General features: G+C 66.6%; 49 protein-coding genes, 1 tRNA gene and 1 riboswitch (1 of these 51 running past the window's edge). Of the genes, 18 read left to right on the top strand and 32 right to left on the bottom strand.

Features of this window, described 5'->3' with window-relative positions; all coding sequences use genetic code 11:
* Positions 1-379 precede the first annotated feature (379 nt).
* The 4 genes from msrQ to QPR87_RS07915 all read right to left on the bottom strand — a co-directional run bounded on the left by msrQ (position 380) and on the right by QPR87_RS07915 (position 5,540).
* The gene (gene msrQ / locus QPR87_RS07930; protein WP_011746414.1) at positions 380-1,006 is read right to left on the bottom strand and encodes a protein-methionine-sulfoxide reductase heme-binding subunit MsrQ; all 627 of its coding nucleotides are present in this window, start codon (positions 1,004-1,006) and stop codon (positions 380-382) included.
* Complete coding sequence (msrP, locus tag QPR87_RS07925) at positions 1,006-1,902, bottom strand: protein-methionine-sulfoxide reductase catalytic subunit MsrP (RefSeq protein WP_285049027.1); 897 nt, start codon at positions 1,900-1,902, stop codon at positions 1,006-1,008. Before msrP ends, msrQ begins: the two co-directional genes overlap by 1 nt.
* A 130-nt stretch (positions 1,903-2,032) precedes the next feature.
* A complete protein-coding gene (gene clpB, locus QPR87_RS07920) occupies positions 2,033-4,660 on the bottom strand; it encodes an ATP-dependent chaperone ClpB (RefSeq protein WP_285049025.1) in 2,628 nt (875 codons plus the stop codon).
* A gap of 106 nt (positions 4,661-4,766) precedes the next feature.
* The gene (locus QPR87_RS07915) at positions 4,767-5,540 is read right to left on the bottom strand and encodes a hypothetical protein (RefSeq protein ID WP_285049024.1); all 774 of its coding nucleotides are present in this window, start codon (positions 5,538-5,540) and stop codon (positions 4,767-4,769) included.
* 102 nt (positions 5,541-5,642) lie between these two features.
* Between QPR87_RS07915 and pyrF the strand changes: the two genes are divergently transcribed.
* On the top strand, positions 5,643-6,347 hold the full coding sequence (gene pyrF / locus QPR87_RS07910; protein WP_011746410.1) for an orotidine-5'-phosphate decarboxylase: 705 nt from the start codon (positions 5,643-5,645) through the stop codon (positions 6,345-6,347).
* Here pyrF and QPR87_RS07905 read toward each other — a convergent pair whose 3' ends face one another.
* From QPR87_RS07905 to QPR87_RS07885, 5 genes are read right to left on the bottom strand one after another with little or no spacing between them, the layout of a single operon-like run.
* Positions 6,348-6,977 (bottom strand): glutathione S-transferase family protein, encoded by a 630-nt coding sequence (locus tag QPR87_RS07905; RefSeq protein ID WP_285049022.1) that lies wholly within the window; start codon positions 6,975-6,977, stop codon positions 6,348-6,350. It lies immediately after the preceding gene.
* A 51-nt stretch (positions 6,978-7,028) separates the two neighbouring features.
* Positions 7,029-7,424, bottom strand: coding sequence for an NUDIX hydrolase (locus tag QPR87_RS07900; RefSeq protein WP_041529682.1), 396 nt, complete (start codon positions 7,422-7,424; stop codon positions 7,029-7,031).
* Between the two features lie 20 nt (positions 7,425-7,444).
* Positions 7,445-7,717 carry an NfeD family protein gene (locus QPR87_RS07895; protein WP_199766670.1) on the bottom strand — a complete coding sequence of 91 codons (273 nt, stop codon included), beginning with the start codon at positions 7,715-7,717 and terminating at the stop codon, positions 7,445-7,447.
* Positions 7,714-8,601, bottom strand: coding sequence for an SPFH domain-containing protein (locus QPR87_RS07890; protein ID WP_011746407.1), 888 nt, complete (start codon positions 8,599-8,601; stop codon positions 7,714-7,716). Before QPR87_RS07890 ends, QPR87_RS07895 begins: the two co-directional genes overlap by 4 nt.
* A gap of 18 nt (positions 8,602-8,619) precedes the next feature.
* The gene (locus QPR87_RS07885; protein WP_011746406.1) at positions 8,620-9,483 is read right to left on the bottom strand and encodes an N-formylglutamate amidohydrolase; all 864 of its coding nucleotides are present in this window, start codon (positions 9,481-9,483) and stop codon (positions 8,620-8,622) included.
* Positions 9,484-9,667: 184 nt separating this feature from the next.
* Between QPR87_RS07885 and QPR87_RS07880 the strand changes: the two genes are divergently transcribed.
* Positions 9,668-9,742 (top strand) — tRNA-Val (locus QPR87_RS07880).
* 83 nt (positions 9,743-9,825) lie between these two features.
* A complete protein-coding gene (ykgO, locus tag QPR87_RS07875) occupies positions 9,826-9,951 on the top strand; it encodes a type B 50S ribosomal protein L36 (RefSeq protein ID WP_011746405.1) in 126 nt (41 codons plus the stop codon).
* Positions 9,952-10,443: 492 nt separating this feature from the next.
* Here the strand turns inward: ykgO and QPR87_RS07870 are convergent, their stop codons facing one another.
* From QPR87_RS07870 to QPR87_RS07840, 7 genes are all read right to left on the bottom strand, one after another.
* The gene (locus QPR87_RS07870; RefSeq protein ID WP_285049020.1) at positions 10,444-11,661 is read right to left on the bottom strand and encodes a phenylacetate--CoA ligase family protein; all 1,218 of its coding nucleotides are present in this window, start codon (positions 11,659-11,661) and stop codon (positions 10,444-10,446) included.
* Between the two features lie 18 nt (positions 11,662-11,679).
* Entirely contained in the window at positions 11,680-12,504 is an 825-nt protein-coding gene (locus tag QPR87_RS07865) for an ABC transporter ATP-binding protein (RefSeq protein ID WP_011746403.1), read from the bottom strand.
* Positions 12,505-12,557: 53 nt separating this feature from the next.
* The gene (locus tag QPR87_RS07860; protein ID WP_011746402.1) at positions 12,558-13,838 is read right to left on the bottom strand and encodes an ABC transporter substrate-binding protein; all 1,281 of its coding nucleotides are present in this window, start codon (positions 13,836-13,838) and stop codon (positions 12,558-12,560) included.
* A 44-nt stretch (positions 13,839-13,882) separates the two neighbouring features.
* Positions 13,883-14,959: a branched-chain amino acid ABC transporter permease gene (locus QPR87_RS07855; RefSeq protein ID WP_041529680.1), complete on the bottom strand. Its 1,077-nt coding sequence runs from the start codon at positions 14,957-14,959 to the stop codon at positions 13,883-13,885.
* Between the two features lie 105 nt (positions 14,960-15,064).
* Positions 15,065-16,045 (bottom strand): branched-chain amino acid ABC transporter permease, encoded by a 981-nt coding sequence (locus QPR87_RS07850; RefSeq protein ID WP_011746400.1) that lies wholly within the window; start codon positions 16,043-16,045, stop codon positions 15,065-15,067.
* Positions 16,046-16,055: 10 nt separating this feature from the next.
* Positions 16,056-16,865 carry an ABC transporter ATP-binding protein gene (locus tag QPR87_RS07845; protein WP_011746399.1) on the bottom strand — a complete coding sequence of 270 codons (810 nt, stop codon included), beginning with the start codon at positions 16,863-16,865 and terminating at the stop codon, positions 16,056-16,058.
* Positions 16,862-18,838 carry an AMP-binding protein gene (locus tag QPR87_RS07840; RefSeq protein WP_011746398.1) on the bottom strand — a complete coding sequence of 659 codons (1,977 nt, stop codon included), beginning with the start codon at positions 18,836-18,838 and terminating at the stop codon, positions 16,862-16,864. The genes QPR87_RS07845 and QPR87_RS07840 overlap by 4 nt, the downstream gene beginning before the upstream one ends.
* Positions 18,839-18,950: 112 nt before the next feature.
* On the opposite strand from QPR87_RS07840, the gene QPR87_RS07835 reads away from it, so the two are divergent.
* Genes QPR87_RS07835 through aroQ form a run of 3 tightly spaced genes read left to right on the top strand, consistent with a single transcriptional unit; the run spans position 18,951 to position 21,987 of the window.
* Entirely contained in the window at positions 18,951-20,831 is a 1,881-nt protein-coding gene (locus QPR87_RS07835; protein WP_285049018.1) for a PAS-domain containing protein, read from the top strand.
* Positions 20,824-21,525: a response regulator transcription factor gene (locus QPR87_RS07830; RefSeq protein WP_011746396.1), complete on the top strand. Its 702-nt coding sequence runs from the start codon at positions 20,824-20,826 to the stop codon at positions 21,523-21,525. Before QPR87_RS07835 ends, QPR87_RS07830 begins: the two co-directional genes overlap by 8 nt.
* Before the next feature lie 27 nt (positions 21,526-21,552).
* Positions 21,553-21,987, top strand: a complete 435-nt coding sequence (aroQ, locus tag QPR87_RS07825; protein WP_285049017.1) for a type II 3-dehydroquinate dehydratase — start codon at positions 21,553-21,555, stop codon at positions 21,985-21,987.
* A 64-nt stretch (positions 21,988-22,051) separates the two neighbouring features.
* Here aroQ and QPR87_RS07820 read toward each other — a convergent pair whose 3' ends face one another.
* Positions 22,052-22,618 carry a L,D-transpeptidase family protein gene (locus tag QPR87_RS07820; RefSeq protein WP_011746394.1) on the bottom strand — a complete coding sequence of 189 codons (567 nt, stop codon included), beginning with the start codon at positions 22,616-22,618 and terminating at the stop codon, positions 22,052-22,054.
* 95 nt (positions 22,619-22,713) lie between these two features.
* Positions 22,714-23,316: an HAD family hydrolase gene (locus QPR87_RS07815; RefSeq protein ID WP_285049016.1), complete on the bottom strand. Its 603-nt coding sequence runs from the start codon at positions 23,314-23,316 to the stop codon at positions 22,714-22,716.
* A gap of 124 nt (positions 23,317-23,440) precedes the next feature.
* A riboswitch (TPP riboswitch) is annotated at positions 23,441-23,544 on the top strand.
* Positions 23,545-23,611: 67 nt separating this feature from the next.
* Between QPR87_RS07815 and thiD the strand changes: the two genes are divergently transcribed.
* From thiD to QPR87_RS07765, 10 genes are read left to right on the top strand one after another with little or no spacing between them, the layout of a single operon-like run.
* Positions 23,612-24,439: a bifunctional hydroxymethylpyrimidine kinase/phosphomethylpyrimidine kinase gene (gene thiD / locus QPR87_RS07810; RefSeq protein WP_041529678.1), complete on the top strand. Its 828-nt coding sequence runs from the start codon at positions 23,612-23,614 to the stop codon at positions 24,437-24,439.
* Positions 24,436-25,413 (top strand): FAD-dependent oxidoreductase, encoded by a 978-nt coding sequence (locus tag QPR87_RS07805; protein ID WP_285049015.1) that lies wholly within the window; start codon positions 24,436-24,438, stop codon positions 25,411-25,413. Before thiD ends, QPR87_RS07805 begins: the two co-directional genes overlap by 4 nt.
* Entirely contained in the window at positions 25,397-25,594 is a 198-nt protein-coding gene (thiS, locus tag QPR87_RS07800; protein WP_285049014.1) for a sulfur carrier protein ThiS, read from the top strand. Before QPR87_RS07805 ends, thiS begins: the two co-directional genes overlap by 17 nt.
* A 1-nt stretch (position 25,595) precedes the next feature.
* Positions 25,596-26,360, top strand: coding sequence for a thiazole synthase (locus tag QPR87_RS07795; RefSeq protein WP_285049013.1), 765 nt, complete (start codon positions 25,596-25,598; stop codon positions 26,358-26,360).
* Complete coding sequence (locus QPR87_RS07790; RefSeq protein WP_011746388.1) at positions 26,357-26,953, top strand: thiamine phosphate synthase; 597 nt, start codon at positions 26,357-26,359, stop codon at positions 26,951-26,953. Before QPR87_RS07795 ends, QPR87_RS07790 begins: the two co-directional genes overlap by 4 nt.
* Entirely contained in the window at positions 26,950-27,912 is a 963-nt protein-coding gene (locus QPR87_RS07785; RefSeq protein ID WP_285049012.1) for a HesA/MoeB/ThiF family protein, read from the top strand. Before QPR87_RS07790 ends, QPR87_RS07785 begins: the two co-directional genes overlap by 4 nt.
* Positions 27,909-28,880, top strand: a complete 972-nt coding sequence (locus QPR87_RS07780) for an ABC transporter substrate-binding protein (RefSeq protein ID WP_285049011.1) — start codon at positions 27,909-27,911, stop codon at positions 28,878-28,880. The genes QPR87_RS07785 and QPR87_RS07780 overlap by 4 nt, the downstream gene beginning before the upstream one ends.
* Positions 28,877-29,551, top strand: coding sequence for a thiaminase II (gene tenA / locus QPR87_RS07775; RefSeq protein WP_285049010.1), 675 nt, complete (start codon positions 28,877-28,879; stop codon positions 29,549-29,551). Before QPR87_RS07780 ends, tenA begins: the two co-directional genes overlap by 4 nt.
* Complete coding sequence (locus QPR87_RS07770) at positions 29,548-30,306, top strand: ABC transporter ATP-binding protein (RefSeq protein ID WP_285049009.1); 759 nt, start codon at positions 29,548-29,550, stop codon at positions 30,304-30,306. The genes tenA and QPR87_RS07770 overlap by 4 nt, the downstream gene beginning before the upstream one ends.
* Entirely contained in the window at positions 30,303-31,034 is a 732-nt protein-coding gene (locus tag QPR87_RS07765; RefSeq protein ID WP_285049008.1) for an ABC transporter permease, read from the top strand. The genes QPR87_RS07770 and QPR87_RS07765 overlap by 4 nt, the downstream gene beginning before the upstream one ends.
* On the opposite strand, the gene mobA is transcribed toward QPR87_RS07765, so the two are convergent.
* From mobA to QPR87_RS07730, 7 genes are read right to left on the bottom strand one after another with little or no spacing between them, the layout of a single operon-like run.
* Positions 31,031-31,633 (bottom strand): molybdenum cofactor guanylyltransferase MobA, encoded by a 603-nt coding sequence (mobA, locus tag QPR87_RS07760; protein WP_285049007.1) that lies wholly within the window; start codon positions 31,631-31,633, stop codon positions 31,031-31,033. The genes QPR87_RS07765 and mobA overlap by 4 nt on opposite strands.
* The gene (locus QPR87_RS07755; RefSeq protein ID WP_011746381.1) at positions 31,630-32,220 is read right to left on the bottom strand and encodes a hypothetical protein; all 591 of its coding nucleotides are present in this window, start codon (positions 32,218-32,220) and stop codon (positions 31,630-31,632) included. Before QPR87_RS07755 ends, mobA begins: the two co-directional genes overlap by 4 nt.
* A complete protein-coding gene (locus QPR87_RS07750; protein ID WP_011746380.1) occupies positions 32,217-33,035 on the bottom strand; it encodes a lanthanide ABC transporter permease protein PedC in 819 nt (272 codons plus the stop codon). The genes QPR87_RS07755 and QPR87_RS07750 overlap by 4 nt, the downstream gene beginning before the upstream one ends.
* Complete coding sequence (locus QPR87_RS07745) at positions 33,032-33,751, bottom strand: lanthanide ABC transporter ATP-binding protein PedB/LutE (RefSeq protein ID WP_011746379.1); 720 nt, start codon at positions 33,749-33,751, stop codon at positions 33,032-33,034. The genes QPR87_RS07750 and QPR87_RS07745 overlap by 4 nt, the downstream gene beginning before the upstream one ends.
* Before the next feature lie 37 nt (positions 33,752-33,788).
* A complete protein-coding gene (locus QPR87_RS07740) occupies positions 33,789-34,358 on the bottom strand; it encodes a cupredoxin domain-containing protein (RefSeq protein WP_285049006.1) in 570 nt (189 codons plus the stop codon).
* Positions 34,359-34,381: 23 nt separating this feature from the next.
* Positions 34,382-35,353, bottom strand: coding sequence for a YVTN family beta-propeller repeat protein (locus QPR87_RS07735; protein ID WP_011746377.1), 972 nt, complete (start codon positions 35,351-35,353; stop codon positions 34,382-34,384).
* 8 nt (positions 35,354-35,361) lie between these two features.
* On the bottom strand, positions 35,362-36,510 hold the full coding sequence (locus QPR87_RS07730; RefSeq protein ID WP_199766668.1) for a lanthanide ABC transporter ABC transporter substrate-binding protein PedA1: 1,149 nt from the start codon (positions 36,508-36,510) through the stop codon (positions 35,362-35,364).
* A gap of 190 nt (positions 36,511-36,700) precedes the next feature.
* On the opposite strand from QPR87_RS07730, the gene QPR87_RS07725 reads away from it, so the two are divergent.
* Both QPR87_RS07725 and QPR87_RS07720 read left to right on the top strand, forming a co-directional pair.
* Positions 36,701-37,222 carry a DUF3280 domain-containing protein gene (locus tag QPR87_RS07725; protein ID WP_285049004.1) on the top strand — a complete coding sequence of 174 codons (522 nt, stop codon included), beginning with the start codon at positions 36,701-36,703 and terminating at the stop codon, positions 37,220-37,222.
* 3 nt (positions 37,223-37,225) lie between these two features.
* The gene (locus tag QPR87_RS07720) at positions 37,226-37,777 is read left to right on the top strand and encodes an SRPBCC family protein (RefSeq protein WP_104493197.1); all 552 of its coding nucleotides are present in this window, start codon (positions 37,226-37,228) and stop codon (positions 37,775-37,777) included.
* A gap of 31 nt (positions 37,778-37,808) precedes the next feature.
* Here QPR87_RS07720 and QPR87_RS07715 read toward each other — a convergent pair whose 3' ends face one another.
* From QPR87_RS07715 to QPR87_RS07685, 7 genes are all read right to left on the bottom strand, one after another.
* Positions 37,809-38,339, bottom strand: coding sequence for a PQQ-dependent catabolism-associated CXXCW motif protein (locus tag QPR87_RS07715; RefSeq protein WP_285049002.1), 531 nt, complete (start codon positions 38,337-38,339; stop codon positions 37,809-37,811).
* The gene (locus QPR87_RS07710) at positions 38,336-39,148 is read right to left on the bottom strand and encodes a substrate-binding domain-containing protein (protein WP_285049000.1); all 813 of its coding nucleotides are present in this window, start codon (positions 39,146-39,148) and stop codon (positions 38,336-38,338) included. Before QPR87_RS07710 ends, QPR87_RS07715 begins: the two co-directional genes overlap by 4 nt.
* The gene (locus QPR87_RS07705; RefSeq protein WP_011746371.1) at positions 39,145-39,825 is read right to left on the bottom strand and encodes a c-type cytochrome, methanol metabolism-related; all 681 of its coding nucleotides are present in this window, start codon (positions 39,823-39,825) and stop codon (positions 39,145-39,147) included. The genes QPR87_RS07710 and QPR87_RS07705 overlap by 4 nt, the downstream gene beginning before the upstream one ends.
* A gap of 101 nt (positions 39,826-39,926) precedes the next feature.
* On the bottom strand, positions 39,927-41,729 hold the full coding sequence (locus tag QPR87_RS07700) for a methanol/ethanol family PQQ-dependent dehydrogenase (protein WP_285048997.1): 1,803 nt from the start codon (positions 41,727-41,729) through the stop codon (positions 39,927-39,929).
* A 198-nt stretch (positions 41,730-41,927) separates the two neighbouring features.
* The gene (gene fghA / locus QPR87_RS07695) at positions 41,928-42,767 is read right to left on the bottom strand and encodes an S-formylglutathione hydrolase (protein ID WP_285048996.1); all 840 of its coding nucleotides are present in this window, start codon (positions 42,765-42,767) and stop codon (positions 41,928-41,930) included.
* A complete protein-coding gene (locus QPR87_RS07690; RefSeq protein ID WP_104493192.1) occupies positions 42,764-43,285 on the bottom strand; it encodes a GNAT family N-acetyltransferase in 522 nt (173 codons plus the stop codon). Before QPR87_RS07690 ends, fghA begins: the two co-directional genes overlap by 4 nt.
* Positions 43,282-43,735, bottom strand: partial view of an ATP-dependent Clp protease proteolytic subunit gene (locus QPR87_RS07685; RefSeq protein WP_011746367.1) — the 3' portion only. The gene runs 182 nt beyond the window's last position; only the last 454 of its 636 coding nucleotides appear in the window; the start codon falls outside the window, past its right edge; the stop codon is at positions 43,282-43,284. The genes QPR87_RS07690 and QPR87_RS07685 overlap by 4 nt, the downstream gene beginning before the upstream one ends.

The raw sequence follows: 43,735 nt of genomic DNA, 5'->3' as shown, positions 1-43,735 counted from the left end.
GAAGCTGACACTCTCATCATCGGTTGCCCTAGAGAGCCGATATACAAGCTTCCTAGTCGAAAAACGACCAGACCGCCCACATATCCCTTCAAATATACAGCAATGTCAAAAAGCAGAGGAAAGAAAAACACGGAAGTTGCGCCATTCTAGCGACGCCCCGTCCGGTCGTTCATTCCCAGATTGTCTCCGGAACCGCGCCCTTCGGCGCCGCGTCCCGTCCCGTTCCGACCGTCCCGTCGTCTCGGTGAGCGGGTATTTAGGCCGGCCGCCCGGAACCCGCAAGAGACAAAATTCAAAAAAATGACAAAGAATGATAAGAAGCTGAAATCAAAATGGAAATTCTGAACAGACCCAGCACGCCAAGCCCCCGGCCCAGCAATCACCCAGCGCGCCGAACCACACCAAACACGCCCGACCAGCCCCATTTCCTCAGCAAACGCAGAAACAACAACAAAAGAATCGTCCCGAGAATCGTCAGCGGCCACGATTCCCACACCTTCAACGCCCAGAGCCAATGCACCCCCGCCAGAATCGCCGCCGGATAGACCAGCCGATGCAATTTCCGCCAACCCGCCCCCATGCGGCGGATCGAGAATCGGTTCGAGGTCAGCGCCAGCGCCAGCAGCATGGCAAAGGCCAGCATGCCGAAGACCAGATAGGGCCGCTTCACCACGTCCTTGAGCATCTGCGCCCAGAGAAAGGCCATGTCGAAGACCACCCAGGCCACCAGATGGCAGGCGACATAGGCAAAGCAGATCAGGCCAAGCGCTTGGCGGAATCGCATCAGGTTCAGCCGCGTCAGCCGCAGCAGCGGGGTCACGGTCAGGGTCGCCAGCAGGAAATAGATCGCGGTGCGGCCCAGGCGATGCTCGATATCCCGCACCGGGTCGACGCCCAGATGGCCCTGCAGCGCATCCCAGACCAGCAGGCCCAGCGGGACCAGCCCCAGCAGCCAGACCGCCCAGACAGGGACGTGCCGCAGCCAGCGATTGAGGTGCTGCACCATCAGTAATGCTTCGCGAGGTCCATGCCCGCATAGAGCCCGGCCACCTGATCGCCATAGCCGTTGAACATCAGCGTGTCCTGCCGTCCGCCGAAAAGCCCCCTGCCGATCCGTCTTTCGGTGGCCTGCGACCAGCGCGGATGATCCACCTGCGGGTTCACATTGGCATAAAAACCATATTCGCCGGGCTGCATCATCTGCCAGCTGCATTGCGGCTGCGTGTCCGTCAGGGTGATCCCCACCACCGACTTGATCGACTTGAAGCCGTATTTCCACGGCACCACCAGCCGGATCGGCGCGCCGTTCTGGTTGGGCAGCACCCGGCCGTAAAGCCCGGTCGCCAGGATCGTCAGCGGATGCATGGCCTCGTCCAGCCGCAACCCCTCGCGATAGGGCCAGTCCAAGATGCGGCTGCGCTGGCCGGGCATCTGCTCGGGGTCGTGAAGCGTGCGGAAGGCCACGAACTTCGCGCCCGGCTGCACGCCCGCCTTGTCCAGAGCGCCGGCCAGCGGCACCCCCAGCCACGGGATGACCATCGACCAGGCCTCGACGCAGCGCAGGCGATAGATGCGCTCCTCCAGCGCCGATTCGGGCGCCAGATCCTCGACCCCGTAATTGCCGGGCCGGTCCACCATGCCGTCGATCGTCACCGACCAGGGCGAGGTCTTCAGGCTGCCGGAATATTGCGCCGGATCGCTTTTGCCGGTGCCGAACTCATAGAAGTTGTTGTAATGAGTGATGTCCTCGAGGCTGTTCGCCGCCTCGTCGGTCGAAAAGGCCGAGGGCGCCCCCCCCAGCCCAAGGGCGGGCGTCGCCAGCGCCGCGATGCCCGCGGCCAGAAAGGTCCGCCGGTTCAGGTAATCCGCTTCGGGCGTCACCTCGGACCATTTCATCGTCATGGCGGCTCCTCCTGTGTCGCCTATGCATCATGCCGCCCGGCCCGCCGGATGCCGATGAAACTCCGCGTGAGTTCCGCGCGAGCGTCGGATCGGAAAAGGGCGGATACACAAGCATCCGCCCCTTCGCTTCTTAGTGCAGCGGCACCCGCGGCCCGCTTTCATCCGCCGGGCCCAGATGGGCAGTGCTCACGCGGTTGCCCACGATCAGGCCATCGGGTCCGGCGCTGACATGCACGGTCTGGCCATCCAGCACCTCGCCGGCCAGGATCATCTCGGCCAGGGGGTTTTGCAGGCTGCGCTGCATCACCCGCTTCAAGGGCCGGGCACCGAAGACCGGGTCATAGCCTTCGTCCGCCAGCCATTTCAGCGCCGCCTCGTCCAGATCCAGCCCGATCTTGTGCTGCGCGAGACGGGTTTCCAGCTGCCAGAGCTGGATCCTGACGATCCCGTCCATGTTCTCGCGCGTGAGCCGGTGGAAGATGATGATCTCGTCCAGACGGTTCAGGAACTCGGGCCGGAAATGCGCCCGGACCGCATCCATGACCTGCGCGCGGGCCTGGCCCGAATCCGCCCCCTCCGGCAGCGCCGACAGCGCCTGCGCCCCAAGGTTCGAGGTCAGCACGATCAGCGTCTGCTTGAAGTCCACAGTACGGCCCTGGCCGTCGGTCAGCTGGCCGTCGTCCAGAACCTGCAACAGCACGTTGAACACGTCGGGGTGCGCCTTTTCGACCTCGTCGAACAGGATCACCTGATAGGGACGCCGCCGCACCGCCTCGGTCAGCACACCGCCCTCGTCATAGCCGACATAACCCGGAGGCGCGCCGATCAGCCGCGCGACCGAATGCTTCTCCATGAACTCGGACATGTCGATGCGGACCATGGCGCTGTCGTCATCGAACAGGTATTCGGCGATGGCCTTGGTCAGCTCGGTCTTGCCGACGCCGGTCGGGCCCAGGAACAGGAAGCTGCCCAGCGGCCGCTTGGGGTCGTTCAGCCCCGCCCGCGCCCGGCGCACCGCGTTCGAGATCGCGGTCACCGCCTCGGACTGGCCGATGACGCGCTTGCTCAGCACATCCTCCATCTTCAGCAGCTTCTCGCGCTCGCCCTCCAGCATCTTGCTGGTGGGGATGCCGGTCCAGCGTTCCACCACCTCGGCGATCTGCTCGGGACGGACGGCTTCCTCGACCATCGGGCCATCCTCGCTGCCTTCGGATTCGGCCAGTTGCCGCTCCAGCCCGGGAATGATGCCATAGCTGAGTTCGCCGGCGCGGGCCAGGTTGCCCTCGCGCTTGGCCTGGTCCAGCTCGGCGCGGGCACGGTCGAGCTGCTCCTTGAGGTTGCGCGAGCCTTCCAGCTTGTCGCGCTCGGCCTGCCAGCGCGCCGTCATGGTCGCGGATTTCTCCTGCAGTTCCGAAAGCTGCTTCTCCAGCTTCTCCAGCCGGTCCTGCGAGGCGGCGTCGTCCTCTTTCTTCAGTGCCTCGGCCTCGATCTGCATCTGCAGGATCTGGCGGTCCAGCGCGTCAAGCTCTTCGGGCTTGCTGTCCACCTCCATGCGCAGCCGGCTCGCGGCCTCGTCCATAAGGTCGATGGCCTTGTCGGGCAGGAAACGGTCGGTGATGTAGCGGTGCGACAGCGTCGCGGCAGCCACCAGCGCGGCATCGCTGATGCGCACGCCGTGATGCAGCTCGTATTTCTCCTTGATGCCGCGCAGGATCGAAATCGTGTCCTCGACCGTCGGCTCCTCGATCATGACCGGCTGGAAGCGCCGGGCCAGGGCAGCATCCTTTTCGATATACTTGCGGTATTCGTCCAGCGTGGTGGCACCGACGCAATGCAGCTCGCCCCGCGCCAGGGCGGGCTTGATCAGGTTCGCGGCATCCATGGCGCCGTCGGTCTTGCCGGCACCGACCAGCACATGCAGCTCATCGATGAACAGCACGATCTCACCGGCGGCGTTCTCGATCTCCTTCAGGACGGATTTCAGCCGCTCCTCGAACTCGCCGCGATATTTCGCGCCGGCGATCAGCGCGCCCATGTCCAGCGCCCAAAGCTGCTTGTTGCGCAGGCTTTCGGGCACGTCGCCATCGACGATGCGCAGCGCCAGGCCCTCGGCGATGGCGGTCTTGCCGACGCCCGGCTCGCCGATCAGCACCGGGTTGTTCTTGGTGCGGCGGGACAGCACCTGCATGGCACGGCGGATTTCCTCGTCCCGGCCGATGATCGGGTCGATCTTGCCCTCGGCCGCGGCCTCGGTCAGGTTGCGGGCGTATTTCGACAGCGCCTCATAGCTGTCCTCGGCGCTGGCGGTATCGGCCGTCCGACCCTTGCGAACATCGTTGATCGCCGAGTTCAGCGCCTGCGCGGTCACCTTGCCGGCAGCCAGCGCATCACGGGCATTGGTGTTGACGATGGCCAGCGCGGTCAGCACGCGCTCTGCCGGAACGAAGCTGTCGCCGGCCTTCTTGGCCAGCTTCTCGGCCTCGTCCAGCACGCGGACCATGCTGGGATCGATATAGACCTGCCCCTGCCCGCCGCTGACCTTGGGTTGTTTCTCCACCGCCTGATCGACGGCTTGGCGGACGGCCTGGGCATCGCCGCCGGCCCGGGTGATCAGGTTGCTGGCAAAGCCTTGATCGTCATCCATCAGCGCCTTCAGCAGATGCTCGGGCATCACGCGCTGGTTTTCCTCGCGGATCGCGATGGTCTGCGCCGCTTGCAGGAAGCCCCGCGACCGTTCCGTGAACTTTTCCATGTCCATGGTTGTCTCCTTTCAAAAGCGCCGATCCGGCTGCGCCCGCTTGGCGGCACGCAGCCTGTTGGCCTTCGAGGGATATGTGGAAACGCGTCCGCGGCTCTGCAAGGTGTCAGCGACGTTGTTTCGCAACCAGCAGCTTGGCCGGGCGTGCCGCCTCGGCAGCCCTGAACAGCGAGAAGGTCTGGTTGGCAAAGTTCACGACGCCCGAGACATGGTCGATATAGCTTTGCAGTTCCGGCGTGCGCTCGGCCTCGACAAGCTGCAAGGGACGCTCGGGACCGTCGCCCTCCAGCTGGACGTAGAACAGCGGCTCGCCGCGCTTGAGGATCAGGTCCTTGTCGGGTTCGTGCCATTCGAAGGCCCACATCAACTGGCGCGGCCAGATATTGATGGGAAAGCGCCCGCCGAAGATCGTGCCCGGCAGCGGACGGCGCCGGTAATGCGCGAAACTGTCCAGCTGGGTCATATAGACCGGCTCGTCCGCGATGAAGATATAGGGCAGCTTCATCTGGATCGTCGGCCGGTCGGGATAGCGCCACTCGGCCTCGCTCACCAGCATCAGCACGTCGGACATGCGGCCGCTGCGAACCGCACCTGCGGCACCGGCGCGGTTGATGAGCCTGGCCCGCCCCTGCTCGTCGCGGTCAAAGCCGATATGCAGGTCGAACGGGCACTTGATCATGAAATAGCGCGCTTCCAGCGCGATCACCGCCGGGCAGCGCGCGGCGGATTTCGCACTCGCGCGGTTGGTGTCGCGAAAGGACACGCGCTCGGGCGGTTCGAACAGCACCCCGCCTTTGTCGGTTGCCCGCAACCAGCCGACGGTGATAGGGCCGGATCGAGGATCTTCCGGGTCGCGCTGGATGGTGATGTTGAACTGCATGACATACCCCTTAAAAAAAACCCGCCGGAGTTTCCCCGTCGCATTCGGGCGCGTCAATAGGACATTCGGGCGCGCCGACAGGAACCGCTGAAAGGACCAAGCATGACCCAAACCCCCGATGAACGCCTGATCGTGGCGCTGGACGTGCCGAACGCGCTGGCCGGGCTTGAGCTGGCCGAAAAGATCGGCGATGCCGCCGGCTTCTACAAGATCGGCCTGGGCATGCTGACCGGCGGCGGGCTGGCGCTGGCCAACGAGCTGAAGCAGGAACACGGCAAGCGCATCTTCCTGGACATGAAGTTCTTCGACATCGGCGCCACGGTCGAGGCGGCGGTCCGCGGCATCGCGCAATACGACCTCGATTTCCTGACCGTGCATGGCGATCCGCATGTGGTGCGGGCGGCAAAGCAGGGGGCAAGCGGTTCGGGGTTGAAGATCCTGGCGGTGACGATCCTGACCTCGCTGGACCGCGCCGACCTCGATGCCGGGCTGATCGTGCCGGGCGACGTGGCCGAGATCGTGGCCACCCGCGCCGCCCGCGCCTTCGAGGCCGGGGCCGATGGGATCATCGCCAGCCCGCGCGAGGCCGCGGCGATCCGCGCGCTGCCCGAGGCGGCGGGCCGGTTGATCGTGACCCCCGGCGTGCGCCCGGCGGGCAGCGATGCCGGCGACCAGAAGCGGATCGAGACCCCCGCCACCGCCATCGCCAACGGCGCCGACCATATCGTCGTCGGCCGGCCGATCTGGCAGGCGGCGGACCCGCGCGCCGCGGCACAGGCGATCGCGGCGGAACTGGCCGGGCTCTGATCAGCCGAAATTGCGCCGGAATACCGGCGCCAGATCGTCCCGCGCCACCGTGGCGCGGGCGATGGACCAGACCTTGGGCGCATGGGCCTCGAACCATTCCGGGCCGGGTTTCCAGTTGGTCATCACCGCCAGATAGATGTCCAGCGCCGAGAAGCGCTCGCCCAGGAACCACGGCGCGCCCACCGCGCCCTCCAGCGCGGTCCAAAGCTCTTGCAGCCGTGCCGTGGTGGCCTCGCCCAGCTCCTTCTGCGCTGCCGGATCGGTCAGGAACCGCGCCGGATCGTCGCCGAAGGTAAAGCAGGGATAGACCTGCGCGACCAGAAAGATCAGCCAGCGCAGGAATCGCGGCCGCTCGGCGGCTCCGGCGGCCGGCACCAGATCGTCCCGCTCGGTCATGTCGGCCAGGTGCAGCGTGATCGCCGCGCTTTCCGACAGCACCCGCCCGTCGGGCAGGATCAGCACCGGGATCTGCCCCGCGGGGCTGATCCGCATCAGCTCGCGCCTTGCAGCCGAATCGAGGAACAGGTCCGCGACCTCGACCCCCTCGGCCTCAAGCCCGTAATGCGCCAGCTGCGCCTCGACGATGGCCGAGCCCCAGCCGTTGCGGCGGTAGAGCTGCATCCGAGACATGCATGCCTCCTTCCTGTCGATGGGCCGATCATGCACGGCAGCGGCCGATTCTCAAATCCCGCAGCCCGCTCCGGCAAGAACGAGCCGCACCCGATCCCGGAAATGCGGCACGGCGCGCGGATGGGCGACGAATTCCGCAATCGGCATCATCCGCCATTCCTGCCCCTCGTCGCCAAAGCGGATCGCGGCGATCTCGGCGGCGGTGATCGTGCCGCAAAACAGCCACGAGGCCCGGGGCGGAGCGTGGACCGAAACGAAGGGCTGTCCCGTCAGCCGCCCGGCGGAAAGCCGCAGCCCGAATTCCTCCTCAAGCTCGCGCAGGGCGCATTCGACCGGCGTCTCGCCCGGTTCGGCGGCCCCGCCCGGCAGGTCCCAATGCGCCGGAAAGCGAATCCAGCGGTAATCGTCGCGCAGGCAGGTCAGCAGATGCGCGCCATGGGTCAGCACCAGATTGGCACCGACAAAGCCTAGTTGTCGTTGATGTCGCGTGTCCAGTGTCGCACCTCGCCCCGGTTCCTGCCGAAGATGCGCCGCAGCGCCAGCCAGATCACCCCGGTCAGCACCGCGGTGACCACCAGCGCCATCGGCAGCCCACCCGGCCACAGGCCCAAGAGCAGCGCCAGCCCCATCAACAGCACCGCGCCGGCCAGGCCCAGGAAGAACCAGCCCGGCAGCGCCAGCTCCACCGCCGCCAGGATCAACGCCGCAATGATCCAGATCCAGCCGTTCGCCCAGCTCATTTGCCGCCCCGCAGCATGCGGAAGGCGTCACCCAGCGCCTCTACGGCCGAGGCGGGGACGATCACGGTCTGCTTGCCCTGGCCCTTGCCGACCTCGGCCAGCACATCGACCTGGCGCATGGCGATCTGGTATTGCGCCGCCTCAATCCCGCCTTCGCGGATCGCCGTGGCGATGGCCGCGGTGGCATAGGCCTCGGCGTCGGCCAGCAGCCGCTTGGCCTTGGCCTGCTGCTCGGCGGCGTAAAGATCGCCGTCGGCGGCCAGTTCCACGGCGCGGCGGCGCCCCTCGGCCTCGGTCACCTGGGCGCGGCGGGCGCGTTCGGCGTTCAACTGCTGCAGCATGGCGGCCCGCGTCGCCTCGTCCAGGTTGACGTCCAGGATCTCGGCCCGGGTCACCTCGATGCCCCAGTCGTCTACGATATTGGCCAGCGATTCGCGGATGCGTTCGATCAGGGGCGCGCGATTCGACTGCACCTGGTCCAGCTCCATCGTGCCGATCTCCGAGCGCACGATCCCCGCCACCGTGGTAGTGATCGCCGCATCCACGTCGCGGATGCGATAGACGGTCTTTTCCGGCTCGATGATGCGATAGAAGACGCTGGTCTCGACCTGCACCAGCACGTTGTCCGCGGTGATCGCATCCTGGCGCGAGGTCGGCAACTGGCGCTCCAGCACCGAGATCCGGTGCGCCACCCGGTCAAGGAAGGGCACGATGAAGTTGATCCCCGGCCCCAGCACGGCATGCAGCCGGCCAAAGCGTTCGACCACGTATTTCTCGGATTGCGGGACGATGCGGACGGCGCGGCTGACGGCGAACAGGATCACCAGCGCCAGCACGATCAGGGCAAGGTTCTGGCCGATCATCTCAGCGAATTCGGGCGGCATCGCATCTCCTTTCCTGGGTCACTCGGCGGCGAAGGCCGCATCGCTGGCGTCCGGGCGCAGCCGCGCCAGCCGCGTGATGACGCGGGCGAAACGGGCCTGGAACAGCTCGAAATCCGCCCGCGGCTCGATCCGCCCCTCGTCCATGTAAAGCGAGCGGTCCAGTTCCAGTTGCACCACATGGACATTGTTGCGCGGCCGGCCATAGGTCTGGGTGATATAGGCGCCCGAAAAGGGCGAGTTGCGCCGCAGCCGAAAGCCCTCGGCCACCACGGCATCGGCCACGCCGGCGCTGATCCGGGGAGCGGCCGAGACCCCGTTGCGATCCCCCAGCACCATGTCGGGACGCGGGCGCGGCAGATGGGCCAGCGCGTCGCGCGGCATGGAGTGCATGTCGATCAGGATGGCGCCGCCGAATCGCGCCACCGCCTCGTCGATCAGCGCGGAAAGCGCCCGGTGATAGGGATGCCACAGGCGGGCGATGCGGCTTTCGGCCTCGGTCCGCGGGATCGGCCGGTCGTGGATGGCGCGCCCCTGCGACACAACGCGGGGAATCACCCCCAGCCCGGCCATGATGCGCGGATTGGTCAATCCCGGCGGCGCCCCCGAGACGACCAGCGGGTCGATCTCTTCGGGGCCGCGGTTCAGGTCCACCACGCAGCGCGGCACCCGCGCGGTCAGCATCGTGGCGCCATGGTCCAGCGCCGGCTGGATCAGCCGGTCCACGAAGGCATCCTCGGACGAGCGCAGCTGCTGCGCATTCAGCCGCGATTCGGCCAGGAACCAGTCGGGATAGGCCCGCCCCGAATGCGGCGAGGCAAAGATCACCCCGCCCAGCCACCGTTGCGGCCGCATCAGATCGAAAGTCGGCTCTTCCCTGGTCATTCCTGGCGTTCCCCGGCGGCGCGACCGGCGCCAATTCTGGACGGTCAAGACAGAAAGGTTATAAACCATGATCGGCAGAGGCCAATAGCTGTCGATTGAGGGCTTGAAACCCCCGGGCGAGGTGGCTATAGACACGCCGATCAAGGCGATCTGGCGGCGCAAGCTGGCAGAATCACCTGTCGGGGGGCGGTTAGCTCAGCGGTAGAGCACTACGTTGACATCGTAGTGGCCACTGGTTCGATCCCAGTACCGCCCACCATGATTTCGCGCCCCCGGGGCTTGTCCGGGGGTATTTTGTTTCCAAGGCGCGACCTAGCGATGCGCCGCGATAGGAGAAGACCGATGAAGGTTCGCAATTCGCTCCGCTCGCTCAAGAGCCGCCACCGCGATTGTCAAGTCGTGCGCCGCAAAGGCCGCATCTACGTCATCAACAAGACCAACCCGCGCTTCAAGGCCCGTCAAGGCTGAGATCCGGCGGATCATCCGAATTCAGAACGCCCGCAGCCTCGCGCTGCGGGCGTCTTGCTTTTCAGACCCGCTTGGCGTCCGGCATGGTTATCGGCTGGCAAAGTAGCGCGGCCCCGCCAGCCTGGCGAAGACGCCGGTCAGAAGCGAAGATAGGTTGGATCTGCCTTGCAGCGGCCCCGGCGCAGCGCGCCCGTCAGCAGGCCCGAAACACTCTGCCGCGCAACAGGTTGGCGGCGCGCGGGGTTACGGTAGCGCAGCCTCGTGCGAATCTCGTCGGTGAATACGCCTTGGATCGGACCGCATTGCGACGCCGGCCCGACCTATCCTCGATCAGACGACGCCCCAGCGCCAAATTCTTCGCGCCCCTGGGCATCGCAGTCGCCAGCATGCCCGAAACGGTCATATTGGGAACGCGGCGCCAACCGACTCTCGCCTCAAGCGGTCGCCGCCCCGACCAGGGGGGCGGCGCTGCCCCATTGGGCAACCTCCGAATCAGTCGTAGCTGCGCCGATCCTCGATCACCTTTCCGTCGTTCGGCAGCGAGCCCGGCGCAACCAGTTCCACCCGTCCGCGAAGCTTCAGCGTATCCAGCACCGTTCCCTCGTATCTCGCCGCATCATCGGCCCCGGTTTCCAGCAGCACCGTCATCACATCCATGTCGCCCGAGCGATCCGCGACGACCCGGGCGCGGCTGATCTCGGGGTGGCGGGCGACCAGCGCCGCGACCTGCTCGGGGCGGACGAACATGCCCTTGATCTTGGTGGTCTGGTCGGCGCGACCCATCCAGCCCTTGATGCGCATGTTCGTGCGCCCGCAGGGGCTGACCCCCGGCAGCACCGCCGAAAGATCGCCGGTCGCGAAACGCACCAGCGGATAGTCCGGGTTCAGCGTGGTCACGACCACCTCGCCCACCTCGCCCTCGGGAACGGGATCGCCGGTGCCGGGGCGGACGATCTCGACGATCACCCGCTCGTCCACGATCATCCCCTCCATGGCGGGCGCTTCATAGGCGATCAGGCCCAGGTCGGCCGTGGCATAACATTGCGTGGTAGCGATGCCGCGATCCGCGTAACCCTGCCGCAGGCTGGGAAACAGCGCCCCGCCCGAGACGACGGCGCGGGTAAAGGACAGCCGCTCGCCCAGTTCCTCGGCCTTGTCGAGCATGATCTTCAGGTAGTCCGGCGTTCCGGCATAGACCGTGGTGCCGATATCGACGGCGGCACGGACCTGCAATTCGGTTTGGCCGGTCCCGGCCGGCAGGGTCGCGGCCCCGACCGCACGGGCGGCGCTTTCGAACATCATCCCCGCCGGCGTCAGGTGATAGCCGAAGCAGTTGTGGATGATGTCGCCCCGCCCCACGCCCGCCGCATGCAGGAATCGCCCCAGCCGCCACCAGTCCTCGCCGCGCCGGCCGGGCTCATAGATCGGGCCGGGGCTCTGGAACACGTTCTCGAAATCCGGCGCCGGCCGGGTGGTGAAGCCGCCGAAGGGCGGCGTCCTCTTCTGCGCCTCGGAGAGTTCGGACTTTCGGATCACCGGCAGCCGGGCCAGCGCCTCGCGCGTGGTGACCTGGTCCGGTGCGACATCGCCCAGGATGCGGGCCAGCGCCGGCGCGGTCCCGGCGCGGGCAATGGCCGCGGGCAGTTCGGCCGCCTGCCACAGCGCCCGCTCATCGGCGCTGCGGGTTTCAAGCTTGTCGTAGAATGTCATGGGGATGCCTTTCTGCCTTCAGGCCAGCCAGCGCTTGCGCCGGCGATAGGACCGCACGTCGCGAAAGCTCTTGCGGCCCTGGTCGGACATGCCGAGATAGAATTCCTTGACGTCGGGGTTCTCGCGCAGCGCATCCGCCGGCCCGTCCATCACCACGCGGCCGCTTTCCAGGATATAGCCGTAATGGGCATAGCGCAGCGCGACGTTGGTGTTCTGCTCGGCCAGCAGGAAGGTCACGCCCTCGCCCTCGTTCACCGCCTTGACGATCTCGAAGATCTGCTCGACCAGCTGCGGGGCAAGGCCCATCGAGGGTTCGTCCAGCAGGATCGTCTCGGGGCGCGACATCAGCGCGCGGCCCATCGCGCACATCTGCTGCTCGCCGCCCGAGGTATAGCCGGCCTGGCTTTTCCGGCGTTCCTTGAGCCGGGGAAAATAGGAGTAGACCATCTCCAGGTCCTGCCGGATCGCCGCGCTGCCGTCGGTGCGGGTATAGGCGCCGGTCAGCAGGTTTTCCTCGATGGTCAGGTGCTCGAAGCAATGGCGCCCTTCCATCACCTGGATGATGCCCTTCTTCACCACCGAGGCGGGGTCCATGTCCTGGATCCGCTCGCCGCGATAGCTGATCGAGCCCTTGGTGACCTCGCCGCGCTCGGAATGCAGCAGGTTCGAGATCGCCTTCAGCGTCGTCGTCTTGCCCGCGCCGTTTCCGCCCAGCAGCGCGGTGATGCCGCCCTTGGGCACCGACAGGCTGACGCCCTTCAGCACCAGGATGACGTGATTGTAGATCACCTCGATATTGTTGACCTCGAGCAGGGTCTCGCGTTGGGGCGCGGCGTCGAACATGGGCTTTCCCTCCGGGTCGATGGACCCCGGCGGCGAACCGCCGGGGCAAGGGATCAGCAGCGCGGCGAGATGCCGGCTTCCTTGGCATAAGCCTCGCTGTCCTCAAGGATCAGCGGGTCCAGCACGTCCTGATCGGGTTGGGTAAAGTCGGTGATCAGCGTCCATTTCCCGGCCGAGGCGTCCCATTGCTGAAGCCGCGCCATGCCGCTGCCACCATGGTTGTCGCAGGACATCTTGATCTCGGGACCGAAGTCCGGCAGCCCCAGCTCGGCCAGACGCTCCGGCGTGATGTCCAGCGCCTCGAACCCGTCGCGCAACTGCGCCGCGGTGATCTGCGACGTGCCGGCCAGTTCCTGCGCCTTCTTGATCGCCTCGGCGATCACCACCCCGGCATACATGCCGCGCGAGTAAAGCACCGAGCCGACGAACTGCCCGCCCTGCGAAGCCTTGCCCGGATCGATGACATGCTTCTTCATGTCCTCATAGATCGGATAATCCATGCCGACGCCGTGGAAGGTCAGCGCCTTGTAGCCGTTGGCGCCCGCGCCTACCGGCTTCACGTCCACTTCCGAGCCCGACCAATAGGTGCCGATGAAGTTCTCCATCGGGAAGCGGATGTTGGCGGCTTCCTGGATGGCGGTCTGGTTCATCACGCCCCAGCCCCACATCAGCACGTAATCCGGCTTGTCGCGGCGGATCTGCAGCCACTGGCTCTTCTGTTCCTGGCCCGGCGGATCGACCGGCAGTTCGGTCAGGGTGAAGCCGTGCTTCTTGCCAAGCTCCTGAAGGGTGCGGATCGGCTCCTTGCCATAGGCCGAGTTGTGATAGACCAGCGCGATCTTCTTGCCTTCAAGGCTGCCGCCGTTCTGGTCCAGCAGATACTTGATCGCCACGCTGGCACCGTCCCAGTAGTTCGCCGGCGCGTTGAACACCCATTCGAAGACCTTGCCGTTCTTGGCCGAGGTCCGGCCATAGCCCGGCGTGTAAAGCGGGATCTTGTCCGCCGCCACCTTGGGGATCAGCTGATAGGTGATGCCGGTCGAGAGCGGGTTGTAGACCAGCGCGCCCGAGCCCTTGGTCGCCTCGTAGCACTCGACGCCCTTCTCGGTGTTATAGGCGGTCTCGCATTCCGGGGTCCGGATCTTTTCGCCGCCAATGCCACCGTCGCGCTCGTTCAGCAGGGTGAAGTAATCGTTGAACCCGTCGGCATATTGCGTGCCGTTCGCGCCATAGGGCCCGGTGCGATAGCTGAGATTGGGCACCACCAGGTCGGCCATGGCCGGCGCCGCCGCCATGACGGCACCCAGTGCGACAGTTGCGAGTTTCAGTTTCATCTTGGTCTCCTCCCAAGGGTTTTCGTCCGCCGGTTGTCCGGTCGTTAATGCGGGAACGGCCAGAGCCGCAGCTTCTCTTTCGTCAGTGCCCAGAGCCGCGCCAGCCCGTGCGGCTCGACGATCAGGAAGAACACGATCAGCGCGCCGACGATCATCAGCTCGATATGGGCGGCCAGGTCGGTCGGCCAGCCGAACTGCGCCACCAGCACGTTCTTCAGCAGGACCGGCAGCAGCACCAGGAAGGCGGCACCGGCAAAGCTGCCGAAGATGCTGCCGAGCCCGCCGATGATGATCATGAACAGCACCAGGAAGCTCTTGTTGATGCCGAAGGCTTCGCTGGCCTCGGCCGCACCCAGATAGACCGAGAACAGCAGTGCCCCGGCGATACCCACGAAGAAGCTGGAGACGGCAAAGGCCGACAGCTTGGCGGTCAGCGGGTTCACCCCGATGATTTCGGCCGCGATGTCCATGTCGCGGATCGCCATCCATTTCCGCCCCACGCTACCGCGGGTCAGGTTGCGCGCCATCCAGGCCAGCCCGACGGCAAAGCACAGGCAGATCAGGTATTTCGCCGAAGCCGAGGTGGCGGGCCCGGTCACCGCCCAGCCCAGGATGGTGCGTTCGGGCGCGTTGATCTGGCCCGAGGCCGAGTAGTTGTAGAACCACGGCACCTTGTTGAACAGCCACACCAGGAAGAACTGCGCGGCCAGCGTCGCCACGGCCAGGTAGAAGCCCTTGATGCGCAGGCTGGGCAGGCCGAAGAGCATGCCGACGACGGCGGTGATCGCTCCGGCAAGGATGATGTGGACGACGATCGGCACGCCGGGAAAGGCGACCATCAGCTTGTAGACCGCATAGGCGCCCACCGCCATGAAGCCGCCAGTGCCCAGGCTGACCTGCCCGGCATAGCCGGTCAGGATGTTCAGCCCCAGCGCGGCGATGGCATAGATCAGGAAAGGCACCAGGACCGCATTGGCCCAATAGCTGTCGATGACCAATGGCACCACCAGGAACGCCACCGCCAGGATCGCGTAATATCCCCAGCGATCCAGCTTGATCGGAAAGGTCTGGCCATCGTCGCGATAGCTCGTCTTGAAGTCGCCCGCCTCACGATAGAACATCCGCCCCTCCCGGCTTCGTCGTTTCGACATTTGAGTATTTATGGAACAGAGAAGGCTTCTTCGTTCTGCAAATACTCAATCTCGAGTCCTCAACTTGCGCCATGGCTACACCCGCTCGATGATGCGCTCGCCAAACAGGCCCTGCGGCCGGAAGACGAGGAAGAGCAGCGCCAGCACATAGGCGAACCAGTTCTCGGTCGCGCCGCCGACCGCGGGGCCGACGAAATATTCGAAGAGCTTCTCGCCCATGCCGATGATCAGCCCGCCGACGATGGCGCCGGGGATCGAGGTGAAGCCCCCGAGCATCAGCACCGGCAGCGCCTTGAGCGCGATCAGCGAAAGGCTGAACTGCACCCCCGACTTCGTGCCCCACATGATGCCCGCGACCAGCGCCACGAAGCCCGCGATCGACCAGACCATGATCCAGATGAATTGCAGGCTGATGCCCACCGACAGCGCCGCCTGGTGGTCGTCGGCCACCGCGCGCATCGCCCGGCCCTGCTTGGTATATTGCGAGAAGCCGACCAGGGCCGCGACCAGCACCGCCGCGATCACCGTCGCCCAGATGTCCAGCCGGTCGATGAAGAAGCCATAGCCGAACAAACCGTCGGTCATCGTCTCGACCGTCTCGGAGATGCCTTGCGGCAGGCCCACGTCCAGCACCTTCACGTCGGCGCCCCACATCACGTCGCCGAGCCCCTCGAGGAACCAGGCGAGGCCGATGGTGGCCATGAACAGGATGATCGGCTCTTGCCCGACCAGGTGCTTCAGCACCAGCTTTTCGATGGCGATGGCAAGGCCGACCATGATCAGCGCCGTCAGAAGGATGGCCAGCAGCCCCGGCACCGTCCAGCCGAAGCTCGACAGATGCACGCCGAAGGCCGCGTTGATCAGATGCGCAAAGGGCACGCGGCCCTCCATGATGCCGACCAGCGTCATGGCCGCGAACAGCGCCATCACCCCCTGGGCATAGTTGAAGATGCCCGAGGCCTTGTAGATCAGCACGAAGCCCAGCGCGACCAGCGAATACATCACCCCGGCCATCAGGCCGTTCAGCAGGACCTCGCTTGCGTACAGAAATTCCATCGCCGTCCCCTTATTCGTGCGCCACGCCCAGATAGGCGCTGATGACTTCGGGATTGTTGCGCACCTCGTCGGGGGTGCCGTCGCCGATCTTGCGTCCGTAATCCATCACCACCACCCGGTCACTGAGGTCCATGACGACGCCCATGTCGTGCTCGATCAGCGCGATGGTGGTGCCGAATTCGTCGTTCACGTCCAGGATGAAGCGGCACATGTCCTCTTTCTCCTCGACGTTCATGCCGGCCATCGGCTCGTCGAGCAGCAGGATCTTCGGCTCGGCCGCCAGTGCCCGCGCCAGTTCCACGCGCTTCTTCAAGCCGTAAGGCAGACGGCCGACCGGCGTCTTGCGGATGTTCTGGATTTCCAGGAAGTCGATGATCTTCTCGACCTGCTCGCGGTTCTCGACCTCCTCGCGCTCGGCTCGGCCCCACCACAGGGCTTGGCTCCAGATCGGCGCCTTCATCATGTTCAGCCGGCCGGTCATGATGTTGTCCAGCACCGACATGCCGTCGAACAGCGCGATGTTCTGGAAGGTGCGGGCGATGCCCAGCCGCGCCACCTCGTAGGGCTTCATCGGGCCGCGGCGATAGCCCTTGAACCAGATCTCGCCCTCTTGCGGGACATAGAACCCCGAAATCACGTTCAGCATCGAGGATTTCCCGGCGCCGTTCGGGCCGATGATGGCGCGGATCTCGCCCTCGCGGATATCGAAGCTGATGTCCTTGATGGCCGTCACGCCGCCAAAGCGCAGGGTGATGTTCCTCAGGTCCATCAGCACGTCGCCGATCTGGCGGCCGTCGGGGGTGATTGTCGTCTGGGTCATTCCGCGGCCACCTTCTGCATGGTCCGGGTCGGGAAGGTCCGGGCGTCCTCGATCTTCAGGGTCGCGCGGATCTCGCCCTTGCGGCCGTCCTCATAGGTCACCTCGGTGCGGGTGCTGACCGTGTCGCGGCCGTCATAGAGCGCCTCGATCAGGTCGGCATATTTCTCGGCGATGATGTTGCGGCGCACCTTGCGCGTGCGGGTCATCTCGCCGTCGTCGGGATCAAGCTCCTTGTGCAGCACCAGGAAGCGGCTGATCTGGCAGCCCGACAGCATCGGGTCCTGGGCGACGGATTCGTTCACCGCCTCGACATGTTCCTTGATCGTCGCATAGACCTGCGGATGGCCGGCCAGTTCCTGATAGCTGGCATAGGCGATGTTGTTGCGCTCGGCCCAGTTGCCGACCGCGGTCAGGTCGATGTTGACGAAGGCGGTGCACATGTCGCGACCGGCGCCGAAGACCACCGCCTCCAGGATGTTGGGATAGAACTTCAGCTTGTTCTCGACATATTTCGGCGCGAACATCCGGCCGTCGGCCATGCGGCCCACGTCCTTGGCACGGTCGATGATGCGCAGGTGGCCCGACTCTTCCTCGAAGAAGCCGGCGTCGCCCGTCGCCACCCAGCCCTCGGCATCCTTGGTCGAGGCGGTGCTGTCGGGGTTGTTGTAATATTCGACGAAGGTGCCGGGCGAGCGATAGAAGACCTCGCCGTTCTCGGCAATCTTCAGTTCAACCCCCGGGGACGGCACGCCCACCGTATCCGAGCGCACTTGCCCGTCCGGCTGCTGGGTGATGAAGACGCTGGCCTCGGTCTGGCCGTAGAGCTGTTTCAGGTTGATGCCAAGGCTGCGATAGAAATCAAAGATCTCGGGCCCGATCGCCTCGCCCGCGGTATAGCCGACGCGGATGCGCGAATAGCCCAGCGTGTTCTTCAGCGGGCCATAGACCAGCAGGTTGCCCAGCATGTAGCGCAGCCGGTCCAGCGCCCCGACCGGCTTGCCGTCCAGAAGCGCCGGGCCGATGCGGCGGGCGATCTCCATATAGTGCTTGAACAGCCGGCGCTTGATGCGGCTGGCATCCTCCATGCGGATCATCACCGAGGTCAGCTGGCCCTCGAAGACGCGCGGCGGGGCGAAGAAATAGGTCGGCCCGATCTCGCGCAGGTCGGTCATCATCGTATGCGCGCCCTCGGGGCAGTTCACGGTGAAGCCGGCCCAATAGGCCTGCCCGACCGAAAAGATGAAGTCGCCGACCCAGGCCATCGGCAGATAGGCCAGCACCTCCTCGCGCGCGGTCAGTTGGTCGAAGGAGGCGGTGTTCTTGCCGGTCTCGATGATGTTGCGGTTAGACAGCACCACGCCCTTGGGCTTGCCGGTAGTGCCCGAAGTATACAGCATCACGCAGGTGTCGTCGTAGCCCAGCTCGGCAATGCGCTCGTCCAGTTCATGGCCCAGCCGCTGCTGGGCCGCGCGGCCCTCGGCCTGCACATCGGCCAGCGCGTTCATGCGGGCATGGTCGTATTTCCGCATTCCGCGCTTGTCGGTATAGACGAGATGCTGGACCGAAGGGGCGCGGTCGCCCACCTCCAGCACCTTGTCCACCTGTTCCTGGTCGCCACAGACGACGAAACGCGCGCCGCAATGGTCCAGCACATAGGCCATCTCCTCGGCCACCGCGTCCTGATACAGCGGCACCGGCACCGCGCCGCACATCTGCGCCGCGACCATCGCCCAGTAATGCGCCGGGCGGTTGCGGCCGATGATGGCGACATGATCGCCCCGGTTCAGGCCCAGCACCAGAAAGCCCAGCGCCAGGTCGCGGATCTCGGTCGCGGCCTCGGCCCAGGTCCAGCTTTGCCAGATCCCGAATTCCTTTTCCCGATAGGCCGGCCGGTCGCCGAAGCGTTCGGCATTGCGCGCCAGCAACGCTGGAATCGACTGCAAACCGGCCTGGGCCGCCTCAGCGTTCTGCATGTATCCTCCCCTTGCCGTCAGGGCTCCTCTTCCCTCTGGCAATTGCAGCTTACAGCGGCAATCCTTGCGTCAGTTTTTCCTGAATCCTACGAATTGTTACAGGGGTTGCGCAATGCTGGGGACGGACATGCCCTCGAACGACCGGCACGCCGAGTTGACCCGCTCGGGGTTGAACCTGATCCAGCAGGCGATCTCGATCTTCGACGCCGACCTGCGGCTGGCCGTCAGCAATCGCCCCTATCAGGCGATGTTCGGCCTGCCGGACAAACTGACCCGCGCCGGCGCCACCTTCCAGGACACGATCCGCTATCTGGTCCATCGCGGCGAATACGGCCCCCAGGACGACCCCGAGGCCGCGATCCGCGAGCGCGTCGACCAGGCCCGCACCTTCCAGCCGCATTACATGGAGCGAAAGCGCGCCGACGGCCGCTGGATCTCGGTCGAGGGGGCGCCCCTGTCGCAGGGCGGCTGGATCGCCGTCTATACCGACATCACCCATATCAAGCGGCAGGAGGAACTGCTGCGCGCCCGGTCCGAGGAACTCTCCGAACGGGTGCTGGAGAATGCCGAGCGGCTTTCGGCCGCGAACCGGGCGCTGGCCGCGACCAATGCCGCGCTGGAGGAGGCAAAGCGCATCCTGACCGAATCCGAGGCCCGCACCCGCCATGTCACCGCCATGGTCCCGGCCCATATCGCGCATATGGACCGGGACTATCGCTATACCTTCTCGAACAACCAGATCTCGATGGTGTTCCCGGGCTCGAACGCGTCGATCATCGGCCGGCAATGCGAAACGGTGCTGGGGGCCGAGACCTTCGCCCGCATCCGCACGCATCTGGACCGCGCCATCGCCGGCCAGCCGCAAGTGTTCGAGATCACGCACCCGCCCTCGGGCCGACGCATCCGCATCGCGCTGACCCCGGACCAGAACGGGCGCGGCGTCTATATCCTGTCCACCGACGTCACCGCCGAGGTGCAGGCGCGCGAGGCGCTGACCCATGCGGCCAAGCGCGCGGTGGCGGCGCAGATGACCTCGGGGCTGGCGCATGACTTCGGCAACCTGCTGACCATCATCCTCGGCCTGCAGGGCCGGCTGGCCCGCGCCGGGCTGCCGCACGAACAGGCCGAGGACGTGCAGGCCACGCTGGCCGCCGCCCGGCGCGGGGTGCGCCTGCTAGACGGCATCTCGGCGCTGACCGGCGGGCGCGAGCACCAGCCGCAGCCGGTCGAACTGCGCGCCATGCTGGACGACCTGGCGGCGATGACCCGGCCGACGCTGGGCGCCGGCGTTGCGCTGGACAGCCGCATTGGCGAACTGCCGGCGCGGGTGATGCTGGACCCCGGCGCATTGCAGGACGCGCTGCTCAACCTGATCCTGAACGCGCGCGACGCCATGCGGGGCCAGGGCCGCATCACGGTCGAGGCCCGGCCCGCCGGGCGCTGGCTGGAAATCTCGGTCACCGATACCGGCCCGGGTTTTTCCGACGAGGCGCTGGCGCGGGCCACCGAGCCCTTCTTCACCACCAAGGGCAGCCAGGGCACCGGACTTGGCCTGTCGATGGTCTATGACCAGATCAAGCTTTCGGGCGGCACCCTGCGGCTTGGCAATGCCGAGAGCGGCGGTGCCCGGATCACCATCCGGCTGCCGCTGCGCGCCGTGCGCCCGCATCTGGTGCTGCTGGTCGAGGACGACGACGCCATCCGCGCCCATATCCGCGAGATGCTGACCGCCCAGGGCCATTCCGTGATCGAAGCCGGCTCGCTCTCCGAGGCGCGGGGCCTGACCGACCTCGCCGGCCTGACGCTGATCCTGTCCGACCTGCAACTGGGCGACGGCTCGGGCGCTGATCTGCGGGGCTGCGGCCTGCCCCTGATCCTGATGACGGCGCTGCCGCCGGGCGATCCGCGCAGATCGGGGCTTGACTGCCCGGTCCTGACCAAGCCCTTTGGCGACACCGAACTGGCCGTGGCCATGGCAGAGACCGATGACTGACACCCCCCTGATCGCCATTCTCGACGACGAGCCCGAAATCCGCCGCCTGCTGTCCTCGGCGCTGGAGGAGGCCGGCTTTCGCACCGTCAGCTTCGCCCGCGCCACCGAATTCGAGGCGGCGCTGCGCCGCATCCAGCCCGATGCCTGCCTGATCGACCTGGGCCTGCCCGACCGCGACGGGCTGGCGCTGGTCCACCGGCTGGCCAGCGAATCCGGCGCGGCGATCATCATCATCTCGGGCCGGGCGCAAGTGCAGGACCGCGTGACCGGGCTGGAGCTGGGCGCCGACGACTACATCATCAAGCCCTTCGATCCGGCCGAGGTGGTGGCCCGCATCCGCGCGCGGCTGCGCAAGCCGCAGCGCGAGACGGGCCCCGGCCGCCAGCAGATCCGCTTTGCCGGCTGGTCCGCGGATTTCGACCGCTATACGCTGACCTCGCCCGAAGGGGCCGAGACCCCGATCAGCCATGCCGAGGCCGAGGTGCTGCGGCTGTTTCTCGACAATCCGCGCCGGCTGATCTCGCGCGCGCAGATGCTGGAAACGCTGGGAGGCACGGCGGGCGAAAGCTTCGACCGGGCGATGGACGTGCGCATCTCGCGCCTGCGCACCAAGCTGGGCGAGGACCCCAAGAACCCGCGCCTGATCAAGACGATCTACGGCGCGGGCTATATCTTCCTGGCCGAACTGGGCTAGATTGCCCCCATCTTCGCGGAGAACGCCATGCCCACCGTCTATGTCCTGAACGGCCCGAACCTGAACCTCCTGGGCCAGCGCCAGCCCGAGATCTATGGCAGCACCACGCTGGCCGACGTGGAACGCGACTGCAAGGCGCTGGGGGCCGAGCTGGGGCTGGAGATCGCCTTCCACCAGTCGAACCACGAGGGCGCGATCATCGACCTGATCCACGAGGCGCGGCTGAAGGCGCAGGCCATCGTCATCAACCCGGCCGCCTTTACCCATACCTCGGTCGTGATCCTGGACGCGCTGAACACCTTCGACGGGCCGGTGATCGAGGTGCATATCTCGAACGTCCACAAGCGCGAAAGCTTCCGGCACCATTCCTATGTCAGCCTGCGCGCCGAGGGCGTGATCGCCGGCTTCGGCATACACGGCTACCTGCTGGCGCTGCGCCATGTGGCGAAGCTGGTGGGATAGGCGGCTCCTGCGGCACCGGCATCGCTCGAACACGGCGACCCGACGCAGCCCCGGCGCGCGGGATTCACGGCGCCCATTCGGCCTTGATCGTTATCGAGGTGCCATTCGGCGTCAGGGACCAGATTTCCCGCATCTCGTCGTTGGTCACGGCAATGCAGCCATCGGTCCAGTCCAACAGCCGATGCAACCGGCCCATCGCCCCCCATCCGTTGGGCAGGCCATGGATCATGATATTCCCGCCCGGACTGTATCCCGCCTGCCGCGCCCGTTCGCTGTCCTCGGCATTGGGATAGGAAACGTGCAGGCTGAGATGGGCGATAGAGCGGGGATTGCGCCAATCGATCCGATAGGTGCCCTCGGGCGTCCGCTCGTCCCCTTCCCGCTGCTTGTGGCCCTGGTTCCAGTTTGATCCCATGGCGATGCGATAGGTTTTCAGGATTCTATCGCCACGCAGCAGATACATGGTCTTGTCGCCCTTCGAGACGACGATGCGATCCGCCTGCTGTTCCGGCAGGGCATAGGCCGGGGGCTGGCCCGAGCCGATCCTTGCCATCACCTTGGTATAGCCGACCGCCGCTCCTGCCAGAAGCAGCAGGGCAACGGGGATGAAATAGAGGGAACGGTATCGCAAAGGGTCAACTCACTGCCAACTGCGCCCATGCTGGCAAGAAAGCGCCGCAGGTTCAATGACCCCGGCGCGACAGCCACCTGAGCAGGGCGCGACGCTCAAATCACCCCGCGCCGCGCCAGCTCCTCGCCCAGCGCCTCGGCGCCCGTAAAGTGGATCGCGTCGATGCCCAGCGCGCGGGCGCCCTCGGCATTGGCCGCGCTGTCGTCGATGAAGATGCAATCCTCGGCCACCAGCCCGTTGCGATCCATCAGCAGCCGATAGATCGCCGGCTCGGGCTTCAGCACGCCGACCTGGCCCGAGACCAGGATATCGGCAAAAAGCCCGCCCAGCCGGGGATGCAGTTCCAGCGCATGCGGCCAGGTTTCGGCCGACCAGTTGGTCAGCGCATAAAGCGGCACGCCGCGCGCCAGAAGCGCCTCGGCAATCGCCCAGGTGCCGGGCACGGTCTTTTCGATGGCGACCGGAAAGGCCAGCGGATAGCCGGCCAGATGCCGCGCCTCGTCGCCATGGACGGCGCGGGCGGCGGCCACCCCCTCGGCAAAGCTGCGCCCACCGTCCTGTATCCGGTTCCAGTCGGCAAAACCGATGCGCTTCATCCAGGCCTCGGCCTCGGCCCGGCTGGTGAACACATCCGCAAAGGCCAGTGCCGGATCCCAGTCGATCAGCACCCCACCCAGGTCGAAGATCACGCTTTTCATCGCATCCTTCCGTTTCCGTCGGGCACAGATCGGCCCGAATGGCCGGTGCTGTAAAGCCCGAAAAATCGCCGCCCGCCGTCTCCCTTGCAAAGCGGGGCGCCAGGGCCTAGTGTCACGCGGAAGACTCATACACTTGGGGAGCCTCGCACGAGGCTGAGAGGTGCCCGGCACCGACCCATCGAACCTGATCCGGGTCATGCCGGCGTAGGGAAGGGTAGAGTGAAGCGGCCCTGATACCTTGGCCGCCACCCATCCGCCCCGCGTCCCCATGCCCGGCCGAAACGAAAGGCGGGCCATGTCGGGATTGCAGCCCCATCCCATCGCACTGACCATCGCCGGCTCGGACAGCGGCGGCGGCGCCGGAATCCAGGCGGACCTGAAGACCTTCTCGGCGCTGGGCGTCTATGGCGCCTCGGTGATCACCGCGATCACCGCGCAGAACACCCGCACCGTCGCCGCGGTCGAGCCCGTCAGCCCGGCCATGGTCGCGGCCCAGATCGACGCGGTCTTCGGCGATCTGGAGGTGCGCGCGATCAAGATCGGCATGGTCGGCGGCGTGGATGCGATCACGGTCGTCGCCGACCGGCTGGCCGCGCTTCTGGCGGACAATCCGGTGCCGGTGGTGCTGGACCCGGTGATGGTGGCGAAATCCGGCGACGCGCTTTTGCCGGACGAGGCCGTCTCGGCGCTGCGCGAGCAGTTGATCCCGCTGGCGACCGTGCTGACCCCGAACCTGCCCGAGGCGGCGCGCCTTCTGGACCGCGAGCCCGCCGCGACGCCCGAAGAGATGCGCCGGCAAGGCGAGGCGCTGCGCGCGCTGGGCGCCGCCCATGTGCTGATGAAGGGCGGCCATGCGACCGAGGACACCTGCACCGACCTGCTGGTCGGGTCCGAACCCCTGATCCTGACCGCACCGCGCCAGCAGACCCACAACACCCACGGCACCGGCTGTTCGCTGTCCTCGGCCATCGCGGCGGGGCTGGCGCAGGGGCTGACGGTGGCGCAGGCCGCGACCCGCGCCCATGGCTGGCTGCAAGGCGCCATCGCCCGCGCCGATGAGCTGGCGGTCGGGCTGGGTCATGGCCCGGTGCATCATTTCCACCAGCTCTGGAGGCAGGCATGAACCAGATCACCATCCTGGGCTCTGGGGTGATGGGGCTTTGCATCGCCACCGAACTGGCCGCACGCGGAATCGCACCGCGCATCGTCGACCCCGCCGGCAAGCCCGGCTCACAGGCTTGCAGCTGGCGCGCCGGGGGCATGCTGGCGCCTTATTGCGAGGCGGAAAGCGCCGAGCCGGTGGTCCTGCGCCTGGGCGTCGATGCCGCAGACTGGTGGCAGGCGAACGGCGCCGAAGTCGTCCGTCGCGGCACGCTGGTCCTGGCCCCCTCGCGCGACCGGGCGGAACTCGACCGCTTCGCCCGGCTGACCGAGGCGCATCAACCCGTCGCCGCCGAGGAAATCGCGGCGCTGGAGCCCGAACTGGCCGGCCGTTTCCCGCGCGGGCTGCATTTCGCCACCGAGGCGCATCTGAACCCGCGCGCCGCACTGCTGGCGCTGCGCGACAGACTGGAGGCGCAGGGCATTCGCATCGAGACCGAGGGCAATCCCACCGGGATGGTCGTCGATGCACGCGGCCTTGCCGCCCGCGACGAACTCCACGACCTGCGCGGCGTGCGCGGCGAGATGCTGGTGATCCGCTGCCCCGAGGTGACCCTGACCCGCACCGTCCGCCTGCTGCATCCGCGCATCCCGCTTTATGTCGTGCCGCGCGGCGAGGGCGTCTACATGATCGGCGCCACCATGCTGGAGACCGGCGGCAAGTATCGCGTCACCGCCCGCTCGGCGGTCGAGATGCTTTCCGCCGCCTATGCCCTGCATCCCGGCTTTGCCGAGGCCGAGATCCTGGAGCTTGGCTCGGATGCGCGCCCCGCATTCCCCGACAACCTGCCCCGCCTGCGCCGGCGCGGCGGCACGCTTTACGCAAACGGCCTTTACCGCCACGGCTATCTTCTGGCCCCCGCCGTGGCCCGCATGGCCGCCGATTACCTTGTCGAGGGCCGGAAACCGGAGTTCATGGATGAAGATCACCCTTAACGGAGCGGCGCGCGACCTGACCGGCCCGACCGTGCAGGACGCGCTGGCCGAGATCGGACTGGGCGCGGCCAAGGTGGCGACGGCGCTGAACGGCGCCTTCCTGCCCGCCGCCGCGCGACCCGAAACCACGCTGAAAGACGGCGACGCGCTGGAAATCGTGGCGCCGATGCAGGGGGGCTGAGATGCCGGTTTTTTATGGAACCCGGGTCGAAAGCCCGCTGATGCTGGGCACGGCGCAATATCCCTCGCCCGCGATCATGGCCGAGGCGTTCCGCGCCTCGCGCGCCGGCATCGCCACTGTCAGCCTGCGGCGCGAAGGCGGCGCGGGCCAGGATTTTCATCGCCTGATCAAGGATCTGGGCATCCCCGTCCTGCCCAATACCGCCGGCTGCCATTCGGTGCGCGAGGCGGTGACGACCGCGCAGATGGCGCGTGAGCTGTTCGAGACGCCCTGGATCAAGCTGGAGGTGATCCGCGACGACGACACGCTTTGTCCCGACGTGATCGCGCTGGTCGAGGCGGCGCGGGTGCTGTCCGACGACGGCTTCCAGGTCTTTCCCTATTGCACCGAGGATCTGTCGGTCTGCGGCCGGCTGCTGGATGCGGGCTGCCAGGTGCTGATGCCCTGGGGGGCGCCCATCGGCTCGGGCCGGGGGCTGAACAATCCCTACGGGCTGCGCAGCCTGCGGGCGCATTTTCCCGACGTGCCGCTGGTGGTGGATGCCGGCATCGGCCTGCCCAGCCATGCGGCGCAGGCGATGGAGCTGGGCTATGACGCCGTTCTGCTGAACACAGCCGTCGCCAAGGCCGGCGATCCGGTGGCCATGGCCCGCGCCATGGCGCTGGCGATCGAGGCGGGACAGCTGGCGCATGGCGCGAACCCGATCGAGGCCCGCGACATGGCCGCGCCCTCGACCCCCCTGTTCGGAATGGCGGTGCTGGGATGAGATTGCCGCGCTTCTATCCGATCTTCGACAGCAGCGACTGGCTGCGCCGCGCCCTGCCGCTGGGCGTGAAGCTGGTGCAGATCCGCATCAAGGACCAGCCCCCCGCCCGGCTCTTGGGTGAACTGGCTCTGTGCCAGGAGCTTTGCCGCGAACATGGCGCGATGCTGGTCGTCAACGATCACTGGCAGGCCGCCATCGACCTTGGCTGCGATTTCATCCATCTGGGACAGGAGGATCTGGACGAGGCCGACATTCCTGCGATCCGCAAGGCGGGGTTGCGGCTGGGCATCTCGACCCATGACCATGCCGAACTGGACCGGGCGCTGGCGCTGCGGCCCGATTACGTCGCGCTGGGGCCGGTCTGGCCGACGATCCTGAAGAAGATGAAATGGGAACAACAAGGGCTGGACCGGGTGCGCGAATGGCGCCGGCTGGTCGGCGCGACGCCCCTGGTTGCCATCGGTGGCGTGACCCCCGAGCGCGCGCTGGAGGCATTCACCGCCGGCGCCGACGTCGCCTCGGCCGTGACCGACATCACGCTCAACCCCGACCCCGAGGGCCGCATCCGCGAATGGCTGCGGGTGGCGGCATGAACCGCTACGCCCGCCAGATGGTCCTGCCCGAGGTCGGCGCCGAGGGGCAGGAACGCATCGCCGCCGCCCATGTGCTGGTCGTCGGCGCGGGCGGGCTGGGCGTGCCGGTGCTGCAATATCTGGCAGGCGCCGGCATCGGGCGCATCACCCTGGTGGACCCCGACACGGTCGAGGAATCGAACCTGCATCGCCAGCCGCTTTACCGCATGAAGGACATCGGCCAGCCCAAGGTCCGCGCCGCAGCGCAGGCCGTGGCCCGGCTGAATCCTGCGGTGGAAATCGAGGCGCTGGCGGACCGTCTGACACCCCTGAACGCGCCGGTGCTGGTCGCGGCGGCAGATGTGGTGCTGGATTGCGCCGACAGCTATGCCGCCAGCTATACGCTCTCGGACGCCTGCCTCGCGGCGGGCAAGCCGCTGATCTCGGCCTCGGCCCTGGGGCTTGCGGGCTATGTCGGCGGCTTCTGTGGGGGCGCCCCCAGTCTGCGGGCGCTGTTCCCCGACCCGCCCGACAGCGGCCAGACCTGCGCCACGGCCGGGGTGCTGGGCCCGGTGGTCGGGATGCTCGGTTGCATCCAGGCGCAGATGGCGCTGCGGCTGCTTCTGGGCACGACCCCCTCTCCCTTGGGCGAATTCATCCGCTTCGACAACGGCCGCTTCACGCAGTTCCGTTTCGATGCCGCACCCGAGGCCGACGGCCCGCGCTTCATCGCCCGCGAGGAGATCCGCGCGGCCGACCTGGTCATCGACCTGCGCCCCGAGGACGAGGCGCCGCGCAAGGCCACACCGGACGCGCTGCGCATCCCCGGCTACGGTGCCGCCGGCCCCCTGCCCGATCCCGGCCAGCGCGTGGTGCTGGCCTGCCGTTCCGGCCTGCGCTCATGGCGCGCCGCCGACGCCCTTTCACGCCGCTGGAGCGGCGAGATCACCCTTCTTGCCCTTGGAGACGACGACCGATGAAACATCTCACCCTTGCCGCCGCCTTCGCCATGCTCGCCCTGCCTGCCCATGCGCAGGACAAGGTCACGCTGATCCTGGACTGGTTCGTGAACCCCGACCACGCACCGATCATCGTCGCCCAGGAAAAGGGCTTCTTCGCCGAGGAAGGGCTGGAGGTCGAGGTCGTCGCCCCCGCCGATCCCTCGGACCCGCCGAAGCTGGTCGCCGCCGGCAGGGCCGATTACGCGATCAGCTACCAGCCGCAACTGCATCTGCAGGTGCATGAGGGCCTGCCGCTGAAGCGCGTCGGCACGCTGGTCGCAACGCCGCTGAACTGCCTGATGGTCAAGGCCGACGGCCCGGTGCAGGAGATCGCCGATCTCAAGGGCAAGAAGATCGGCTATTCCGTCTCGGGCGTCGAAGAGGCGCTGGTCGGCCAGATCCTCAGGACTGCCGGCCTGACCATGCAGGATGTCGAGATGGTCAACGTGAACTGGTCGCTTTCGCCCGCGCTGATCGCCGGCCAGGTCGATGCCACCATCGGCGCCTATCGCAATTTCGAACTGACCCAGATGCGGCTGGAGGGCGCCGAGGGCAAATGCTTCTTCGTCGAGGAGCAGGGCGTGCCGACCTATGACGAGCTGATCTTCATCGCCAACCCGGCCGATCTGGACCTGGATCGCACCCGCCGCCTGCTGCATGCGGTCGAACGCGGCGCGCAATACATGGTCAACCACCCCGAGGAAAGCTGGGAACTGTTCTCGGCCACCGCGCCCGACCTGAAGGACGAATTGAACGCCGAGGCGTGGAAGGACACGCTGCCCCGCTTTTCGCAAAGCCCGGCGGCGCTGGACCAGGGCCGCTATGCGCGGTTCGAAGCCTTCCTGCACGAAGCCGGGCTGGTCGACGGCGTGCTGCCGGTCTCGGACCTGGCGCTGGACGTGGGGGCGCAGGACATGGAAGCGCAGGACATGGGGGCGGCGCAATGAACCGCTACGGCCATGCCTTTGCAGCCTGGCGGGCCGAGGCGCAGCCCGACTGGGACGCCTATACCCGCCACCCCTTCGTCGAGGGGCTGCGCGACGGCACGCTGCCGCAATCCCGCTTTCTGACCTATCTGGTGCAGGACTACCTGTTCCTGAAGAACTTCTCGCGCGCCTGGGCGCTGGCCGTGGTCAAGGCCGGCGACCTCGATGAGATGCGGGCCTGTTCCGCGACGGTCCACACGCTGCTCGACCACGAGATGAGCCTGCATGTCCAGACCTGCGCCCGCGCCGGCATGGGCCCCGAGGTGCTGGCCAATGCGCAAGAGGCCGTCACCAACATCGCCTATACCCGCTATGTGCTGGAGGCCGGCTATTCAGGCGATTTCCTTGATCTCCTGGCGGCGCTGATGCCCTGCGTGATCGGTTACGGCGAAATCGGGCTGCGGCTGGCGACCGAGGCGGCGCCCGACACGCCCTATCGCGAATGGATCGACACCTATGCCGGCGCGGAATACCAGGCCGCCTGCGTTTCGGCCGGCGCGTTGCTGGACAGCGCCATCCGCAAGCGGCTGGGCGAGGCGCCCGAGAAAAGCCCGCGTTGGGCCGCGCTGTCGGATCGCTTCGCCACCGCCACGCGGCTCGAAGTCGCCTTCTGGGAACTGGGCCGCGAATGACTGCCGCAGCGGCCTCGGTTCGCGGCCGTGCATGGGTCGGCGATGCGCCACTGTTCGCGCCCGTCGATCTGGTGCTGCACCCGGGCGGCTGGACCTGCCTGCTCGGTCCCTCGGGCGTCGGCAAATCGACCATCCTGCGCCTGATCGCCGGGCTGGAAACCGGCGCGCGCTTCGAGGGCGAGGTAACGCGCAACCGTCCCGTCGCGTTGATGGCGCAGGATCCCGGGCTGATCCCCTGGCTGGACGTGACCGGCAATGTCACGCTGGGCGCGCGCCTGCGCGGCACGCTGCGAGCTTCTGCGTCGTCCCAACACGCCGATGGGCCCCCCGGGCAGGAAGCAGACCCAACCGCCCGCGCGGTCGCGCTGATCGAGGCCGTTGGCCTTACCGACCGTGCCCATCACCTGCCCGCCAATCTTTCGGGCGGCCAGCGCCAGCGCGTCGCCCTGGCCCGCACGCTGTTCGAGGACCGGCCGCTGGTGCTGCTGGACGAGCCCTTCTCGGCGCTCGATGCGCGCACAAGGGCGCAGATGCAGGATCTGGCGGCACGGCTGCTGGACACCCGCACGGTGCTGCTGGTCACCCACGACCCGGCCGAGGCCGCGCGGCTGGGCGACCGCATCCTGCTGCTGCGCGAGACGGGGCTGACCGACTGGCCCATCGCCAGCCCGCGTCCGAAAGCCGCCGCCCGGCCCTATGACGCACCCGAGGTGCTAAGCCTGCAAGCCGATCTGATGCGCGGGATGATGGCATGAGAACCGTCGCCGCCCTGATCGTCACCGTCCTGCTGCTGTGGCAGGGGATCATCTGGCTGGCCGGCATGCCGCCCTTTCTGCTGCCCTCGCCGCTCAGGGTGCTGGATGCGCTGTGGCTGAACCGGGCCGAGATCGCCCGCCATGCCGGCTTCACCCTGACCGAGGTGGTGCTGGGCTTTGCGCTGGGCTCGGCCCTCGGCGCGACTCTCGCGGTGGCAATGGGGTTTTCGCAGAAGCTGACCGGCGTCCTGCGGCCGATCCTGACCTTCAGCCAGACCATCCCGGTCTTTGCCCTGGCGCCGATCCTGACGCTGTGGCTGGGCTTCGGCATGGCGCCCAAGATCGCCATGACCGTTCTGATCGTGTTCTTTCCGGTGGCCAGCGCCTTTCTGGACGGGCTGATGCGCACGCCGCAGGCGGCGCTGGACCTGGCGCAGGTCATGGGCGCCAGCCGCATCCGCATCATGCGCCACCTACGCATTCCGGCGGCGCTGCCCAGCCTTGCCACCGGGCTGCGGCTGGCGGCGGTCTATGCGCCCATCGGCGCGGTGATCGGCGAATGGGTCGGCGGCGCCCGCGGCCTGGGCGCCCTGATGATCCATGCCAACGGCCGGATGAAGACCGACCTGGTCTTTGCCGCACTGCTGGTTCTGTCGGTGATGACGGTGATCTTTGCCAGGGCGGTCGCCATCGCGCTGCACCGGCTGCTGCGCCGCTATGGCGTCTAGACCAGGCGCGCGGCGCGGGCCAGATCCTCGGGGGTGTTGAGGTTCAGGAACGGGTCCACGGGGCGGCTGTCGAACACCGCCCGCCCCGGATCATGCGCGGCCGCAAACTGGCCGATCCGGTGCAGGCCGGATTCCAGCGCGTCGCGCAATTCCCCGCGCAGCGACACGGGCCAAAGCGCACAGGTCGGATGATCGCGCAACTGGCCGCTGTCGTCCGGGCTGGCGGCGATGGCGACGCCTGAACGGCCGGCCGCCTCGCGCAGCCGATGCACCAGATCCTCGGGCAGAAAGGGCGTATCGACGCTGACGCTGACCACGCTGTCGGCCCCCTCGCCCGCCGCCCATTCCATGCCGGCCAGAACCCCGGCCAGCGGCCCGGCGAAACCGGCGATGCCATCCGCGATCACCGGCAGCCCGTATCCCTCGAACTGCCCCGGCTCGCCATTGGCATTGATCGCAAGCCGCCCGCATTGCGGCGAAAGCCGGGCGATCACCCGCGACAGCAACGTCTCTCCCGCCAGCATCCGCAGCGCCTTGTTGCCGCCGCCCATGCGGGTCGACAGCCCTCCGGCCAGGATGACGGCGGGGACCGGGCTCATTGCAGCCCCGCCGCGATGGCACGGGCCAGCGCAAAGACCCGCTGCTCCAGGATCACCGGCGTCTCGCAGACATAGGTCAGCGCCTGCTGGCGGTCCTGGAAGATGCGCATGTCCCAGTCCAGCCGTTCCTCTTCGGCGTCGATGGCGTCGAAATCCGGGGCTTCGGCCTTTTGCATCTCTTCCATCTTGGCACGGTGATCCTGGATCCTTTGTGCCAGATCGACCTGCTTGTGGCCATAGCGCGCGATACCGGCGATCAGCGCGGCGCGATGCGGCTCGATCCGGTCGAAGATCGCCACCACAAGCGCCGTCAGTTGCTGGTTGTCCGCGGTCTTGGCGAACTCGGCGATCTCGGCCTCGGCCTCGGCCAGCGGCAGGCGGCGCTGTTCCAGCCGGTCGGCCAGCGCTGCGATCCCGGGCGTGCGTGCCAGGTCCCGCGCGGCCTCGTCCGGCTCGGGTCCGCTCCACATCTGGCCCAGAGACAGATTCGGCTGCTTGCGCTGCACGCAGGGCCACTCGGGATCGGTGCCGTTTTCCGCCTGCGCCGCACCCGCAGCCAGACAAAGCGCCAGAACAAGGTATCTCATGCTCCCCCCTTTCGCCGGGCCCAAAGCCCCTTGGCCGGATCATACATGACGACGGCCCCTGCAAAGAACAGGATCAGGCAACCCGACACCACCGAGAAGGACAGAAGATCGAAGCGCGCGTAAAGGGCAAAGCGGACCAACTCAACCGCATGGGTGAAGGGATTGACCGCGCAGATGTCATGCAGGAGCGGCGAGCTTTCGTTCATCCGCCACAGCGGGTAAAGCGCACTGGAGGCGAAGAACATCGGGAAGATGACGAAATTCATCACCCCCGCAAAGTTTTCCAGCTGGCGGATGGCGGAGGACAGGAACAACCCCATCGCCCCCAGCATCAGCCCGGACAGGAACAGCGCCGGCAGCACGGCCAGATAGCCGATGGCGGGCGGGCGCACGTCCCAGAACCAAGCGATGGCCAGGAAGGTATAGACCTGGATGATCGACACGATCACCCCCGCCACCAGCTTGCTGGCCAGCAGGAACCAGCGCGGGAACGGGCTGACCAGCAGCGTGCGCATCGCCCCGGTCTCGCGGTCATGCACCATCGAGAGCGAGCTTTGCATGCCGTTGAACAACTGGATCATCGCGCAAAGACCGGGCGTCACATAGACCTCGTAAAGCACATAGGTCTGATAGGGTGGCGTGATCGACAGGCCCAGCACGGCACGGAAACCCGCGGCAAAGATGAAAAGCCAGACCAGCGGCCGCACCAGCGCCGCCAGGAAGCGGCCGCGCTGGTTGACGAAACGCAGGGTCTCGCGCCGGGCGATGCCCAGAAAGGCGGTCAGCCACATGCGCGGGGTCAGGCGGCGGCTCATGCCGGCTCCCCGGTCAGGCGCAGGAAGGTGGCGGTCAGGTCGTCGCCGCCGATCTCTCCGGCATTGCCGCGCGCCAGCACCTCGCCCTTGTGCAGGATGACCAGCCCGTCCTCGGGCCGGATCTCGTCGAGGATATGCGTGGCCCACAGTGCAGAGACCCCGCCCCGCACCAGTTCGCGGGTCAGCGCCACCACCTCGGCGCGGGATTTCACGTCAAGGCCGACGGTCGCCTCGTCCAGAAGCAGGATCTCGGGGCGGTGGATCAGGGCACGGGCGATCTCGGCCCGGCGGCTCTGCCCGCCGGACAGCGCCGAGACCCTGGCATGCAGCCGGTCCGACAGATCGACCTGCGCCAGCACCTCGACACTGCGCGCCCGCGCCTCGCGCCGGGGAATGCCATGCAGCGCGGCATGATATTCCAGGTTCTGCGCCACGGTCAGGTCGGCATCCAGCGCGCGGGACTGGAACACCACCCCCAGCCGCGCCAGCGCCGCGCCGGGCTGGCGGCGCAGGTCATGCCCCGCCACCTCGATCCGGCCCGAGCGGTTGTCGTAAAGCCTGGTGATCAGTGAGAACAGCGTGGTCTTGCCAGCGCCGTTCACGCCCAGAAGCGCGGTGAAGCCGCCGCGCGGCACGGTCAGCGACACGTCCTTCAGCGCGGGGACGCGGCCGAAGCTGTGGCTGACATGCTGGATGGAAAGCGCGTCCTGCGGCATCTGGCGAAGGGCGGAGCCAAAGACCCCGCCCCCTTTGTTACTGGATGTTGAACACCGCCTGCTGGGTTTCACCCTGCGAGCCGGGGATCGACAGCGTATAGCGGCCCGGAACGATGGCGATGAAGCTGATCGTCGCGGTGCCGGCATCGTCGAATTCCAGCGAATGCACGCCCATCGGCCGGATCTCGATGTCGTTGATGACGATTTCGTTGACCCAGATGGCGCGGAAGAAGTCGCCGCCCGACAGCGCCAGTTCCTGGCTGCCGTCCGCGTTGATGTCGATGCGATAGAAGCCGCCCGATTTCAGCTTGTATTCCGCCGTCGCGACCGGCTTGCCGGACGCCAGCGTCAGCGGCGCAAGCTGGGTGCGGTTGTCGCGCGCCATGATCCCCGAGAAACCGAAGTCGAACTTGGACCCGGCCTCGTGCACGCCCTCGGCGGCCCCGGCTGCCTCGCCGTTGTCGTCATCATCGTCGTCGTCATCGTCGTCCTGTTCTGCGGCGGCGGCGCCATCGGCCGCAGCACCGGCTTCGGGCATGGTTTCCTGCGCCGTGGCAGGCAGGGCCAGGCCGGCCATGAGCAGCAGGATGGTCAGCAAACGGGTCATGGTTCTTTCTCCCTCTTGGACTGTCAGTTGGGCGCGACGACCACGCCCCAGGGCTGCTGGCCCACGGGCACGGACTTGACGACCGTCAGCGCCGCCACGTCGATCACCGAGACATCGTTGGAATTGCCGTTGGTGGTGAACAGGTATTTCTCGTCCGGCGTGAAGGCCATCTGCCAGACGCGCTGGCCGACCAGCAGGTAATCCTCGACCTCGTCCGTCTCGCCATTGATCACGGCCACGCGGTTCGCGGGACCCAGGGCGACAAAGACCTTGCTGCCGTCGCTCGTCACGCGCACGCCGACCGGCTGGATGGCCTCGGGCAGGACGCCGGGGATCTCGAAGCTGATCTTCCTGGTGATCTCCTGCGTCGCCGGATCGATCACGCTGACCGTGCCGCCGATTTCCGAGCTGACGTAAAGCTTGGTTCCCGCATCGTTGAACTGCGCGAAGCGCGGGCGCGAATCCACCAGGACATTGGCAAAGATCTCGAAGCTTTCGCTGTCGATGAAATGCGCCATGTTGGTGGTTTCCGAGGTGTTGATCACCACCTTGCCGTCGGGGCTGACGCCCATGCCCTCGGGCTCGACGCCGACCGGGATCTCGGCCAGGACCTTATGGGTCTGGGTGTCGACCACGGTCACCAGGTTGTCGTCCTCGTTCGCGATGTAAAGCGGGTTGCCCGAAGGGTGCAGCACGAAAAGCTCGGGGTCGGGGCCCGAGGGCAGCGTATGCATCTCCTCCATCGTCTCGGGGTTGAACACCCGCACCAGGTCGTCGTCCGAGGCGCAGACGTAAAGCTCTTTCCCGTCGGGGCTGATGGTGATGCCGCGCGGGCGGGCACCGACCGGATAGGTGCCGATCACCTCCAGCGTCTCGCTGTCCAGCACGGTCACGTCATTGCCCTTTTCATTGCTGACGAAGACCCGGTTGGCGGCGGCCGGCAGGGCGAAACCAAGGCACAGGGCCGAGGTCAGGATGGCGGTTGAAACTTTCATCGTTCACCTCAGAACTTGCATTCGGTTTCGGGACGGTCGAAGCCCAGCGTGTCCAGCGCCGAGTTCTGGTGCAGATACTGGTCCTGCGGGCTGACCGAGGCGGTGACGGAACCCGTGGCCAGCAGGATCGGCTGGCGCAGCTGGTGGTCCCAGTCGCGCAAGGTCAGCTTCTGGCCCTTGAAGCCCGCGACCTCGAAATTCTCGGACAGCATGAATTCCTTGAGCGTGGCGGGATCGGTGCTTTGCGTCCGTGTCGCCGCCTCGCCGATCATGCGCAGCGCGATCCAGGTCTGGTAATCCTCCTCGCGGATCGGGCGGCCGGCCAGCTTTTCGAAACGGTTCTGGAACTGCGTCGCCCCCCAGGCTTCCAGCGAGGGCGCCCAGCTGCGCGGCACCAGCCCGGCCGAGCCCGCGACCGGGCGCGCATCCCAGGTCGCATAGGGCAGCCAGTCGGCAAAGACGCCGTTCTCGTCCGCCGCGATCAGCACGTCATGGGCCGGCGCGCGCTGGGTAAAGACCGGCATCTGTTGCTGGACCTGCACATGGCCGCTGTCGCTGCGCCGGCTGCCGCCGGTATCCTCATAGGTGCGGGCCTCGACGATCCTGGCTCCGAATTTGGTCGCAGCGCGGCGATAGGCATCGGCCAGCGCCACATCCTCGGGATGGCTGCCGGCGATCAGGAACCAATTCGGCCATTTCTTCCACATCAGGAACTGCGCCAGCGCATCCGCCAGCATCGCATGGCTGGGCGCGGCGTGGATCACGTTGAAGCGGCAATCCTTGCCGCGCAGGTGGTCGCCCCGCGCCCGCGCATTCAGAACCAGGGCCCGGTCTCCGGCCTGGTCGGCCAGTGCCAGCGTTTCGGCATCATCGGCCAAAGTGACGATGAAGGGGATGCCCTCGGCCAGCAGCTTGTCCATCTCGGCCGCGGCGGTTTCGGGGGTGGCGGTAACCTCCAGCGCCTCGAAATCCTGGCCCATGAAGCGGCCGGTGGTATCGTTGTCCTCGATGGCGAGCCGCGCGCCCGCAAAGCCCAGATCCTGGGGCGGGGCATCCAGCCGCGAGATCGGCGGCAGGCTGGGCACGTCCACCCGCAGCACCGCGGCGCGCACGGTCTGCGCGTCCGGGGAATCCTGTGCAAGGGCCGGATTTGCCATGGACAAACCAGCCAAAAGTATGATGATTCTGCCTTTCATGGCCTTCCTCCCACCGGTATCATGCCGGGCCAATCCGCCTGCGCCAACCCGGCAGATGCCCCGGGTTTGATCGGGGAAAATCCCCTGATACCTAAGTCCTAGGGACTTTCGTCCTATGGACGCACACGCGGGCCGGGCGCATGGTCTGCGCATGGCATTTCTGCGGCTGATCCTGATCGTCTGTGCCGCCGCCCTGGCCGGAGCGGGCACCGGGGCGGCCCAGCCGGCTCACGGTTCCGCACCATCGCCCGACAGCGCCGTCTGGTTCGGCCTGCATTTCATCGACACCTCGACCGAGGGCGCGATCAACGGCGTGCGCGAGGACGAGACCCGCCGCATCGAGATGGCCGAGACGGTCATCGCCGAGGACCTGCGCAGCCGCGGCTTTACCCTGCTCAATCCGCCCGCCGACCAGGTGGCGCGGATCAAGAACCCGACCCAGTCCAACGGCAGCGACAGCCGCATCGCGCGCGATATGGGCGCGCATTACGCGATCTCGGGCGAGGTGCAGAAGGTCTCGAACCTGATCCTGTCCCTGAACCTTTATATCCGCGATGCCGAAAGCGGCGACACGGTCCGCGCCGGCGTGGTCGATATCCGCGGCAATACCGACGAAAGCTTTCGCCGCGGCTATCTCTACCTATTGAAGAACATCATCTTTCGGGAGGAGTGACGGATGATCCGACTGTTGGCCCTGACGATGGGAGCAGCCATGGCGCTGGCACCGGCCGCCGAGGCGCATGGCCCGCCGCGGCTGAAGCTGGAGATGCAGCAAAAGCTGGATGCCACCCCGGACGAGGTCTGGACCGCAATCGGCAGATTCGACGACATGAGCTGGCATCCGGCGATCGCCAGCCTGGAACTGACCGGCGACGGCTCGGCCGACCAGCCCGAGACATCCACCCGCGTGTTGCATCTGAAATCCGACGCAGGCGACCCGACCATCACCGAGGTCCTGTCGAAATGGCAGCCCGAAAAACACTGCTATGCCTATCGGATCGAGGCGGTCGAGGTGACGGTCCTGCCGGTGACGAATTATGCCGCGACGCTTTGCGTCAAGGATGAGGGCGGCAAGGCCGTGGTCAACTGGAAGGGCGGCTTCTATCGCGGCTATCCGAACAACGAGCCTCCGCCCGAACTGAGCGACGAGGCGGCGATCCAGGCGGTAACCGGGGTCTACCAGGCCGGTCTCGACGCGCTGGCCGAAAGGTTCGGCAAGGCGGAATGACCAATCCGCCGCCTGCCGGCCTCTTGACGAGTCATGGGCCGGCAGGGCTGGCAGGTTCCAGGGAACCGCCCTGCTCCTGCCAGCCCTCGACCCCGTCGGGAAACCAGATCACGCCGCGATAGCCCAGCGCCACGGCGCGCTTGGCGGCATTCCAGCTCATCCAGCAGTCGCGCTTGCAAAAGATCACCATGGGCGCCGCCCTGTCGCCCCCCGACAGCCGTGCCAGCCCCTCGGCCAGCCGCGCCTGTTCCGCCGGGGCCAGCCGGTCATATCCGGTATCGTAAAGCCAGGCCGCGCCGGGAATGGACGGATGCGGCGGTTCGTTCCAAAACGTGCCTTCGGGCAAGCCCTCGGGCCGGGCGGTGCGGGGCAGAACGTCGATAAAGGGCACGCCTTGCGCATGCAGCCGCATCGCCTCGGCCGCATCGATCACCTGCGCGCCGGCCAGGGTGGCCGGGGTCTCGGACCGATAGGGCTCGCCATGAAAGCTTGGCGGCTCGGGCACTTGGGCCTGGACCGCGCCGGCCAGAACCACAGCCAGCGCCGCCCAGGCCCATCTCATTGTTTCAAAGCCTTGCCGTAATCGTCCAGCAGCGGCACCCCGGCATCGCGCAGGATGGCGTCGATCTCGTCCTGGTGGCGGCGGATCAGGCTGTTCAGCTCGCGCTTCCATTCCTGCTCGCCCAAGCGCACGCCCATGGTGATGCGATAGAACATGCGCGGCCCGTCGCTTTCCTTGAGAAGCGGGGTAAATTGCAGTTCAGGATCCTGCTTGACCAGCGGTCCGGCCAGCGGACCCCAGATCACCGCGGCAGCCAGTTCGCCCGACTTCACCTGCGCAAGCATGTCGCCCACCGGGTCCTCGACCCGGCGATCCACGAACAGGTCCCAGCCGCGCATGTTCTTGGCCAGCCCCGCCCGCGCCAGGTTGCTTGCAGGCGGCGTGCCCGCCACCACGCCGATGGGATGGCCACCGAGCGCCGGATCATCCAGCGCCTCGACCGAGGCCAGCGGGCTGTCCTTGCGCGTCACGATGCCATAGGCCGAGGTGTAGTAATGATTGGTATTCTGCACCATCTCGTCGCCCTGGGCATAGCCGATGACGACATCGCACAGCCCGGCGCGCAGGGTCTTGCGGATGAAGCCGGGACCCTGCGGGAACCAGGTATAGGCGACCGGCACGCCCAGCTTTTCGGCGAAAAGCTGGGCGATGCGGTTCTCGAAGCCCTTGCCGTCCTGGGACGACATCGGCACCGCGGCGGGATCGGCACAGACCCGGAACTCGGTCTTGGAGCGCAGGTCGGCAACCTGCGCCAAGGCGGGCAGCACGGCGCAGGTCGCCAGGACGGCAAGGGTAAGGGCGCGTCTCATCCGCTCATGCAGGAATCTTCCTGCGCAACGAATTCATCGGACTTGTCCTCTCTCTTCGCCGGGCGGCCGCGCGGCAAGTCTCCCGTGCCCCGCGCCAGCAGATAGGCATAGATGTCGTCGATATAGCACCAGACGTTCTTGTTGGTGCCAAAGGCCGGCATGACCAGATTGGCGGCGGTGTTGACCTCTTGCTTGCCCGAGGCGGCGATCTCCAGGAAATCGTAATAGCCCATGGTCAGCACCGATTTCCGCAGGGCCGGGGCATAGGTCGAACCCTCGCCATCCGGGCCGTGGCAGACATGGCATTCGGCGGAATAGCGGCGATAGCCCGAGAAGGTCGCCCAATCCACCGCGCCGTCCTCGGCGATCTTGTAGGTCGGGATATCCTCGGCCGTATACCACCGGCCGTTCTCCATATGGTCCGGGGTGATGTCCTGGCCGTTCGGCAGCACAAGCTTGCCGTCCGTTGCGGCGACCGCTGGCGTCTCCTCCTCCTCTTCGGCGGGGGCTTCCGCGGCCGGTTGCTGCTGCGCATCGCCCGAGACGGCGGCGGCAGCGCCTGCCCCGGCCTGGGCCGGGGGCGTTTCGGCGGTCTGCGCAAGGGCCGTTCCGGCGATGGCAGAGGCCGCGCATGCGACACAGATCGCCAAAAGACTGGCGGTCGTCTTGCTGGTCATGAATTTCCTCCCTGGCTGTCACCCGAAGATGATGGCGCGCCCCAAGGTTACCCCTGGGGCGCCCAGTTTCGAGTCACAGTTTGCTTTCCGGCACCAAAGTATTAGCCCGGCAGTTCGAACACGGTCAGCTGGCCGCCCAGCTCGGTATATTGCGACAGCGAGGCATAGCCGCCCACCGCGCCAAGCCCATCGTTGGGATTGGTCAGGCCCGCGGCAAGGCCGATCCCGGCCCAGCCGCCGACACCCGACAGGATGCCGACATACTGCTTGCCGCCATGTTCGTAGGTCATCACGTTGCCGATGATGCCCGAGGGGGTCTTGAACTTGTAAAGCTCCTCGCCCGTCTGGGCATCGACGGCCTTCAGATAGCCCTCCAGCGTGCCGTAGAAGACCACGTCGCCCGCCGTCGCCAAAGCGCCCGACCAGACCGAGAACTGCTCGGGAACGGACCACTTGATCTCGCCCGTGGTGTTGTCCCAGGCGATGAAGTTGCCCATGCCGCCATGGCTGTTCGGCGCGGGATACATGGACAGCGTGGCGCCGACATAGGGCTGGCCGGCGGTATAGGCCACCCGGAACGGCTCGTAATCCATGCAGACGTGGTTCGTCGGCACATAGAACAGGTTGGTCTTGGGCGAGAAGGCCGCCGGCTGCTGGTCCTTGGTACCCAGTGCCGCAGGGCAGACGCCGGTGGTGTTCTCGTCCTCGCCGTTCTGGGCGGTCGAGTATTCGGCCACCACGGCCGGGCGGCCATAGGTTTCCGAATTCGGGTCCATGTCGACGCCGGTGGTCCAGTTCACCACCGGATCGTATTTCTCGGCCACCAGCAACTCGCCGGTCTCGCGATCCATCGTATAGGCCAGGCCGTTGCGGTCGAAATGGGTCAGCAGCTTGCGCTCTTGCCCGTCGACGGTCTGGTTGGTCAGGATCATCTCGTTGACGCCGTCATAGTCCCATTCGTCATGGGGCGTCATCTGATAGAACCACTTGGCCATGCCGGTATCGGCATCCCGCGCCATGATCGTCATCGACCACTTGTTGTCGCCCGGCCGCTGCGAGGGGTTCCAGGTCGAGGGGTTGCCGGTGCCGTAATAGACCAGGTTCAGGTCCGGGTCATACGAGAACCAGCCCCAGATCGTGCCGCCGCCGATCTGCCACTGATCGCCTTCCCAGCTGTTGAGCGAGCTGTCGGCGCCGATGGGCTTGCCCAGATGCGTGGTCGTTTCGGGATCGACCAGCAACTCCTCGTCCGGGCCGGTGGACCAGGCTTTCCAGGCCTCGCTGCCATCGGTGAGGTTCAGCGCGGTCATCCGGCCGCGCACGCCGTATTCGCCGCCCGAGATGCCGACCAGGACCTTGTCCTTGACCGGAACGACGGTGGCGGTCAGCGTCTCGCCGATGCCCGGGTCGCCGATCTTGGTCGACCATTTCACCTCGCCGCTCGTGGCGTCCAGGGCCACGACCGTGGTGTCGGCCTGGCCCAGCAGGATCATGCCGTCGGCATAGGAAAGGCCGCGATAGACCGTGTCGCAGCACATCACCGCAATGACGTTTGGATCCTGCTGCGGTTCATAGCGCCACAGGATCTTGCCGCTGTCGTTCAGGTCCAGCGCAAACACCCGGTTTGGGAAAGGGGTGTGGACATACATGACATCGCCGATCACCAGCGGCGAGCCTTCGTGTCCGCGCAGCACCCCGGTCGAGAAGGTCCAGGCGACGCGCAGATCCTTGACGTTGTCCTTGTTGATCTGGTCCAGGGTCGAATATCGCGTGTTCGCGTAATCGCCCATCTGGATCGCCCATTGCTGGGGCTTGGCGATCTCGGCCAGCACGCTGTCATTGGCCAGCGCCGCAGTGCCGGACATGAGCAGCGCAAGGCAGGCGCCATTCATTAGGTTTTTCATGAATTTTCCTCCGCATGCCGGTGGTCGCGCCTCTCCTCATGCGCAAGCACCTACTGCTGGAAGGTTCGGGTCCGGCCGCATTGGCGTCAACGCGGCCGGCAGGCTCCTTGGACCAAAGTATTAGGGAAATTCGGCAATAGGTATGGGGCAATCACCCTGCCTCACCCTGCCCGGTGCCCCTTGGGCCGTCCCGGCCGCCTAGCCCAGCCGCTCGGCGTGCCAGCGGATATGGTCGGCCATGAAGCTTTGCACGAAGAAATAGCTGTGATCGTAGCCCTCTTGCATGCGGAATGTGCCGGGCTGGCGACGTTCGGCCATGGCATGGGCCAGCGCCTCGGGCTTCAGAAGATCGAGGAACTGGTCGCTCGCGCCCTGGTCGATCAGCACCTCGCCGGGATAGCCCTTTTCGCGCATCAGGATGGTCGAATCATGCCTTTTCCATGCCGCCTTGTCGTCACCCAGATAGGCGGCGAACTGTTTGCGCCCCCAGTCGGATTCGCTGGGATGCGCGATCGGCGCAAAGGCCGAGACCGAGCGATAGCGCTCCGGGAAGGTCATGGCGATGGTCAGCGCACCGTGCCCGCCCATGGAATGGCCGGTGATGCCCTGCGCCTCGCGGTCCAGCGGGAAGTTGTTGAAGACCAGCTCGGGCAGTTCATGGGTGACATAGTGCCACATCCTGAAATGCGGCGCCCAGGGCGCCTCGGTCGCATCGACATAGAAGCCGGCGCCCTGGCCCAGGTCGTAGGTCTCGTCGTTGGCCACGCCTTCGCCGCGCGGCGAGGTGTCGGGAAAGATCACCGCGATGCCGTATTCCGCCGCCCATTCCTGTGCACCGGCCTTGGTCATGGCATTTTCATGCGTGCAGGTCAGGCCCGAAAGATACCACAGCACCGGCACCTTGCCGTGCCGGGCATCGGGCGGCAGGTAGATGGCAAAGGTCATCGGCGTGCCGGTCGCCTGCGACTGGTGGCGATAGACGCCCTGGATACCGCCGAAGCTGCGGTTTTCCGATACGGTTTCATAGGCCAGCGTCATGGGTTCTTCCCTTCTGTCAAGTCGTGGAACATGACCAGCGCATCCACATAGCCATGCCGGGGATGAAGAAATGCAGCCGGCAGGCGGCCGACAATATCGAAACCGGCTTTCTGCCACGAATGAACGGCATCGGCATTGGTCGAGACGACGAAGTTGAACTGCATCGCCCGGAAACCCTGCGCCCGCGCCCAATCCTTGGCATGGCCGACCAGTTCGCGGGCGATACCATGGCCACGCGCATCCGGGTGGGTGGCAAAGCTGGCATTGGCGACATGGCTTGCGGGGCCGGGCCGGTTGCGGCCGACATGGCTGGTGCCCAGCACCCGCCCGTCCAGCTCGGCCACGAAAACCGTGAAAGGCACGGCGAACCAGTCGGCCAGCGCCTCGTCCCGCGAGATGTCGGGCGGGATGCAATAGGTCTCGCCCGCCCGATAGACGGGCTCCAGGATCGCCCAGATCGCCTGATGGTCGTCGGGCGTGGCGGGACGGATCAGGATGCCTGTCCCGCCCGCGCTCATTTCAGCTCGTCCACCGAGCGGATGACCTTGCCCAGGAGGCCGTAGTCCAGCGCCTCTTGCGTGTTCAGCCAGAAGTCGCGCTGGGTGTCCTTTTCGATCCGCTCGACCGGCTGGCCGGTGGCCTCGGCAAAGATCTGGTTCAGCCGGTCGCGCATCAGCCGCACCTGCTCGGCCTGGATCATCATGTCCGTGGACGTGCCGCCGATCCCGCCCGAGGGCTGGTGGATCAGGAAGCGGGTGTTGGGCAGGCAATAGCGGTTTTCCTTGTCCGCGCCGACAAAGATCAGCGCGCCGGCCGAGGCGACCCAGCCCGAGCCGATGGTGCGCACGGTCGGGCGGATGAACTTTATCACGTCATGGATCATGTCGCCGGATTCGACATGGCCGCCGGGCGACGAGATCAGCATGTTGATCGGCTCGTCGCTGTCCTCGGCCAGGGCCAGCAGATGC

The organism is Paracoccus sp. SSJ, assembly GCF_030234105.1.
Classification (GTDB): domain Bacteria; phylum Pseudomonadota; class Alphaproteobacteria; order Rhodobacterales; family Rhodobacteraceae; genus Paracoccus; species Paracoccus denitrificans.
The sequence above is the reverse complement of the archived record's forward strand: the minus strand, read 5'-3'. Positions and strand labels throughout refer to the sequence as shown.

What these genes read in the sequence shown, in the direction of transcription:
- QPR87_RS07885 (WP_011746406.1), bottom strand. Translation starts at nt 9,483, where the DNA reads ATGACCAGGGAAGAGCCGACTTTCGATCTGATGCGGCCGCAACGGTGG.
- thiS (WP_285049014.1), top strand. Translation starts at nt 25,397, where the DNA reads ATGAAGATCACCCTTAACGGAGCGGCGCGCGACCTGACCGGCCCGACC.
- QPR87_RS07805 (WP_285049015.1), top strand. Translation starts at nt 24,436, where the DNA reads ATGAACCAGATCACCATCCTGGGCTCTGGGGTGATGGGGCTTTGCATC.
- QPR87_RS07745 (WP_011746379.1), bottom strand. Translation starts at nt 33,751, where the DNA reads ATGCCGCAGGACGCGCTTTCCATCCAGCATGTCAGCCACAGCTTCGGC.
- QPR87_RS07705 (WP_011746371.1), bottom strand. Translation starts at nt 39,825, where the DNA reads ATGACCAGCAAGACGACCGCCAGTCTTTTGGCGATCTGTGTCGCATGC.
- QPR87_RS07855 (WP_041529680.1), bottom strand. Translation starts at nt 14,959, where the DNA reads ATGTTCTATCGTGAGGCGGGCGACTTCAAGACGAGCTATCGCGACGAT.
- QPR87_RS07715 (WP_285049002.1), bottom strand. Translation starts at nt 38,339, where the DNA reads ATGAGATGGGCCTGGGCGGCGCTGGCTGTGGTTCTGGCCGGCGCGGTC.
- QPR87_RS07830 (WP_011746396.1), top strand. Translation starts at nt 20,824, where the DNA reads ATGACTGACACCCCCCTGATCGCCATTCTCGACGACGAGCCCGAAATC.
- QPR87_RS07795 (WP_285049013.1), top strand. Translation starts at nt 25,596, where the DNA reads ATGCCGGTTTTTTATGGAACCCGGGTCGAAAGCCCGCTGATGCTGGGC.
- QPR87_RS07770 (WP_285049009.1), top strand. Translation starts at nt 29,548, where the DNA reads ATGACTGCCGCAGCGGCCTCGGTTCGCGGCCGTGCATGGGTCGGCGAT.
- QPR87_RS07785 (WP_285049012.1), top strand. Translation starts at nt 26,950, where the DNA reads ATGAACCGCTACGCCCGCCAGATGGTCCTGCCCGAGGTCGGCGCCGAG.
- QPR87_RS07870 (WP_285049020.1), bottom strand. Translation starts at nt 11,661, where the DNA reads ATGACATTCTACGACAAGCTTGAAACCCGCAGCGCCGATGAGCGGGCG.
- QPR87_RS07755 (WP_011746381.1), bottom strand. Translation starts at nt 32,220, where the DNA reads ATGAGATACCTTGTTCTGGCGCTTTGTCTGGCTGCGGGTGCGGCGCAG.
- QPR87_RS07765 (WP_285049008.1), top strand. Translation starts at nt 30,303, where the DNA reads ATGAGAACCGTCGCCGCCCTGATCGTCACCGTCCTGCTGCTGTGGCAG.
- QPR87_RS07690 (WP_104493192.1), bottom strand. Translation starts at nt 43,285, where the DNA reads ATGAGCGCGGGCGGGACAGGCATCCTGATCCGTCCCGCCACGCCCGAC.
- QPR87_RS07845 (WP_011746399.1), bottom strand. Translation starts at nt 16,865, where the DNA reads ATGACCCAGACGACAATCACCCCCGACGGCCGCCAGATCGGCGACGTG.
- QPR87_RS07700 (WP_285048997.1), bottom strand. Translation starts at nt 41,729, where the DNA reads ATGAAAAACCTAATGAATGGCGCCTGCCTTGCGCTGCTCATGTCCGGC.
- QPR87_RS07780 (WP_285049011.1), top strand. Translation starts at nt 27,909, where the DNA reads ATGAAACATCTCACCCTTGCCGCCGCCTTCGCCATGCTCGCCCTGCCT.
- fghA (WP_285048996.1), bottom strand. Translation starts at nt 42,767, where the DNA reads ATGACGCTGGCCTATGAAACCGTATCGGAAAACCGCAGCTTCGGCGGT.
- pyrF (WP_011746410.1), top strand. Translation starts at nt 5,643, where the DNA reads ATGACCCAAACCCCCGATGAACGCCTGATCGTGGCGCTGGACGTGCCG.
- QPR87_RS07710 (WP_285049000.1), bottom strand. Translation starts at nt 39,148, where the DNA reads ATGAGACGCGCCCTTACCCTTGCCGTCCTGGCGACCTGCGCCGTGCTG.
- tenA (WP_285049010.1), top strand. Translation starts at nt 28,877, where the DNA reads ATGAACCGCTACGGCCATGCCTTTGCAGCCTGGCGGGCCGAGGCGCAG.
- QPR87_RS07815 (WP_285049016.1), bottom strand. Translation starts at nt 23,316, where the DNA reads ATGAAAAGCGTGATCTTCGACCTGGGTGGGGTGCTGATCGACTGGGAT.
- QPR87_RS07915 (WP_285049024.1), bottom strand. Translation starts at nt 5,540, where the DNA reads ATGCAGTTCAACATCACCATCCAGCGCGACCCGGAAGATCCTCGATCC.
- msrQ (WP_011746414.1), bottom strand. Translation starts at nt 1,006, where the DNA reads ATGGTGCAGCACCTCAATCGCTGGCTGCGGCACGTCCCTGTCTGGGCG.
- QPR87_RS07860 (WP_011746402.1), bottom strand. Translation starts at nt 13,838, where the DNA reads ATGAAACTGAAACTCGCAACTGTCGCACTGGGTGCCGTCATGGCGGCG.
- QPR87_RS07865 (WP_011746403.1), bottom strand. Translation starts at nt 12,504, where the DNA reads ATGTTCGACGCCGCGCCCCAACGCGAGACCCTGCTCGAGGTCAACAAT.
- QPR87_RS07840 (WP_011746398.1), bottom strand. Translation starts at nt 18,838, where the DNA reads ATGCAGAACGCTGAGGCGGCCCAGGCCGGTTTGCAGTCGATTCCAGCG.
- QPR87_RS07740 (WP_285049006.1), bottom strand. Translation starts at nt 34,358, where the DNA reads ATGACCCGTTTGCTGACCATCCTGCTGCTCATGGCCGGCCTGGCCCTG.
- ykgO (WP_011746405.1), top strand. Translation starts at nt 9,826, where the DNA reads ATGAAGGTTCGCAATTCGCTCCGCTCGCTCAAGAGCCGCCACCGCGAT.
- QPR87_RS07750 (WP_011746380.1), bottom strand. Translation starts at nt 33,035, where the DNA reads ATGAGCCGCCGCCTGACCCCGCGCATGTGGCTGACCGCCTTTCTGGGC.
- QPR87_RS07850 (WP_011746400.1), bottom strand. Translation starts at nt 16,045, where the DNA reads ATGGAATTTCTGTACGCAAGCGAGGTCCTGCTGAACGGCCTGATGGCC.
- msrP (WP_285049027.1), bottom strand. Translation starts at nt 1,902, where the DNA reads ATGACGATGAAATGGTCCGAGGTGACGCCCGAAGCGGATTACCTGAAC.
- thiD (WP_041529678.1), top strand. Translation starts at nt 23,612, where the DNA reads ATGTCGGGATTGCAGCCCCATCCCATCGCACTGACCATCGCCGGCTCG.
- QPR87_RS07895 (WP_199766670.1), bottom strand. Translation starts at nt 7,717, where the DNA reads ATGAGCTGGGCGAACGGCTGGATCTGGATCATTGCGGCGTTGATCCTG.
- QPR87_RS07890 (WP_011746407.1), bottom strand. Translation starts at nt 8,601, where the DNA reads ATGCCGCCCGAATTCGCTGAGATGATCGGCCAGAACCTTGCCCTGATC.
- mobA (WP_285049007.1), bottom strand. Translation starts at nt 31,633, where the DNA reads ATGAGCCCGGTCCCCGCCGTCATCCTGGCCGGAGGGCTGTCGACCCGC.
- QPR87_RS07905 (WP_285049022.1), bottom strand. Translation starts at nt 6,977, where the DNA reads ATGTCTCGGATGCAGCTCTACCGCCGCAACGGCTGGGGCTCGGCCATC.
- clpB (WP_285049025.1), bottom strand. Translation starts at nt 4,660, where the DNA reads ATGGACATGGAAAAGTTCACGGAACGGTCGCGGGGCTTCCTGCAAGCG.
- QPR87_RS07730 (WP_199766668.1), bottom strand. Translation starts at nt 36,510, where the DNA reads ATGGCAAATCCGGCCCTTGCACAGGATTCCCCGGACGCGCAGACCGTG.
- aroQ (WP_285049017.1), top strand. Translation starts at nt 21,553, where the DNA reads ATGCCCACCGTCTATGTCCTGAACGGCCCGAACCTGAACCTCCTGGGC.
- QPR87_RS07735 (WP_011746377.1), bottom strand. Translation starts at nt 35,353, where the DNA reads ATGAAAGTTTCAACCGCCATCCTGACCTCGGCCCTGTGCCTTGGTTTC.
- QPR87_RS07790 (WP_011746388.1), top strand. Translation starts at nt 26,357, where the DNA reads ATGAGATTGCCGCGCTTCTATCCGATCTTCGACAGCAGCGACTGGCTG.
- QPR87_RS07725 (WP_285049004.1), top strand. Translation starts at nt 36,701, where the DNA reads ATGGCATTTCTGCGGCTGATCCTGATCGTCTGTGCCGCCGCCCTGGCC.
- QPR87_RS07835 (WP_285049018.1), top strand. Translation starts at nt 18,951, where the DNA reads ATGCTGGGGACGGACATGCCCTCGAACGACCGGCACGCCGAGTTGACC.
- QPR87_RS07720 (WP_104493197.1), top strand. Translation starts at nt 37,226, where the DNA reads ATGATCCGACTGTTGGCCCTGACGATGGGAGCAGCCATGGCGCTGGCA.